Below are 47,814 nucleotides of genomic sequence, written 5' to 3' on the forward strand. Positions count from 1 at the left end.
CTCCCATTCCCCGACAAAATGTACGACCAACTCGAGCAGACTGACGACTTTTTCTCACACTCTTAGTACCAAAATTTTTGAAGAAAAGCCCCCCATCTACATGGATATTATTCTACCATTCTATGACGGATTTAAAATCAGGATTCTGTGCCACTTCCCCGATATATATGCGTAACATTATATGTATTAATTCTAACTACATATAAGATAGACACATCCCGTCGCGCACGACCTGAGGGCTGAAACTGCTGAAAACCCTAATTGACGGGTTTTACGTACGGAACTCTTCTCCAAAATTGACTGTCTGATTATTACTTTCATTCAATATAACACACCGATCATCCCAATATCGGCGGTTTCACCCTTCCGTCGCGCACGTTCTTGATTTCAGCCCCGAAACCCGAACTCGTCGCGCACACAATAACGCCCTTAGATATGCGTGACAGGGTTTTAAATAGATGTAAGGCCGTAAGGCCGGCCGTGAATGACGATTTTTCGTCCAAAGGAATGGGGGTTTGTGCAGAAACAGAGGTGTGCGCGACGGGTAGTGAGACGTGGAGGGTTCAGAGGGCAAGGGGAGGTGTATGTATCAGAAACTGGAGGTGCGGTCTGGAGGAGTGTGCGGATCGAGAATGGAGGGATTGAGTTGGGTGTAGAACGGGTGGAAGGCAGGGGCAGTAACAAGGGGGTAGTCGGAAGGGGAATGAGAGAGGAGTGAGAAGCATTTTCAGAACACGATCAGTGGGAGAGTGGAGAGCGGTAGAGAGGTGGGAGGGGACGGGGTGTGAGACAAGGTAATAGATGTGAGAGAAAGTTGAGAAGAGAGCAGAATGTGAGGGACCAATAGAGAAAGAAGAGGGTGGGGAGAAGTAGAGAGAGGATGGTGCTCGAGGCGAGAGGGAGAAAAGAGAGTGAGGTCTGGAGAACGAGTGAAGGGCGGAGAACAGGGTGGAATGTGGTGATCGGAGTGGAGGGGACTGGAGATGAAGCTGAGGAGAGGTGAGAGTGGGAGGAACGTACAAGTTAGGAGCCAGCCCATGACGGGGAATATGGAAGAGAGCTCGAGGATAGAGAGGACGTCGACGGTGAGGTGGGACTCGAGGGCGGTGGTGAGTGAAGAGCAGCTAGGAGGACGTCAGGCTAGGTGATCGCGACGGCAGTGTTGTTCGCCCACCTGAGAGGGGTGAGCGGGATATGAGCTGGACAGATCAACATCAGACGGAAGACGCAGAGGACGATGATCAGATCCTGAGCGAGGAATTTGACGACTGGGTTCAAGAAGGAGCAGCGCCAGGCGAGGAAGACGCAGAAGATGACGGCCAGGCTGACACCACAGCAGCGGACGAAGCCGAGAGTTCAGCCGAGGATGGTGAGGAGAGTAGTGAGGGTGAGCAGGCAAAGGTTGCATCGATGAGTTCGAGTATTGTCTCGAGGCAGGGGGCAGACAAGCCGCTGATGATGGACCAGTGTCCGCGGTGTGACGGTCGCGAGTTCGTCTCGAAGAAGCTCGTGTACGAGGAGTTCCACTACAGCGAAGGGGGTGAACTCGAGGGACACCAGAACAACGTCCGGGCAGAGTTCGAGTACACGTGTCTCGAGTGTCAGAAACGGTTCCACGAATTGCCGAGAGGTGCGCAATCGTACTATACGGAAGTGGCGGTGCTACGGCAGGATCTGCGACGAGCGATCCGAGTACAGCTGCGAGCATGGGGCAGTTCGATGAAGTCCTGGATCCGGAAGCCGTACAGAAGATAGGGGGCAGTGCGGTTTGAGTGAGTGGGAGGACGAGAGTGGTGAGATGAAATGAGTATAGTGGGAGGGACGACGGGTGGACCACACAGCACCGCCCTCCCACGATCACCTGCCCACCTCCAGGTTCCGGGCTGCTCGCTCGCTCTCTTCGAGCTCGCTGTGCTGCCGGGCTTTCCCCAGTGTGAGCATGCCATCGAATATCCAGTATGTAGGACTGCGTATTTATCGACTACTCTTGGTCACGTTTCCATGCAGTCAAACCCCCATCAAGGGCACTCGCATCTCGACCTTGGTCTTGGAGTTGACGGGCAGTCTCCGTCGAAGCAACACCTGCGTCGCAAACCATGACGAGTTCTTCTTCGTCTGGAAGGTGATCTAACTTGGCTAATGCTTCCTCAACATTCCCCGAAAGAAGTGCTTCTCGAATAGGCTGGTTCTGACTCCCTTCGATATGGTCTTCCTTATAGTCTTCTTCTGAACGAATATCAACAACACATACGTCATCGCCATTCTCCAACCGTTCTCGTAGCGTTTCGGAGTCGATGGTCGTCATCAGCACTGTGTTCTCTATCTGGAGTTATGAGTCCGATGTTCCACCAACGGGATTTACACTCAGGGGACGAACCGTGACGTATGAACCGCTTCCAAAATACACGGCAGCCAGATTGGGATTGGTGGGGCAAACTGTGGCCGACACCCGGCGAAACACTCCGCGAACTTGAGCTCTCGACCGGGGACGCTCTCGTAGAGATCGGAAGTGGGAACGGCTACTTCACGTTACCCGCTGCCCGAATTATGGCTCCTGCCCCCGTGTATGCCCTTGACCTCGACTCGTCGCTCCTTGAGGAACTCGAACATTTCGCTAACCAACAGGAACTCGATAACGTCGTTTCGATTCATGGCGACGCTCGCTCGCTTGCAGACCATCTGCCCGACCTCGTGGATGTTGCCTTGATAGCGAATACGTTCCACGGAATTGATAACCCGACAACATTCGTCGAAGGAGTCGTCGATGTTCTTACCGACGACGGACGGTTCATCGTCATCAACTGGCGAGACCTCATCCAAGAGACGACGACAGTCGCTGGCGAGCCGCGAGGCCCACCAAGCGAGTTGCGTCTTTCCCCTACTGAAGCCCAGGAGTTAGTCAAGGAATCAGCTGACCTTACACTGGTCGAGCAAATCGAGATACCACCGTATCATTATGCGTTAATCTTTGAACGATAAGCCCCTACCCTGTATTTACCGTTCGGCGGGTAGTCACAGAGAAGATTGCGAGTCGTTCTATGCTCCCCTCCTGTGTGTAAGGTTGGTCCCTCTCGGTCTGGTGGCCTTGCTACTCGAGAGCGATCCGAGTGTTGGACAGCTGGAACAGCGGTACTCATCGGTGACAATCGAGGTGGCGATCATTTCGATAGCAGTCCGAGTGTTGGACAGCTGGACGGTTCTGGCAGAGGAGGCGGTGTGGAGAATCGGCGGGAGCGATGTCGGTAGTGAACGGGGCGCTCGAGAAGACAGAACACACGGGATGGTAGTACACTGGTACGTTGGGGAAAGACGAAGACGATGTTGCGGGAGTGCGGATAGACGTGTGAATTGCTCGGATTACGTAGGGCAGAGTGGGGTTGACGTGAAGATGACGCTCGAGGAGAGGAGGGAGAAGATCGTGATGGAGGGGTGGAGTCAGAACAATGGTTGAGACGGAGACAATGTTGTCGAGGAGATGGCTCGAGAAGCAGGACTCCGCGACTAGTAGCGTCTAAGTGGCCTCATTGCTAGCTCTTCTCTACCGAACTGAAACCTGTATCAAGATGTGAGACAACACGATCCACTACCCAGACCAAGTGCTTGTTCTGTCTCACGAACCATCTCGAGGACAAGCCCGCAACTCAATTGACCGACCAGTGGCCCGTGCTTCCTGCTGCAGTACGAATTACGTCCACTGAGGGTGAACAGCTTCTCGTAGCGGCTCGTGATCGAACAACGTGGATTAACCAACCACAATCAGCGGTGGATAGCGACTGCGAACCAACAACGTACCTCTACGACGAGGGTGGGTCCGGCATTCGCGACGAGCAGCGACTCGCAACGCTACTTGTCAACGCCGACGATAATGCGTGGCTAGTCCCAGCAATTGCACTCCAGCAGGCACCCAAAGGGAGTGAAGCTAATCATCCGGATAGTGGCATTCCGACCAAAGAACACCTCGAGTGTCACCAGTGCGATCGCACAACCGACCATCGATTTAGTGCTCATGAATCGTTTCCCGACGAAACGTGGACCGGCCATACAATCTGGGAGTGTCAGGTCTGCGGGATGCCGCGCTATGGGCCGACTCCAGAGTGAAACTAAGAGACTAATATGCCGAGTTAGAGCGTGTCAAATGAACCAATCACGTCACTCGTCGAGTACGTCTCGACCAGGTTCTGTTCATCGAAATCAGAATCGTCGCTCCAGATGGCAGCATCACTGGCGATCGCACACGCAAGGTACAGCACGTCGTCAGGGTCAGTGTCTCCGATTGCCGCTTGCGCTGTCTCGATAGCCGGATAGAAGTCGTCGGCAGAAACGACCTCAATGTACTGGAACAAGAGGTCGATGAACTGTACTACTCGGCCTGGTTTCATTCCGGACTTCTCCACGATCAGGTCTTCATAATTCTCGATTTCGTCATAAACAAAGACGGGTGTCAAGAGGTCCGGTTCGAGTGTGACGATGAGTTCCCGTGTTTTCGAATCAGCGATGAGTGCAGATATGACGACGTTGGCGTCAATGACCAGCTTCATTCGTCGAGTCTACGCCGACTCTTCTTCGACGCGCTTGCGTCCTTGTTCGTTGATCTTATTGGCGATTTCTTGAACGTCGTGCTCAGTGAGATCACTCTCACTGGTGAGTTCGTCCATCATTTCGAGTGCCTCAATCTTCTCTTGGATGGCCTGTCGCGTGACCTCACTCCAGTTGATCTCTGGATGGTTTTCCATTCGTTCTTTGAGATCGTCATCTACGTTGACCGTGATACTGGGCATACAGAATTCTATGGGAACACAGAATAATGTGTCTTCCGGTGCAATCATATCCTTGTACGCATAAGTCTCACGCCGCAAAGAACGGTCAATTGGATAGCAACCTGCCATCAGACCGGTAACAGGACAGTCCCTCCGTGCTTGGCGTGTCATGTTTATCCGCGCAGTAGCCGGGGCGTGTCGAATGGATCCACGCAATATACCAGAATACAGACTACATCGTACACTCAGCCAACTCAACCATCTCGAGGGTGATCAACTGACTGACGCAGACAGAAAACGAATCGAGATAGCAACGGCGCTCTTGGAGGAAACGAATCTTCTCACTCAACCAGGGAGTGGTGAAACTGCTGATACCCATATTAACTCTTAATCGAGCGTGATATAGAATCGGTCACAGCTCTATTGGACTCCGTAGCGAGCGGTCAGTACAGGTGATGTAGTGAACGGATAGTTTGCTCCAGATTGCGTGAAAAGAGTGTCATGCGGATCGTTCTATGACTCCCTCGCGGGATGGTTGTACATTGGTACGTTGAGGGAGAGACGAAGACGATGTTGCGGAAGTGCGGATGGATGTGTGAATTGCTCGGATTGCGTAGGACAAGTGTGGTTAGCGTGGAGGTGACGCTCGAGGAGAGGAGGGCAGAAGGAGAGTGAAGATCGTGACGGAGGGGTGGAGTCAGAACAATGGTTGTGCGGGAAACAACGCCGTTGAGGAGATTGCTCGAGAAGAGAGGAGTACACTTCCACCGAAAGCCCTCGGACGCTCGGCATCCCGCGCCTCGCTGCGCGCCTCACTCCCTCGCAATGCTCGGCCGTTGCGGTGCTTGCTGGGCGAGAGCCGCGGTTCTCGCTGGCCTCCGCTCGCTATGCTCGCGGAGACGTCGGCGGGGGACGACCGAGTCGACCTCGCCCTTTCGAAGCCCACCAGGCTGAGCTGAAGGTGGGGATGCTGTAGCTATCCCTCGACTGGTGTGAACGAGACAGCACGCCCCGCTCGCCTTCCCTCCCTCTGCATCGCTCGCGACCGTCCATTCCGGGCTGCTCGCTCCCGGTGGTCGCTGTGCTGCCGGGCTCTGGTTTCGACGCCAGCGGGTAACCGCGGGGGGTTGCGCGGCGTCGCTGCTCACCCCCCACGGTTACTCCGCTGGACGCTCGCGCCGGTCGTCTCGGCGCGCGGTGCTGGATGGTGGGGGTGGGTGTCCCGCTCTACTCGCGCCTCAGGGGACCTGAAGGCGCGAGCGAGAGCGGTTGCAGGAGACGAGCACAGTTGGGACTCAGAAGAGTTGAAGGTGAAGACGCGTTGGAAAGCGCCTTCGGGTTAATTGCAATGAGTTCTACGAACTTCCGAGATGATAAAACTTCGGATGAATCGAGTGTCAACCAAGAGGCGGCTGCGGAGAAGACGGACGTGGACGTCGACGTGGAAGATCCGTTCGCGGAAGACATCGTGGACGAGACGCCGGAGTTCGCGGCGTCGGTTGATCAGGAGGTCAATACGAAAGTCGAGACGAACCACCCGGAGACGGTGGTTGGACGCGAGGAGAACGAGTTCGGACATCTGCCACTGGCACAGGAAGAGCGGATTCGGGCTCGAGAGGAGGAACTCGAGTTGATCAGTGCGAAGGCGACGTTCGGAACGCAGGAGGGGCGAGAGAAGCGGACGCGAGAGGTCGTGGCCGAGCAGCGCCGAGAGCGGCGGGTCGAACGGGTGGATCCCCGTTCGGAGCTGGAGCAAGAGCAGTTGGCGGAGGTCAACACACAATCGGTGCGAATCACGGAGACGGTTCGTGGAGGTCCAAGCCGGGCGGCGGTGAGCCGTGGACTGGCGGAGAAGGTGACCGACGGGAAGTCGATGATCGACGCAACCCTCGAGGAGATGGACGAAGTGAAGGCCGAGTCGGGGACGATCGTGGACATTGCAGACGTGCCGGAGGTGGAGGCAGGCGAAGTGGACGTGGAAGGCGAGATCATCAAATTATGGGAACCCTCGAAGTCGTCGATCAGCCAAGTGGGGCTGATCGCGGATGAGACCGAGAAGATGAAGGTCACGATCTGGGAGAACTCCTACCAGACGAACGTGAGCGAGGGAGAGACGGTACGAATCAGGAACGCGGCGAAGAACTGGCACAACGAGCGATGCAACCTGGCCGTGACCGGCTGGAGCCGCCTCGAGTTCCCCGAGCGCGGCCAGTGGTGGACCCAGGAATAGCATAGCTTTCCCTCTTTTTGTGTGTCCGACCACACGCTCGCTTCGCTCGCGTCCTCCCCAGCCTCCTCGCTTCGCTCCCTGTGGTCGCATCGCTCGTCCCTCGCACGTTCTGCGCGCTACTGCGCGCATTCAGCGCGCGCCACCGCTAGTACCGTCCAAAACGTGGACTGCCTAGAACACCTCCTTTCTAAAACTCGTGTCACGTTCGATTTTCTAAGAAGATCTACTAGTCAGAGCAGACTTGGGACGTACTAGCTGGCGCTGAAACACTACAGCGTCAAGAACTCGTCTAAGGGTGCCCGAGATACGTTAGTCTAAACTAAGTTAGCTCAAACTCCTTTAGAGGAACAGTTTTACGTGTCCCCTTCGAAGCGGACACAATGACTGGATTTGTAAATCGGGAACGGGAACTGAAACGCCTCAGTAAGCTCTACGAGAGCGATACCGCGGCACTGGCAGTAGTTTGGGGGCGACGGCGGATGGGAAAAACGACGCTCGCGATCGAGTCGATCCGAGATCGCGACGGCGCCATCTACTACCAGGCGACTAGAGGGACTGCAGACCAGCAGATTTCCTCGTTCATCAACGACGCTGCCGAGGTGTATCCAGGGATCACACGGATCCGTGAAGAGTGGGAGCCACTCTTCGAATTTCTTGCCGAGCAGGATGCAGTCATCATTGTCGACGAGTTCCCGTACCTCGTCGAGCAAACGGACGCACTCCCGTCGATCCTGCAGCGCGTCTGGGATCATACCGCTGAGAAAACTGCGACGACCTTCGTGCTGACCGGGTCCGCTATCGGAATGATGCACGAGTACGCCCTTGAAGGAACAGCGCCGTTGTACGGTCGCGTCGCCAAGAATCCGAACGGGGAGATCGAAGTTGGCCCGCTCCGCTTCGGGGCTGCAATGTCGTTTTTTCCCGAGTATCCCCCCGTTGACCAGGTGATGACCTACGGTGTCTTCGGCGGGACGCCAGAGTATTTGCGAGCCGTCGAAGACAACGAGACGCTCGAGGAGAACGTCACGAGAACGTTGTTACGCCGTGACGGAGGGCTCCACGAGGAGCCCGAAAACGTGCTCCACCGGGAACTGGATGAGGTCGACCGTTATTTTGCGATATTGAAGTCGCTTGCGGAAGGAAACCGAGTCAAGAACGAAGTCGCCCAGGGTGCCGGAATCAGTAATAGTAGTGTCGGCTATTATCTCGATCGACTGAATGACTTGCGAATTATCGAACGAGACTACCCAGTCACCGTCGATCCGGATCGGAGCCGGAAAGGTCGGTATATGATCACAGATCCATTGTTCCGGTTCTGGTTCAGATTCGTCTATGGGCGGACAGCCCGGTACGAGGTATATGGCGAGGATGCCTACACCGACCTCATCGACCCAGAACTGCCAGACTTCGTCAGTGGGACGTTCGAGCAGTTGTGCCAACACGCTGTCCTGTACGCGTTCGGCGACGAGTATCGCTTCGTAGAGGAACCTGGGAACTGGTGGGATGGTAGTGGAAGCGAGATCGATATCGTTGCTCCGACGAATGGAGAGACACTCCTCGTCGGTGAGGTGAAGTTCCGACAGGACGCAGTTGGGTACGATGTCCTCAGTCAACTCGAATCTGAAGCTCTGAAAGTGGACTGGCACCCAGACAGCGGTGGTGACCCGGAGTACCAGTATGCGCTATTCAGTCGGTCTGGATTCTCGTCCGCAGTCAAGGAGGCCGGATCGGAACGGGACGATCTTCACCTGTTCACCGTCACTGACGTCGTCGGACTGATCACGGAGTAGCAATCGAAGTGAATTGACTACCAGCTATGCATTGAGAACACCAGTCTCAGCTTCTGAGTATTAGGTTGTAAACAGGGTGTCATAGAAAAGTTCCCATATCCTCTCTCTGTGACTAGCCGACAAACGGTAAGTACAGAGCAAGTAGTGTGCGACCTTTTCAGTGAAATAGCTATTTGGAAAACATGACCCTAAGAGAAAGACGATTTTCAACCTATGGAGGGTACCATTTGGTCGCCATTATTATCATGCCGTGCGCCAACGCTGAGGGCTAACGCAGCGGTTAACAAGCCAACTGCCGAGGCTATGAAAAACCATCCCAACCAGAGGCCAAAGACGGAGATACCTACGCTAACAAGTGCAGTTCCCCATGTTATACGTCGGTGGTTGGTCCATGTAGCGATTCCGCCGATAGCGACGAGGCCTAAGAGGAGAGTTGCCCAGAAGAACAGCGTGGACGCATTGCCACCAGCATTCCCGACAAGGTAGTCGATACCAGCTATACATCCTTCGGCACCTCCACTTGTCTGATGACACGAGACTGAACCGAATGCACCCATTAGATAGAGAAATCCATATGCTCCAGCCAGACCGGCCAACCCAGCAGCGATTCGGGCAACACGTCTGGGACCGACCGTTGTATTAGCCATATAGAACAAGACGTAGTGTAGGATCTTTAATATTTTCCTGATAAGTGCATAATTCACTAAGTATGTACACGTAGTTGCCGTTCAGCACAGATGAAGCACACATCGTTCAGTACAGATGAGAAAAGTATTGTTCTGGAGTGATTGACCATATAATAGAATATTCGACATAATCGTGGAAATCACTGATAGCCATTCACCACCAATATTCATAATTGAGGGGTAGAGACATGAGCACACTTAAATTATTACGGAAGGATTCTCGGTGGAAAAGGGGAGCCAGCAAAACAACAATGTACGAATGTCGTAACTGTGGGCAGAAATTCTCAACAGACGTTAACATGTGTTTCACCTGCGAATCAGATGAGATTGCGCACTACGAATTCTAAGCGTCACCTATAGTGAGACTTTCATACGACTGTTCTGGTACGGTATTAACAAAGCACCTATGCTCTGTTCGCAAGTGTAGTGAACGGATAGTTCGAACCAGATTGGGTGAAAATAACGTTATGCGGATCGTTCTATGGCACTCTTCTACCTTCACAGTGCGAAGACATACAATTCTCCATGGAAAGAAGTCAAATACAGCCACATTGAATACTCTCGTAATATGGATGACCTCACCGGCTTCCAACGAGACCTCCTGTACGTGATCGCAGGTGCCGATCGCCCGTCCGGACAAGATGTCAAAGAGGAGATAGAGGGGTACTATGAGAGCGAGATCAATCACGGTCGGCTGTATCCCAACCTCGACACGCTTGTCAACAAGGAGTTGGTCGAGAAGGGGGAACTCGACCGGCGGACGAACTATTACGCGATCAGCGACGCAGGAGAGCAAGCGATCCAGGATAGACAAGCATGGGAAGATCAGTACGTCGAGTTGTAATGCATCCATATTCGTTCGTTCGAGACCGTTGGAAATTCCGACCGTTTTGCCAATGAGAAGGCTTATACTGGCAAAATTGAGTCTACCACTGTATGCCAAGTGAGAGAACAATGACAAATATCGTTACAATAATTGGTCGTGGAGTGCCATCCAACTACGAAATTAGCGTCGATGGTGACATCGAACCAGTTGAGGCTGACTCGCTTGAGAAAACCACAGTGGTTTCGGAACATGCTGTCGAGGGGACGATCGAAACCGGCGTCCATCGGTTCCAGTTTTCTGGGGAACTAGCGAATGTCCATGTTCTCGATTGGAACGGAACTCCAGCATCTGAATCACCGAGCACACCGGAAATCCACATCGACTACGGCGTCCCCGGCCGAAAGAACAACAGCTAGACTGGCAACGCGATTTCGCTTCACTAAATTTCTACAATCGCGGTCGTAGGTCAGCTGTTATCGTTGGTTTCGAGCTTGAACTGGTCGTCTTCAGCGACAGCGTTGAGAACGAGACTCGTATTTGACTGGTTGATGTCTGGACTGACGGATTGCCAGCCTACCGAGGCATGGAGCACGATCACCGGTACATTGTCCACAACGAGGATATGTCTCCGAAGATAGCGTCCATACGAACCAAGCGGAGTGTCTCTGGTCGCCGCTCTAGCCGTGGTTAGCGAAGTTCCGCGGCCTCTCCGAGCAGGGCTTGGAGCAGGCCGCTCGCACCTACGGATTCCTCCGCTCACACACCCTTTCTGGGGCACCGATTCACGCGGCCTCGTCGATTGCATCGCTGTCAATGTATTCCGCTAGACTACCGAAGAGCGACTCTCGAAGACCTTCTTAGAAGAACGTACACAGGAGGAGATAGTCCAGCACCTAATATCTCAGCACAAGGAAACTGACATTCAAACTATTTCATGACCTTCTCGGTCGAATGTCGGCTCAGCTTCCGTTCTCATCTCCGTTTTCCATCGTATCCTCGAGTATCGGCTCGAGATGCTCCTGAAACGCAAATGGGTCAGTAAGCCCGGCCTCGAGCGCGGCGAGACACATCTCAACGGAATATGTCCGATCACCATCTGAGCATGGAGCAACACAACGGAGTTCGTCATCCTCATATACAGCCAGACAGACGATCGGTACCTGAATCTCCACGGCTGGTTGAGAACTGATCAGGGACGTAGTTTCACGCTGTGTAAATGCTGGACGCAGCGTGTATCCCTCGCGATCAGCCCATGCCTGAAACGATTTGACTGTGAGTGAAACTGATGGCCCGGAATCGGTGAGTTCTTCGAGAGCAGGGTTTACAGTTGTCCAGCTTTTGATTTCCACGTTGGCAATCCCATCTGCCTCTAACCGTCGCACGCGAGTGACGGTCTTTTTGAGTTGCTGTATGATTTCCGAAGAAGTGCGTTGACGAAGATACAGTTGAGCTCGTATTGTTTCAGCCTGTTCTGGTAATTCTGTCATTATTATGAAGAAGTGCCGGGTATTATCTTCCGCATTCCCCTCCCATTTCTGGCTCAATAAAGCAACCACAAGTTATAGATTTCTATATCTAATAATCTTCACAATTTGAACCATGTTTTATCCGGTGTTGTGAGGGTGTCATAGAACTATTCACAAGGAATTGCTTTCACCCGACATGCAGTGAGCCGGCTGCTCCGTAGGTATGCGAAAGTTCCACTACTCACTCCGCCACATCTTCCAATTCGAACGAGCCGTGGTCAATCTCGCCCGCCCGCTCGTATCGGAGCATTTGGACCCCCGTGCTCGACGTCTCAGCAGTTGTCAGTTCGAGGGCCGCAGGAATCGTCCCGTCGCCGAACAACCGCTTCCCGTCCCCCAGTATTAGGGGGAAGGTCCAGAGCCAGAACTCGTCGACGAGGTCGTGTGCGAGCAGCGTCTGGATCAGGTCGCTGCTCCCCTGCATCACGATCACGTCCCCGCCCTTTTTGAGGTTCTCGACGGCCGCCACAACGTCGCCTGAGAGGAGTGTCGAGTTGTTCCACTCCACCGCGTCGAGGGTTCTGGAAGCGACGTACTTGGGCATGCTGTTCAGTTTCGTCGCCATGGGATCGTCTTCCTCGACGTTGGGCCAGTATGAAGCGAAGATCTCGTAGGTTTTTCGGCCGAGCAGCAGCGCGTCCGCCTCGGCGAACTGGCCGTCCATGACCTCGCCCATCTCCTCATCCCAGTAGTTCATCGACCACCCACCCTGATCGAAGCCACCGTCTCGGTCCTCGTCAGGTCCCCCCGGTGCTTGCATCACGCCATCGAGGCTGAGTTGTGTTCCAACGACGAGCGTTCCAGTCGTGTCGTCCGTATGATTATCGTTCATACATCTTGATTACGTGAAAGCAGACGATAACGCTATCTCTGCACTAAACGATCCAGTGGTAGCGCACCAAAGGTGTGCGAACTGTTCTATGACATCTTCGTAGCACAATAAATCGCTATGCACGAGTCGCACTCGAGTGCATTGATGATCTCGAGCAGAAGCGGTCGATCACTCACCGTCTGTCTCCTTGCTGACGATGTCGATGGTCTCTTAGGCGGTCGAATTGATTCGTTCAAGCTGATCGAGAATCGTCTCTGGTTCATCATCGTGCCGCGGGGCAAGGTAGAACGCTGACCTACTGGTATCCAACTCGAAGTACCGCTCAACGATGTAGCCGACCGCTTCGGCCTCGAGCTCACGCTTCGATCGCTCAGCCTTGTCATCGGCACCACTGTGTACTCTTCGATCCGTTTTCCCACTCTCGATCTGGTGATATCAGATTCCCAACACGGATGGCTGCAAGACGATGACAGCGCTGTCTCTCCGCCCTAACGGCGGTGCTTTAGCGCCTCCAATTCAGATAAAGGAACCGTGCTACCATCGACTGTTCAGGCGCGAGAGGGTGTCAAGTGCAAAGCGCTTGCTGCTTAAGCGGTGGGCCCATTTGAACAACGCGGCAGTTCCCGGGAGTTTCTGCTACTGTGAGCGCAGCTGCTAGTTGCAGCCACGGGCCAACTCGGTGGTGATCGAGTAATCGCGACGGATCCGGTGGCCAAAACAGCACACCACCGAGTGGATCGTCGGGATCACCGTATCGCTCTGGCGGGAGGATTGTCTCGAGGAACGCATCAGCAGCGTCGAGTAGCGTCTGGTTCTCCTCGAGGATGGTCGGAACAACGGGATCGCGGCGCTCAGCAGCCGTCTGAAACGAGAGCGCCAGACGATATCCGTTTTCGTCGACATGGATGAGATCGAGTGCCTCGAGCCGGTTGCGATAGTTCCGGATGGTCCGTGCTGAGACGCCCGCTCGGGCGGCGAGGGCACGCTGTGACAGGCGGTTTTCGGCTGTGAGAAGCATCTGAACGATTCGGCCAACTGTCGGTGGAAGATCGGCGAGCAACTGCTGGGGTTCGAGCATACTCAACGCGTAGCGGAGTTCGTCCGGCCGGAGCTCTCGGCTCTCGTCTTCGCCGGCGAGTTGGTACAGTGCTCGAGCAGCAGCGTATGGTGAACTGACTACCGCCTGTAGTAGCGAGATACTGTCTCGAGTCGGTCGGAGGTTCTCGGTCTGCAGGATCCGCGTCGCAGCCATCGCGTAGCCCGTTCGATCGACCGACGAGAGGGAGACGTGGACAGCGAATTCGAGAGCGTCATCAGCGACCGCTGCTGGCCTCTCGAGCGCTTCCTCGAAATACGGACGGAAAAGTCGATGGGCATCTTCACCGCGAACGACCACGGGGCCGATAAGCGCTCAGTCCTGCCCAGGAGTTCCACGCCGAGTAGCCTGTGATTATTCTGTAATTAGACTGTCATCGCACTCGCGCGTAAATTCGTCCTGTCTGGACTATTAGATAGAAGAATACACACTCTGCCGTCATAGCTATTCAGTTGCGATTGTGCAAATACACGGTAGCTGCACTATTATATTCGTGTTACAGTCAATAACAGAATACCTACTTCGTATCTACTAAGACGCGCTATGGTAAAAGATCAACAGAACGGGGACGGGCTAAAACGGAGAGGCTATCTCAAAGGGATCGCGGGAACAGGACTCGGTGTTGGCATACTTAGCATGTCGACTGCCAGCACGAACGCGAGCGAAGACGAGGACGATGCTAAGAATAAGGGTAATACGCACGATGTCGACGGTGACTGCGTATACTTGGTCTTCGGTGCCGATTCGTCCGAGGACGATCTCGACGCGTGGGTCGCCGAACACGAAGACGAGATCGCCGAGGGATCGCAAGATTCCACCGCCCAAGTCGTTCAATATCAGGACATTTCCCAGCTCAACGTCAATCAGCAGGCCAACGCCGTCAGTATCGCTATCGATGGCGGAGAGGCGACGGCAATTCAGCAGGCCGACCAGAACAACAGCAACACCCAAGAGGGACGCGCTGAGTCGATAAACATCTCCGAAACGGAGAACAGTGAGACGTTCAACGACGTTAGCACCGTGTACATCGTCTTCGCCGAGGAGACCGGATACCGAGAATTCAACGGCTGGGTTGTGAGCGATGAGACCTACCAGAGCGAGCAGTCTGCCCAGGCGACAATCGAGCAGTCTCAGGAGGTCAACCAGTTGAACTACAGCAGCCAGAGCACTGCCGTCGCCATCGCTGAAGACGGCAGCGACGCTGGGGCCTACCAGCAGAGTGCGCAGACGAACGAGAACTACCAGCACGCCGAGGCAGCCGCAGTGAACATCGGCGGAGGCAAGAAAGCAAAGAAACGAAAGAAGAAGAAGAAGAAAGGCAAGGAGATAGCTGGCAGTCAGGAGGCAATGTCATCGATCGAACAGTGGCAGGAGGTGGCCCAGCTCAACGTCAGCGAGCAGGGAGTCGCAATCGCGATCGCCGTCGGTAGCGGCAGCGTCGCGGAGGCATACCAAGTCAGTTCACAGTCCAACCTCAACGAGCAGGTCGCCGACGCGACCGCGATCAACTTTGAGTGGACGTCCGCCGATGAAGTCATCGCTAACGCGGACATGGTCGGCGAATTCTCAGACGAGAAGATGAACCGTACCGATGATGGTTCGTCCCAATCGAACAGCCAGGAAGCGTCCGCGAATATCGCGCAGGTTCAAAGCGTCGGACAAGAGAACATTAGCTTACAGAACGCTGCGATCGCCGTCGGAACCGACGATAGCACCGCGACAGCTCGACAGGAAAGTTACCAGGCGAACCTCAATGCACAGGTTGCATCCGCGGAAGCGCTGAACGTCGAAGGTTCTCACTGTAGCGCGACCGCAGTGGTGAGCGGAGAGAATACAAACGGCGACGAATCGTGGGCGGTTGCCTACGAAAGCGGTAACAACGAGAACGCACAGCAGGTGGCTACCGCTGAAATCAACCAACTACAGTTCATCGAACAACTGAATGTCAACGAACAGAACGGCGCGATCGCATACGCCGCCGACAGCGGCGATGCAGTGGCTGAACAGCTAAATTACCAGCTGAACAGGAATGTACAGGTGGCCGAAGCAAGCGCTGTCAATGAAGGTGGAGGTGATAAGAACAAGAAAGAGAAGAAGGGCAAGAAGAAGGCCTGATAGCCGTTCACATCGGCGTCCACCTATCGATCCGTTACCCCTTGACTGGCACAGCGGTGTCGGCCGAGTGAACTGCGAACTCGCTCCACTGCTCCGCCTCTTTCTGTAACTCCGTGTCGAAGCGCGACCGGTTATCGTCCGTAGATCCTCGATGATATCCAGAAATCATATATTCCCAATAAGTAGCTATATAACAAATTGGTTACACTAAAAGCCTACGCTGCTGACCGCAGTATCAATTCCTGATGTGCGCCGCGACTTTAATGCTGCGCCCCTCGTGTGTTACACTATAGCAATGTTCAAGGAGTTCTCGGCCGGCTACTACATTGGCCAACTCTACGTCGAACCGTATGACGGTAACCACGTTGTCATGGACTGCGACCAGCACGTAGAAGCAAACAAACAGGTATATGCCACCGACAAGGGACTTGAACGGCTTGACCACCCGCTCGTGATGAAGGTCGATCAACAGCATGTTCCTGTGTTCGCGGACGACGACGTCCCCACAGACACACTTAATCTGCCAGACAAAGTACTTGAAGCGACCCAAGTCGACCAGCCGCCGACACTGAAATCGGTTTTTATTGCCAAAGCAGAGCGGGCCGCTCAGCTGCTGGAATGGACTACACCGTACAGCATTGGTCTTTAGCTACTTGACTTCGCACGTTATATCGTTAGAGCCCGTATAGAGCGTGTGAAAGGTGGATGCTGCCGATAACGTCGTTCCTATCGTGTACTGAACCAATCGACCAATTCGAGTGTTTCTCGACGCGGCAGAAACACCACGCCAAAACCTACGTGACAGGTCTTGTTGCGGCCAGCAACAAGACCGTTCAAGGCATCTCGAACATCGTTCTCCTGGCCAAGAGCGAACGTGCTTTGAACAAGTTCCTCACCGAGTACGACTGGGACGAAGATCAGCTCAACAGAGAACGCCTCGCGCTGCTCCAACAAGCCGATGACACGAGATGGAGCAGTGAAGGTGTCGTCATCATCGACGACACCTTCACGCACAAAACGGGCAAGAAAATCCCTCACGCAGGGAAATACTACGACCACGGTATCCACACTACATCTGGGGACAGAACATCGTCTACGCACTCTACGCCGACGAGAAAACCACCTACCACTAGGCTTTCGCCTCTACAAGAAAACAACAAACGCCGCGTTGAACTCGCTATCGAACTTGTTGACGAACTCATCGAGATAGGTGTCCGCCGGGACACCTATCTCTTTGATATGTTCTACAGTACCGAGGAGTTCGTCACCCATCTCGAAGAGTATGGGAAGGAATGGGTTTCAGCCGTCAAGAGTGATACACGCGTCAGCTATGGCGGTGACCGAATCCGTGTCGATGCGCTCAGCCAGCGCATCGACACAGTCCCACGAACCGTTAACGGCGACATCTACCACATCTGGACACAGAAACGTGATGTCGGTCGTCTTGGAGAAGTGAAACTCCTGATCACTGAGAAAGAATCAAGCGATGAAGACGAGGAACCGAGCGTGAAGTATATCGTGTCGGACAAAATCGACGCACCGGCAAGCCATCTCATCGAGTTGTACGCGATGAGATGGCGAGTAGAGACGTTCTTCAGGGACACCAAGCAGGACCTTGGTTTTGGCGACTGCAAGTTACGGCACGCCGCAGGTGCCAGTGCCGACTGGCACCTGCTGATGCTGGCCTACAGTCTCCTCAAGTCCGGTGCTGCACATAGCACCCTTGGAACGATTCTTGGACACGCGAGTTCACTCCGAAACGACGTCAAACGATCCTTTCGTGAAAGCGTTCAGAATCTTCTCTCGTGGGCACTGACCAGTCCGTACCGCAGCATCGACGAGCTACTGCACCAAATCGACGGCATGTTCGTCTAACGTGCGAAGTCAAGTAGCTAAAGACGGATGACGTCGATGTAATGTTTCAGTTGCTCCGCTACCTCTTGTGTCGAGTTTGCAGGATAGCGGTGACTGTAATCCATCACTGTCTCTTGATTAAAAATGTGTCTTCTTAATGGCTTGTATCTCTGCGTGTCGGTTTTAACCCCCAAAACATTCGTCTTGACCGCCTAAACTCTCGATAAGTGACGCCATTGTATCAATGAATAAATCGAAGAATCAAATTTTCTAGAATATTCGAGCCTATATTTCAGTCTAATGGTACTATACGTGCTGAAAAGATTGTAAAAAATACTATTATTTAGACTGATAGTGCAGTTTTGGTAAGTAATGGCTATACGCGAGGGCATAGCTGTTACCGACACAACTAATGGCCTCCCATAGTGATTCAGCTTCAAGCCGAGTCCCTGCCGAAAAAGAGTCAATTGTTGTCCCTGCTGCTGCCGTCCCAAGTACTGGCATCTGTCTTCGTTCGCTGTCCCCACTCGGAGTTCACACAATCGTTGTTTCTGAAGATCCGTTCGCGATGTCGTTCAGTTCAAAATACTGTGATGAAGCCGTCCTTGTCCCTGATCCGACGACAGACCTTGAAATGTATTCAAAGGCGCTACTCGCGCTTGCCCGCCGTGAGGATGTCCGGACGATCGTTCCAGTTCGGGAAGAAGACGCATTCGTTCTCTCAAAACATCGAGAGGCTTTCGCCGAATATATCTCAACCCCTTGGCCGAATATGGAGGCGCTCCAACGCGTTCATGATCGAGTACGCTTGGCAGCAGCTGCAGAAACTGCTGGCGTCCCAGTGCCGAAAACAACCCCACTCGAAGCAGTTGAGACATGGGATTCACCATCGATTATTAAATCGCGATACAACCTTCTCGTCAACGAGTACGTCGACACCGTTCCTCAGGGCGAGACAGATCGGAATAAGACAGTCAAACACGTGCAGACCGGAGAGGTGGTGAGTGTAGATGAACTCCGTACTACGTTCGGTCATAATCCTATCGTTCAGGAATTCATCTCGACCGATGAAGAATATATGTTCGCTGCGCTCTGCGATCACGGTGAGCCACTTTCGACATTCCACCATGAACAGATACGAGCCCCATCCTACACCGGTGGAGGTGGCGTCTATCGCGAGTCTACTTATCTACCTAAACTGGAGGACACCGCATTGGCGCTACTAGAGGAACTGGAATGGCACGGCCTCGCCTGTATCGAGTATATGCGCCACCCGGAAACAGGCGACTTCTATCTTACTGAAATTAACCCACGAATGTGGACATCTCTCTCGGCAAATGTCCAGATGGGGGCGAATTTTCCAAAATATTACTGGCAGATGGCGATGAATCGCACCAATAAAATCAACTCCAACTATGAACGTGGAGTTGGATGTCATTATTTCAAGGGCGAATTGATGCACGTTTTAAGTCTCTTGGGTGAAGACTCTGCACTCGTTGAACGCCCATCACTTATGGAAACGCTCTATAAAATACTTCTATCCTGTTATAGACAACAAAATTTTGATGTGTTTAGCCGTGACGACCCTTGGCCATTTATTCAGGATATCCTAACCGAGATTGACGGTGCTACCCCTACTTTGTTTGAACTGGTCGAACTCGGCAGACGTGCCAGTCGATCCGATCGACCCACACATTGGCGTAAAGCAGCAGACACGCCCGAGACGAAAGATGATCGACACCAATTGAGACTCTCTGCTGGATTACCTTCCCAGCACTAACCTACGTATTCATTACACCTTCTCCCCACTTTGACTCGGTTCCGCACGATCCTGAACGCGAGCCCGGGTTTTAATCCCGTTCTGGGTTTTCCCCGCTTCGATGAGAGATATAAATACCGACAGAAGATCTATAAATATCTCTCGAGAGGCAACAAGTCATCCCTGCTTTGTCGACCACCCTCATACGCACCGTTTATAATAGTCGATGAACAGCGGTTTCAGACAATGTTTGAGTGATCGTCTTTATCGGGCGACGCACCAATGTCTGATGTAGCATCGAGACAGGAATTGCAGATACGATAGAGTCTAATTCAATCATCGTCGGATGGTTCGATATGTGATTGTAGTTAGTCTTCGAGATTTCGAGTTCGAACACGCTGTACTGTTTCCAGGCATCGTATCGCTCGAGAGTGCGGAAGACCCGTCGTCGATTCGCGTCGTCGCTGTGTTCAAGATCAGTGAGAAATCGATCGACCGCGTCTCTTGACGGTGGTTGATCGAAGCCACAACTCAGCCAGGTAGGTAGTTTCTGGAGTTCTCGTGTGACTGGGCAAGTGCCGTAGACATCCTCGTAGTAGCAGTGCAGAAAGCCGCGAAAGAAGTCTGATGGGGGATGAACTCGTGTTCCAGCAGAAACTCGAACGCAAAATGCTCAAACAGCGGCACTGTCTCGGTCGCCGCGACATTCAAGAAGTCGTCTACCGAAGCTACGTCTTGTAGGGCCTAGGTTTTGCTGGACATGATTCCCACGCCCTGCGACCTCGTACGTGACGCTTTCTCTGACACGCTCAGGTACCTAACCAAATAACCTACACACATTCAAGGCTATTTGTTCAGCAATCATCGGTCCTACTGCAAGAAACAGTAGAAGCAATGCCAATACGAAAATCGCAATAATTCTCCCAACCATATGGTGATTGCCAATGCACCCCATTATAATGCTATTCGAGCGCAAACAGATATTTAGTATATATGACAGAAACGGTCACCGGACATACCGCAAAAAGGTCCTAGAACTTGCTGCGGGGACGCCGCCACGGTGCCCCCATGGATAATCCCCGCAGCAATCCTCCGGCGAGGATTGCAAATCTGCGATTTGCTCACCGCCGTCGGTGGCCGGGACTGGCGTGTCTTGGGGTGGGGTCGGCCGTGATCAGTTCGTCGGCCAGCTCGCGCTCGCGATCGTCGAGATACTTGTGAACGTTGACCTTCACCGTACTCGAGTTCCGATTGATGTGGCGTTTCTGTGCCTATCGGTAGGCTTCCAGACGGTCGAGATCCTTGATGCCGTCGACCATGCCCTTCCACGCGAGTTCGAATTGGGATAGGAATCGAACCGGGTTCTCCGGCGCGTCAGCAAAAATATCGTTGTCGCACGGGTAGCGGTTGCGCGCGTCCGCATTGTAGATCGAGGGGCCGGTCATTGATCACCCTCCGGCATTTCGCTTAGCTCGAACGTTACAGCCGTTCTGAGAGTGCGGTCGTCCGTAAGTAGTGTTTCACAGTGCGGATACGCACCGGTGAGATAGGTTGGGTAGTTAACGAAGAAGCAATCGATCTTACTGCGACGGCTGAAACGCAAGACCTTGTAGCTCAATTTTCGTCACGCGATGCAGTTGTTCATTTTCGGCGTAGACAGCAAGTACTGCTCTTCCATACATTAGCCCACAGGGGTCTAGATAAGCTCCGGAGAGGGTGAAGCCAGTGAAATACGGACATCACTGTCCGACTAGCAAGTAATGAAAACGAGCTTAGCGGAGAACGACACCAACAAAACGCCAGTAAACGCTGTAATCGAAGCCGTGGCAGAAGAAACCGACAGTGACCCGCTGGACCTCCCGCCGCTATACGAAACGATAGAGCCAGACGCATTGAATACACTGTTCAATAGCTCCGAAACAAGCAGCCAAGTGCTATTTCAATATGCGGGTTTCGAGGTGGTAGTGCAAGGTAGTGAAGTGGAGGTAGAACCACTTCACGGAGAGCTCTGATTCAGAGGCTTCGACTTCCGTACTGAAACGGTACTGGCCGGCTTCTCCTGATGATAGCCGGATTGGCGACAGCTGGATATCTCAACGACAGCCCAACAATTCTTGTTGCGATCGCATTCATCATCACTGGTACTGTGTTCATTATCTTGGGCAGGACTCACCGATAGTTGAAATCGTTCTTTCGTGATCGGATAGCTCTCGTTCAGCGTTTAATCGCCTCGAGAGGACCTCAAAATGCCGCCCGGATAGGCCAGGGGGATGGCCGCCGGGCGGAATAGAGACAAGGTCCAATGGGGTTCGGTGGTGGTTGGATCGTGTCGCGCAGGAGAACGCGACAGTGAATATGCTCCTCCTGTCCTATATCAACCTTGCTTCGATTCCAAATGTGTTAAAACCGTCCTACTGACCCATTCAAACCCGCTGAGATCGGGTAGCTACTCTTCTGCGAGTTCGACACGCAAGTGATCATCCTGGTAGCCAGCGAACGACAGCCGCCAGTTCTGGATGAGATACGTCCCCGATTCGAAGCCGGCCGCTTCCGGCGCGTCGATCGTCACCGTCTGGTGCCCCACTCGAGTCCGAAGGACTTACCGTCTGGACCTAATCGCTCGAGGAGAGAATCTGAAGGAACGGAGACTGTTGTGCTCGGATTCTCGGTGGAGCTGGTGGTTCTACCCGATAGATGCCTCCTCCAGCGTCTGGATGTCGATTTTCTGCATCTGAAGCATCGCCTTCATGGCTCGGCTCGCTTTTTCGGCGTCCTCGTCACGCAGGAGTTCGGGCAGGACCGCTGGGACGATTTGCCAGGACACGCCGTACTTGTCCGTGAGCCAGGCGCACTGCCCCTCCTCCCCGCCGTCCGCCGTGAGTGCGTCCCAGTAGTAGTCGACCTCCGCCTGATCAGCGCAGTCCACGATGAACGAAATGGACTCGTTGAAGGTGAAGTCGTGTTCCTGGGCGCTGTCCATTGTCGCGAAGTGCTGACCGGCGAGCGTGAAGTCGGCGAACATGACCGTCCCCTCCTCATCTGGCGCCTGGTCAGGGCCGTAGCGGGCGATGTCGTTGACGTCCGCGTCGTCGAACACCGACGTATAGTACTCCATCGCCTCCTCGGCCTGACCGCACCGCTCACCGACGAACATCAGCGATGGGACGATTTTCCGCTCCGGAATGGTGTTGTCGTGAATCAACTGCCATGATACGCCGTATTCGTCTTCTGTCCAGCCGTACCGGTCGCTGAAGGGGTAGGAATCGAGGGGCATCAGCGTCTCGCCCTCCTTCGCCAGTTCCGTCCAGAGCTCGTCTACCGCCGCTGTCGTGGGACAGTTGACGATGAACGAGATTGCTGGAGTGAACTCGAACTGGGGGCCACCGTTGAGTGCGACGAACGACTGGCCCTCGAGCTCGAAGTCGATTGTCAGGACGCTCCCCTCTGGTTGGCCCGACGCTTCCGCTGACGCCTCGTCGTACCGGCTGGTGGGTCCGATCGACGAGTCGTCGAATATGCTTGTGTACCGGTTCACCGCATCCTCTGCGTTGCCGTCGAACCATAGGTTCGGGGTAATCTTCTGCATGGGGTCACCTCTCCCCAGGTACTGACGATTTAATCCGTGGCGGACCTGTTCTCGGTTCAATTTGACGGTTAATTGTCGGCATTGTCGTGCTCCTATTGTGGCTTCACTCCGTCGCCAGTCCATCCATCTGCTCGTCCACCTCATCTTGGGCTTTCTTCCAGGCAGGGTAGGCGCTCTCGACTTTCTTGCGACCGTCCGGCGTCAGCTTCAGACAGCGCTTTCTCGCGTCGTCCGCTTCGGCGTCGGTGACCCATCCCTCGTCTTCCAGTCGATTGGCGCTCCGGGTAAGCGTCGTACGTTCAAGACCGAGGAGGTCGGCGAGTTCTCCTAGCGGTGTCGGGCCCTTGAGGGCCAGTGCGGCGAGCACGGAGAACTGCGTCGACTGCAGCCCGTGGGTTCGGAGTTTCTCGTCGTAGAGTCGAGTGATTTCGCGTGCACGGCGGCGTGCGGCCAGGCAGTGACAGTTCTTGGTGGCGGAGAGATCCACAGCTACTATACGAGGTACGTGTATATACACCTATTTGCGAGCCAGCGTACTATCTTTGAATTCTCACCGTTATAGCGTGATTTGAGATAGGATTTATCACAGGGTGTCATAGAACGATCCGCATGGGGTTCTTTTCGCCCCATTCGAACTGAACTACCCGTTCACTCTACCTGCGAACCTAACACGGGTTCTTCTATCAGCAATCAGTAGTATTGAGAGAGCCGTGCTGAATACAGAGCGCGAATGCGGCACTCGGTAGAGCGCGATCTATGCGAAAGGTCGAACGCTCAGTATAGGTCGAGTACTTACCGGTGCAGGAGGTCGGTCCGGTAAGGACTGCGTGCTGAAGACAAAAGAGACCCAGTATTAATAAGAGGATGTTGTTAGGAGTCTTGATAAAGCGGCGAGTGCGTTGCGCTGCTTCCGGTCAAGTGCAGACATACTCGAGTATCGCTTGCTGCATTGGGAGACGTGTTCTGGCTTGTTGCCACACGACTGAACGGTCACTGTCCAGTACGGAAGTCGTAATCTCTTCGCCACGGTTAGCGGGTAGACAGTGCATCACGATCGCTTCCGGCGCGGACGAAAGCAGGTCACTGTTTACCTGATACGTGGAGAACGCTTCGAGTCGTTCTTCGCGCTCGTCTTCCTGACCCATACTCGTCCACACATCTGTGTAGACGACAGCGGTCCCCTCGACTGCACTGATCGGATCGTTGAAAAATCGCAGTGAACCCGATCCCAGTGATTCGATCTGTGCAGTCGTTTCATCGTTGAATCGGTGCTCCGGTGGGCAAGCAATACGGACGTCAATTCCTGCGAGAACGCAGACAGCGGCGAATGATCGAGCGACGTTTGTACAGTCACCGATCCACGTTACCGACAGTTCATCAAGCGTTTCAAATCGTGACTGAAGGAAGTAGAGATCGGCGAGCGCTTCGCATGGGTGGGCCCGATCGCTCAGCGCATTCACCACTGGAACCTCAGCGGCTGAACTGAACTGTTCGAGCGTTTCATGATCTCCAGTGCGTACGATTATTCCGTCTACGAACTGCGACACTGCACGAGCTGCGTCGGTTACGTCTTCGGTTCCGCGACCAAACTGGAATTCGTCTGCGGACATGGAAACTGCGTGTCCGCCGAGAGAGGCCATCCCAGACTCAAATCCGAGCCTGGTTCGGGTACTTGGCCGTTCGAATAGCAGCGCGACTACGCGCCGAGAGAGATGTACGTTGGCCGCTCTCCCCGTATGATCCTGGTCTAACAGCGTGGCAGTGGCACAGAGACTTCCGACAGTTTCGAGATCGAGATCGGCCACTGTGAGTAGATGGGAAGGCTGATTCATACGGAAGTACTCACGACTATCATATATTTATCACCCTTGATGCGGCAAGAACATCCGAGCTACCGTTACTCGGATGAATGGACGAAGTATTCGTTATTGTCGGCATCATTGTTCGGTTCGCGGTGGTAAGTTCGCAGGTTCTCTTTCGGGTATATCAGAGATGAAATGGTGAAATAAAGCGAGCCGTCGTGCTGTACTCATCCTCTATATTCAGCAGGATTCTCTTGACAGGCCTCTGGGAGATTTGTTGCTTCTCCGTTACCCGCTTGACCTGTACTTACCGTTTGTCAGGTAGCTACGGGGAAGTATGCGAACTATTCTAAGTCACCCCCTTTATCAGCCAAATCACTACATTCGAGAACTACCGCTACTGTGTCTGTCAAATTGGACGAAGATAAATCAGAACAATAGTCCAACTCTATTGAGTTGTGCAAGAAAGTGCTTGCTGCTCGAGCGGTGGACCTATATGAACAGCGCGGCCGTTCCTGGGAGTTTCTGTTGCTGTGAGTGCAGCTGCTATTTGCAGCCACGGACCAATCGTCGAATGCTCGAGTAGGCGTAGCGGATCCGGCGGCCAAAAGAGAACACTCCCCAGTGGATCGTTTGGGTCGCCGTACCGATCTGGTGGCAAGATCGTCTCGAGGAGTGCATCGGCTGCGTCGAGGAGCGTCTGGTTCTCCTCGAGGACGGTTGAAAGAACGGGATCACGGCGTTCGGAAGCGGTTTGGAACGATAGCGTTAGGCGGTACCCGCTCTCGTCGACGCGAATGATATCGAGTGCCTCGAGTCGGTCGCGATACTTCCGAATTGTCCGTGTCGAGACATCTGTTCGGTCGGCAAGCTCGCGCTGTGACAGGCGGTTTTCGGCTGTGAGAAGCATATGGATTATTCGGCCCACGGCACTGTTGGGAGGATGTTCCGGTGTCGCTCACGGCCTCCGACAGTTCCTGTTGACGACCGTGTTGGGCGTCCAGCTGCTCGAGTAGCTGTCGGCCGGCCTCGAGCAACTCGACAGTCCGATCATCAGCAGGGCCGGACTCAGCGACCAGTCCAAGTTCGGTGAGCGAGTTCGTTTTTAGTAACCGTGATAGCGTTTAGGGCCGACCGTAAAACCCACTCATAGCTGCTCAGATCGATAGTTTAATCAGCGCTCGAGGAACTCCGTGTTCCGTCGGAACCACCAGACTGCTCTCCACCAACAACGTGCTTCACAAGAGCATTGACTGTTTATCTAGTCTATGACTCAGGGAGAACTTTTCCCGGGTTGAGTATCCCATTTGGGTCGAACGCTTTCTTGATTGATCGCATCGCTTCGACTGCCGCGTCTCCATGCTCATTGGCAAGATAGTCTTGTTTCCCGATCCCAACCCCGTGTTCACCAGTCGCAGTCCCGTTCATTTTGATTGCCTTTTCAACGATTTGCTTTGAAATCTGTTCTCCTTTCGCTACCATCTCTTGGTCTTCAACGTCGACCATAACGAAGTAGTGGAGATTACCGTCTCCTGCGTGTCCAAAGCACGGGATCAGGAAGTTATGTTCCTCACCTAACTCCTTTACGTATCTCACCATCTCTGGGTACTCGCTAATCGGAACCGTCACGTCGCCGGGAGTGAGCGAAGAAAGATCTGGATCAAAGGGGTCAACAGCGTCTGCAAGTTCACGCCGCGCTTCCCAGAGGTCCGTCATCTCTGGGCCGCTTTCAGCAACGGCAAACTCGGTCACATCGTGCGCTTCGAATATCGTCCGACAGAACTCCACTTCGGCTTCGATATTGTGGTTCGCGTGGAACTCGAGGAACACCATTGGCGAGTTCGATAAGCCGGTATCCAGACTCGCGTTTGCCATCTCTGCACTGATCGAATCGATTAGTTCGATCTTGGCAACATCGACACCTGAACGGATGGTATCGAAGATCGCATCGGCTGCATCGCCGAGCGCTGAAAAGGTTGCTCGCCCGCCCCAAACCTGCTCCGGACGGCCAGCCAATTGCAGCGTCGCTCGTGTGATAACCCCAAGTGTTCCCTCACTTCCGACAAGCAAGTCCAGCAAATTATACCCAGACGAAGTCTTCGTCGCCTTGCTCCCGGCAGTTATCACTTTTCCTGTCGGCAACACGGCCTCAACCTCGAGCAGCCAGTCTGCGACTTCGCCGTACTTTACGGTCTTCATACCCGACGCATCGTTTGCAAGCATTCCGCCGATTGTCGAGATTTTTCCCGATGAGGGGAGCGACGGCAAAATGAGGCCCTGTTTTCCAACTGCCTCGTTGATCTCGTCGCCGTAAATCCCAGGCCCAACATCAACCTGGAGATTATCTGGACGAATTTCATAAATCTCGTCCATTCGGTTCATATCGAGGCTTATGCCCTTCTCCAGCGGGACAGCATTCCCCTCGAGGCTCGTTCCGGCGGCGTATGGAGTAACTGGTATTCGTTCCTCATTGGCCCACGAAAGTACTGCAGCCACATCTGCAGTGCTTTCGGGCCAAACGACGACGTCCGGGGGCACACCGTTCTCTTCGCTGGTTCCCCAGTCGACAGATCGCTCATGTCGGTCTGCATCTGTAAATGATATTTGATCAGGGTCCAGTATCGAGGAAAGGGCTTGCAGTTCGTTTGACATACCTGCGTAATCGAACGAAAATCAATTAAACATATGGGTTCCGAGATTTCTCTGGTCGCAAAGACCGTTCTCCACCTCGACTGCCGGCAACTGCTCTCGTTTTTGCCCTCGAGACTCTCGACCCGCTTGGTTCGTCGATTCCGCTACCCGCTCGATATCTACAACTATGTGGAAAAACGGTTCAACGATCAGCGAATACTGACACTAGTCGCTGACTGATTGGGCTGGCTTTGTTGTTTCGTCAATTGATTCAGCGTCTCGGCTCGAAAAATAGGAAGCCAGTGCAGGACCAGTAAGTTGGTGGAGAACGACTGCAAGCGCAGGGACTAACGATGCCAGTGGTGAAAAGAATCCAGTTGCGATCGCGACAGCCAGTGCGCTATTTTGCATTCCAACCTCGAACGAGCACGCGCGTGATCGATCTGCCGCCATCCCAAACACGTACCCCGTCCCATAGCCAGCAGACAGGCCAATTACGTTGTGAAGAACGACCGCAAATAAGACGATGACACTCGCAGTAAGGAGATTTTCGACGTTCGCACCGACGACTGCTGCAACGATCGCAACGATTGCCATCACGCTGATCGCAGGGAATACCGTCAATCCCGCTTTCGCAGCAGTTGGTGCATACTGATCAAGAACCCGCCGTAGTGTGAAACCAAGAATGACTGGAATCACGACAATAAAAACGATCTCCTGAAACATCTCCGCAAACGTGACTTGGATTTGTTCTCCGGCAAAGAGAATAACCCAGGCTGGCATCACTATCGGCGCTGCGAGTGTCGTCACGGATGTCACAGTAACTGAAAGAGCAACATCGCCTTTTCCCAGATACGTGTACACGTTGGAGGCCGTCCCACCCGGTGCCGCCCCCAGAATAATGAGACCGATACCAATCTCTGCAGGCAGTGAAAGTATTAGAACGAGTGCATACGCTGCAGTTGGCATAATCAGCCACTGGGCGGCCGCTGCTAGGAGAACGTCTCGTGGGCGCTCGAGAATCCGTTTGAAATCATCGGTGGTGAGTGTAAGCCCCATCCCCAGCATCACCACGCCTAGAAGTATTGACACATACTCCCCGATCCACACGAACGTTTCAGGACTCAGAAAAGAAAGGACAACCGCGATTACAACCCACAGTACGAAATATTTGCTCACAAGCTGGCTAAATCTCTTCGCTGTGGTAAGGTATGTCATCCTACCTGTATAGCAGAAATGATGTTATTTATATTTGTCGAAGGTGTGATTCTCTTTGAGAAACCGCTTCTTACTGATTGGCCGTGATCAGTGTCCACACACCCCAAGTGCTAATCTGAGAAAGGTGTACTGAATCATCGCAGTATAGCGGTTTGCCACGGCCTAGAGAACAGGATTATTGAGAAGAGGTTTACTCGTGACGCGAGGCTGTCGTCATCTCAGCCGAGGTAATCTGATCAATGAACTTCTCAATGACTGAGATCGCCTCATTCTCTGGATCATCAGTATTGGTGTGACGAGGCAGTTCATAGACCGTAATCTCGGCACCACTGAGAGTTGTAAGGGTTCCCTCGTTGCTCTCGAGATTGAGGATCGCTGTCTTGAAGATAACGAGAGTACGCGTCTCAGTGACGTCTAAATACTGGATATTTTGCTGCGTTGAATAGGGGCGCGGCGGCGGGATCGCCACCAAACCGGTACGGATCAGAAGTCGGCTAGGTCGCTTTGTCATGCATAGTTCTGTGTGGACTTTAGATCGGCGCTGTTCAGATAAGGTCTGAAAAGCGAGGCGGTCAGAATTCTAGGTGTCCATGCCCGAATTCAGCCGCCTCAACGGCTCTAGTAGCGGCGTTCAATTAGATTTTGTGGAGCGAGAGGCGACACCGCGCGAGTTGATGCGATTGAGTATCCAACTCCATTTATCGGTATTATCACTTTCGGATACTGTTTCTGCCTTAGAGGGATTCGGTGTCGAACGGGCGAGATCGACAATCCATAATTGGGTACAGAAAGCCAATTTACAGCCGACAACGGGAAGCCAGCCGGATCACGTTGTGCTCGACGAGACCGTGATCCAACTTGACAATCAGCGCTACTGGCTGTATGCTGCTGTCGATCCCAAAACGAACGAATTTCTCCACGTCAAGCTCTATCCAACGCGTACAATCGCACTTACTGAGATGTTTCTGTGTGAACTGAGAGAGAAACACGATGTCCAATACGCCGTGTTTCTCGTCGATTCAGCTCCGTGGCTTAAAGCTGCACTCCATCACCTTGGACTCCGATTTCGATACGAGAAACATGGAAATCGGAATGCCGTCGAACGTCTATTCCAAGAGATAAAACGACGTACTACTCAGTTTGGAAACTGCTTCAGAAACGCCGATCCAGCAACCGCTGAAACATGGTTGCAGAGCTACGCATACTGCTGGAACCAGCTAATCTGAACAATGCCGTGATCGCGTGTCGATAGTCCCGTACCTGTTGCCACGGGTCGATCTCGTAGCGGGGCTCCCCTTCGCTCTCACCGAAGTTTCGGTTGTCAAAAACGAGTGCTCCCAGTCCAGCCTCACTGAAAGTCTCGGCATACTTGTCGAGGTACATCTCCTTGACCGCCGAGAACCCGTGTGCCATCACGATAGTCGGGACCGGTTCGTCCGCGTCATCTGGCGTATAAAGCCATCCACGGAGCATGTCCTCCTCCGCTTCGAATTCGATATCTTCTCGCATGACCCTCCTCCCTACACCGTCACCATTATTAATCATTATGTTATATACGTAATATATTCCCGGACCGAATTCATCCCCTTTACCTTAAATATCTTATGAACGCTATTATTGAACTACGTCCCAATCACACCCCAACAGCCCAACCGAGCCTGCACTTCGCTCTCACCAACGAGTGTATCCTGATACTCCGCCGATGCCGAAACGTATTCATCAAGGAACGCCTCGAGCGTCTCGAGGAACTCCTCAATCGGCCACTCGGTGAGCGAATCGTACTCAGACTCACTCCGGAACCACTCCCGTAGAATCCGATCCTCGTCAGTATTCTTCAGTCCGACATCACTCAGACGCCCACGAAGCGCTTGAGACCGTGGAACCGCTGGCACCATAACAGGAGCATGGCGGCAGCTACCCACCAGCGGGGAATGCAGAGTTGATATAAGCGCCAATGACGAACTCAACCGTACAGATGGCTCGTGTCGTCCACTATCATCATCCTCAGGCCGAGAACTTCTCGCTGAAGTATAGCTCGGCCTCTCCAGCAGATTTGCTCCCCCGGCAAACGGAGCTAGACGGCGCGACGAAGCTCATCGGCTATCCGTTTGATACCCCCATCTACGTGCTCTATGAAGGCGACACGGAGATCGAAGACGCAGGAGACATTGATTTCGACAGAGAATGGCTCAGTGACCGAATTACCGAACTCCCTCGCGAGGGGCAGGTTGTCGCCTTTCGCTTAGTGGAGTTGCTTGAAGCCGCTGTGGACGTCCGAGAGGAAGACGAATTCCGCCTCTACAAAGAGTTTGAACCGCAGAAGATCCGGCAGGCGCTCGACCACGTCTCGTGGGGAGCAGCACTCCCACAGGTCGCCGGCGAAGTGATGTCGAACCTCATTCTCCATCACTCGCTTCCGAACGCAAATCATCGAACTGGAATCGCGATGCTCCAGTTCTATATTGAGAGCAAGGATCCAGAATTTAATATGCCACGGACACACGTCGACGATGCCACATGGCGAGAGTGGGTCGATCCGTATATCGTCGAGTCCAAGCGCCTCATCACCGTCCGCCGGAACAACGTCCGGTTCAAGCAAATCCAAGAATTAGGTGTCGATCTCGTCGAGCGGAAGGATGGAATTCAGATCCGATTAGCTGAGTTCGACCTGGATATGCACTGGCGTGAGGCCCTCTCAACGTACGCTGGTCGGCATGAAGAGCACTGTACAGAGTTTGCTCACTCAGTACTTGAACGTGCAGATCGGGAGGACCTCCTCAGTCAAGCAGGGCCAACAAAGCAGGACTTCATTGAGTATCTGGAAACGGGGCTCGTCGAACGAGATTTCAGAGAAATGTTTTGATTAGTCGCGAAGCTCGGCGACCGACTGACCGACCTCTCGGACGTGTTCACTCCGCTCGAGGTCGAGTTCCTCGGCGAGGTAATCAACCGTCTCTTCAAGGCTCATACGTGAAAGAAGTTCTCCGAGCGGTATAAACCTAGTGCTGTGCTCCCCAGAATGGCTCTATTGCCGGAGTAGTCTTCTGATCTGGTAGCCAGAATTCCGATAACAAGGTCGCAGTGAACTGTCTCGGGGTCAAGCCCCGGGGCACTCGGCCTGCTCCGCCTATAGATGCCATTTATCGCTCATTCGTTTGCTGGTGCAGAATGTAACACGGTCCTTCCGGAAGAGGTGGAAGATGGCAGAGATGTCGTCTGCCCTGCCTGCAGCGCAAGAATGCGTCCCCGTGGGCCGTATGAGGTTGGTCGTGCGCGCCACTTCTACCATCTATAGTACGCGTTAGAAATAATTGCTTACTTTTGGCGCAGAGAGTTGCTTAAGAGCGGTATCGATCGCTGTTGGTAGCTCACATCGTACTCTCCATCATAACTTCGCAGAATTTCTTTTAGCTTTTCCCGGTTTGGCTCTCGGAAAAATTCTGCCATTTATTCCTTTCAACTTTCCCGAAATGTTACCATGCTTAGAATGAGTCTCTTAGGGATCACTAAACTTTTCGCAGAAATCCTGGCATCGTCATTAGCTCGCTTCTTTCTATCCTTCCTCCGGTTGCACGTCACGAAGAGCGATTTCCCCGATATGAACACGAGTCGAGTAGCAGTCGTGTTCATATCTCGTAGGCCGCCGCGGAGTTCCCCGACCCCCGTGTGGAGGTGGCGAAGAAGCTACTCGACTCTCATACTACTACCGCATAGTTCGTAGTCCAGATCAGTCGCGGACTTCGTCGATACTGTCAGAGACGTCCTTCATCTTGGTATCCGAGTACGCTTCACGTGTCGTCTCAATCGATTGGTGGCAGAGAGCTTCTTGCGCCTTTTCGGACAAGTCACTGGCGTACAGGTCACGACCGAGCGCCCGTCGCGCGCCGTGGAGTGGGAGATAGTCGTAATCACCGTCCGGGTCGATACCCGCCTCTTTCGTGAGGCGTTTCATCAGCCGCCGAACTCCTTCTTTGGAGATCGACGGCGGTGGGACCTCATGCTCACGGTGTAGTCGGTCAAGAACCTCCGTTTTCTCCGTATCACTCCCGGTCCTCGAGTGCCGCAGAAACCGTCTCCTCACCGATCGATTCGACTGATAGTGGCCGGTCGGGAAAACAGGCCACTCGTCGATTGGTGGATCAAGGAGTCCGCGCCAGCGCTCGAGGACATCATCAACGCTCTCGGGGAAGGTGCGGTTTCATAGTCTCGTGACTTGCCATAGACTTCTATCGACCGCTCTTCGAAATCGACGTCAGACCAGCGGAGGCCATCACGTTTCTCGTCCTTTGGATCCGAGAACAGTTCCGCTTCACGCGCACCCGTTCCGTCGAGCATGACGACGGTCGCTCTATCGCAGAATGCAGTCTCTCGATTGACCCAGATCATTCCCTCGAGCGCCATATCGACGCGCTTCGTAGCGTAGTTGATGAGGTGCTCGCGATCGTCATCTGACCAGTACTGCGTTTTGCACTTCCCGTCGTCTTCAGGGAGCATACCTAACCGAATTGGCGGTGGGCGAGAACGAAGAACCGCCGTCCATCGAAGAGATAGAGGAGCGGATCGGCGTCGAAGAGACGCAGTTCCGAACCTTACTCGCTCTCGAAGAAAGGGAGGTTCTCGTAAAACACTCTACCAGTAATTACGAGATCACGCAAGCAGGGCGACGAGTACTGAACCGCGACCGGTAGCCGATAGCCGACACTACAAGTCGTGGGTGTACATTGACCAGTTAGCTGCCAGGTGCCCTCTTGGGCGTCTGCAGGCCTCTAGGGACGCTAGTCACCGGTGACACCAGCTGTCGACGGGCTCGAGTCTGTCGGGCAGCGCTGTTCCCCAGATATCTCTGCATCTGCTGACAACACGAGTCGTCGCACCTTGTACTGGAGCCCATCACTCCGCCGGGAACGCAGTTCGTCGTACAGTCGATGCTTTGAGAGGTCGAGCAACCCGTCAATCGTCCACCGGGCGAGTTTGGTCGCGTACTCACGGCTGACGTCCTGTTCCTGGATGCGAATCCAGGTGGCTATCTCACCGGCATCAAGATACTCTTTCATTCTCTTACAGCCCTGATGCCAGAGGTCGCCATGCGAGTTGGACCGTCTGAGCGTAGTAGATCGACCTGTCGGTGAGTGCAGTTCCATTTCGACTTAGAAATGAGCTGAAATATATGTATATACTAGTACATATGGATATTACACAAGTTGATGACGATTGCAGTCAGGTCAGTGAGTGTGGTTCGACAGAAACTCCTGACAGCGGTCATGGTCGTAGCACTCGTTGCAACTGGGATGACGGCCTCGGCGGGGGCGGTCACGGCGCCGTCGGTCGAGACGACGACCTCGATCAGCGAGTCAACGACGGTGACGAACGTCGTCGACGGCGACACAATCGACATCGAATACCAGAACGGGTCGACCGATACCGTTCGACTGCTAGGTGTTGACACACCGGAAACGTACGGGACGGTCTCGCCTGGCGAATTCGAGGGTGTGCCGGACACGCAGGCGGGCCGTGAGTGCCTGCAAGCCGCGGGTGAGAACGCGAGTGCGTACGCGACTGACCAACTCGCTGGCCAAACGGTTACGCTGCAGTTCGACAGCCAGGCGGACCGACGCGGTGACTACGGCCGTCTGCTCGCGTACGTACAGGTCGACGGTTCGAACTTCAACTACGATCTCGTGGAGCGGGGCCACGCCCGAGTCTACGACAGTACGTTCTCCCAGAGCGATTCATTCTACAGCGCCGAATCGGCGGCTCAGTCCGCCGAGCGAAACGCCTGGTCGTGTCGGACGCCGAACGACGACGGCTCTGGCGATGACGGGTCGTCGGGTGGGGACGGAAGTGCGCTTACTATCGATTGGGTCAACGCGGAAGCGAGTTCCCTCAACGACGAGCGTGTGAAGATCACCAACACCGGCAGTAGTTCGGTCGACCTCGACGGGTTCACGCTCGCCGACGAGGCAGGTCATAGCCACACGTTTGCGGAGTTCACGCTCGGCGCCGGTGACTCGGTATACGTCCACACTGGTAGTGGGACCAACGACGCCGACGACCGCTACATGGGCTACGGGACCGAAATCTGGAACGACGACGGTGACACGGCGATGGTGCAGACGGCAGTTGGGACGACCGTCGACCAACTCGCGTACTAAAGCGAGCGTGGCATCTCATTTTTCAGACGTCTCGGCGCCAGGTCAGGTGGTGGCGACCGCACTCGATAACGAGTGGTGAAATCCCTCGACGCGCTCGCGGTTGCTGTCTCCGAAAACCTTCGATTTTTGGGATGATAAGAGAGATTTGCTCTCTCGAACCACCCGGGATATCCGCGCTCGGACACCCACACCGCACTCGCGTGGATAGTGGTCCACGCAAGCGACCATGCGAACGTGAGCGTGCCTCGCCCTTTCAGTCCGCCAGGAGGGCGGCTGGGTCTTCGAGCTACCTCTTGCCACAGTTGACACAGCGATGAATCCCGTCCTCGGCGGTGACCCGAGATGGGCCTGCCGCGTAGTATTCGTAGGGGTAGTGCACTCCTGGAAGTCGGTCGTGTGGCGGACCTCAGGGAGGTACACGGGCTCGATCAACTGGACCAAGATGTCCGAGCGGTTCGGCTCACACGTCTTGTTGTAGGTGACGTTGTTGTCGCCGGTGTAGGTGACCGTTATCGTGTGGTGCTGCTGGAGGCGGTCGACGGCCCACTCCTTGTACCCCGTCTGGGTCTGCCCGAATCGGCGTTCCTCGTCGTCGTCGAACGTCTCCCTGAACCGTTCGAATCAGAACCGACGGCGACTATGCATACCGACGAGACGCGATCGAACGTGCAGCTGACTGCTACGACTGCAAAAAGACGAAAGCAATGGTGAGTGCCTACGATGACGTTCCGACGTTCGTCTAGGCCTCCCGCCAAGTCCTCGAGCGCGACGAGCTCACGCTCGAGCAGCGGCGAGAAATCGCCGAGACGCTTTCGACTCGAGCAGTGGCTTTCAAAGTCACTACTGAGGCAGCCATTGAGACCGACTACTAAGAGATCGAATTTTAGCCCCGGGGCTCAGAGCGGGTCACACTGCGGTTTTCTCAGGCTCGAGGGCCGCGACACGATTCTCGAGACCACCTGACGCCGTTCTGAGTTCCGATCAAGTTTGGGCACTGTTGTCGTCGCATTTTCAGCCGTATACGAGCATTCTCGAACAAACGCGACGACGACCCTCGTGGTCGCGTCCAGCACATTGATCGTCTACTGACCGATATCTAGGACCTCGTACAGCGCACGCTCGGTGTCGATCGTCAGCAAGTGCTCGCGGTACTCGGCGCTCGCCTGCACGTCAGAAACGAACGCTCCGTCATCAAGTGTTGTACCGGCTTTGGCCGATGCCGCGGTGATCGTCTCCTCGGTAATTGCTTCCCCCTCGAGTTCGTCCTCGACAGCCGGCAGTCTCGCGGGAGTCGTCGTCGCGCCGGTGACGGCGACTCGAGACTCCTCGATCGTCTCGCCGTCAGTTCGAAGCCAGACGCCGACACCGACCAACGCGTAGCCCGAGAGCGGATCTCGACGTTTGCGGTAGCCGCTTACTGCATCGTCGGTGGTCGGGATCCGAACGCCAGTGACGATCTCGTCATCGGCGACCGCCGTCTCGAATGGCCCCTCGAAGAGATCAGTCGCGTCGATCGTTCGCTCGCCGTCCAACCCGCGAACCTCGAGCGAACCGTCGAGCGCGAGCAGGGCGGCCGGCGGATCCGAACGCGCATCGCCGTGGGCGAGATTGCCGCCGATCGTGCCACCGTTTCGGACCTGTGGGTCACCCAACTCAGCCGCAGCGTCGGCGAGTGCGGCCGCGTGCCGACGGACGGTCTCGGAGTCGGCGATTTCGGCGTGTGTAGCGAGTGCGCCCATCGAGAGGTCATTTCCATCGTCATTCTCTTCGATCATATCGAGCCCACTCAGTTGGCCGATATCGACGAGTGACGGCGGCGATTCGTCCCCCGTCTTCATTCGCGGCAACAGCCCGTGTGCGCCAGCGACCAGTTCGGCACCGTCGTGATCACTGAGCAGTGTGAGTGCGTCGTCGACGCTGTCTGCCCGGTAGTAGTCGAAGTCGTCCGTGTACATTACCGATCACCCTCCGTGGCCCGCCAGACCGACTCCGGTGTGATGGGCATGTCGAGGTGGTCGACGCCGAACGGCTCGAGCGCATCCACGACGGCCGACACCATAGTCGGTGTCGCCGCAATGGTCGCCGACTCGCCGACGCCTTTCACCCCGATCGGGTTATGCGGACTCGGCGTTACCGTGTTGTCCGTCTCGAACTCCGGTAGCTGCGTCGAGTGCGGGACGGCGTACTCATCCATTCGACGGGTCTGAAGGTGTCCGTTGTCGTCGTAAGCCGCTCCCTCGTAGAGCGCGGCCCCGATTCCCTGTGTGATCCCGCCGTGGACCTGTCCCTCAACGATCATCGGGTTAATGATCTCGCCGCAGTCGTCGACTGCAACGTAGCGCTCGATTTCGATCTCGCCCGTTTCGGGATCGACCTCAACGACCGCGACGTGGGTGCCGAAGGGGTAGGTGAAATTCTCCGGATCGTAGAAGTTAGTCTCCTCGAGACCGGGATCCATCCCCTCGGGCAGGTCGTGGCCGAGGTAGGCCTCGTGTGCGATCGTCTGGATGTGAAGCGATCGATCTGGTGCGCCGGTGACGCGGAACTCGCCGTCCACGAACTCAAGGTCGTCCGCGCTCGTCTCGAGCTGGTGGGCGGCGATCCGACGAGCCTTCTCCCGGACCTCGCGAGCGCCGCGAGCGATGGAGCCGCCGCCGACCGAGGCGCTTCGGCTGCCGTAGGTCCCCATCCCCTGCGGAATCCGATCGGTGTCGCCTTCGACCACATCGATGTCGTCAACGGAGAGGCCCAGTTCCTCGGCTGCGATCTGGGCGTAGGTCGTTCGGTGTCCCTGTCCCTGGTCAGCGGTTCCCGCGAGGACCGTTACCGACCCCGTCGAATCGAAGCGGACGATCGAACTCTCCCAGCCGCCAGCCTGTGAGCCGAGATCACCGGCGAGTCCGGACGGCGAGAGTCCCGCGGATTCAACGAAGTTACCGATCCCGATTCCGATGTACCGATCTTCGTCTCGAAGCTCGCGCTGGCGCTCGCGTAGTTCGTCGTAGTCGACGTGATCGAGCGCTAGATCCATCGCACGTTCGTACTCACCGCTGTCGTAGACGAGTGCCGCCGCCGATTCGTAGGGAAACTCGTCAGGTTGGACGAGATTACGCCGTCGCAATTCGGCTGGATCCATCTCGAGTTCCCGCGCACCGACATCAACGAGTCGCTCGATCACGTAGATCCCCTCGGCTCGACCCGCACCGCGATAGGCGTCGACGGGTGTCGTGTTCGTGAACGCGCCGACGACACGACAGTGAATCGCCGGGATAGTGTACTGGCCGGATAGAACGGTGGCGTAGAGGTACGACGGTGTCGCCGTGCCGAACTGCGAGAGCTGTGCGCCGAGGCCGGCGTGCGTTTCGACTCGAACTCCACGGATCGTTCCGTCGTCGTCCAGAGCAATCTCGCCGGTCGTTACGTGATCTCGGCCGTGGCAGTCGGTCAGATAGCTCTCCGAACGCGTCGCCTGCCACTTTACCGGCCGGCCAAGTTGCATGGCACACCAAGCCGTCACAGCCTCGTCCGGATAGTGGTAGATCTTGCTACCGAAGCCGCCACCGACTTCGGGAGCGATCACCTGAATCTTGTTCTCCGGAAGTCCCAGCGTCCCCGCCGAGAGCAGCATTCGGTGGAGGTGGGGGTTCTGGCTCGTCATCCAGAGACGCAGTTTCCCCGTCGCGTCCTCCCAGTCCGCGAGGGCCGCACGTGGTTCCATCGCGTTCGGAATAATTCGTGGCTGTCGGAGGTCGACGCTCGCAACCTGATCGGCGTTGGCGAACGCCTCGTCGGTAGCGTCCGCCTCGCCAAGTTCGAAGTCGAAGGCGACGTTGTCTGCTGCCTCGTCGTGAACCGGGGGCGCGTCGCGTTCGACGGCCTCGACCGGATCGGTGACGTGCTCGAGCGGTTCGTACTCGACCGTGATCCGTTCGAGTGCGTCGTGGGCTGCGTGCGGCGTCTCCGCGACGACGGCGGCGATGCCCCTTCCCTCATGACGGACCTTGTCCGTGGCGAGCATGCGATACTGTGGCTGGACGAGACCGGGAAGGTCCCAAGCGGTCGGAATCGTGTTCGGAACGCCGCTTTCGACGACGTCCTCGCCGGTGTATACCGCGATGACGTCGTCCATAGCCGCCGCATCACTAGTATCTATACTCTCGATTCGTGCGTGAGCGTGATCGGACCGACGAATAGCCAGATGAGTCGTTCCACGCAGGGAGATATCGTCGGTGTACTCCCCATCACCGGTTAGCAGTGGAACGTCCTCGCCGCGTTCGATGGCGGAGCCGAAAGCGCCACTGCTGCCGTCCCCGTCGGGTTCGTCAGCTGACTCCGTCGCTTCATTCGTATCCGCGTCGCTCATCGTTGCCCACCCAACTGGTCAGCTGTGGCCTCGATGGCATCCACGATGTTCTGGTAGCCGGTGCACCGACAGAGGTTGCCCTCGATCGCCTCCCGAATCTCTTCACGCGTTGGATTGTCGTTCTCACGGAGGAACGTGTCGGCGGTCATGAGCATCCCCGGTGTGCAGTAGCCACACTGGAGTCCGTGCTGTTCCTGAAACTGCTCTTGTAGAGTGGTGAGGTCGCCGTTATCGGAGAGCCCTTCGACCGTTTCGATCTCCGATCCGTCGGCCTGGACGGCCAGGCGAGTACAGGACTTGATCGTCTCCCCGTCCACCCTGACCGTACAGGCACCGCACCGCCCCGTCTCACAGCCGACGTTCGCTCCGGTATAGCCGAGTTCGTCTCGAAGTGCCGAGACGAGTAACGTCCGCGGCTCGACGGTCAATTCGTGTTGTTCACCGTTAACCGTTATCGAGATATCGTGTTCTGACATTCAGAGCCCTCGGAGTATGTGCCTCGCTCGTCCATGGGTACTGTTCTCCATTTTCATGTTAAAAACTCACACTCGCTACTCACCATATCGAGGTAAATAGGTTTGCAACCAAAATTGCAGATTTTGACGCTCAGCGGTGCGAAATATGCCGTTCGATTCCGTCTATGATCTGTTTCTCAGGGAAGGTCGGACGGTTCGTCGATGTCACGGATGACACCCGAATCGTCGGTCGCAACGAGCGCCGACCGGTCCCCCTCGAGCAATACTGCACGTCCACCAGTGTCTCCTGAGACGTCCGTAAGTCGTTCGAAATAACTCCTATCGAACAGCACCGGATTCCCGCGAGAGCCGTCGTATGCCGCCGCGAGAGCCGTCTCGGGTCCCGTTCGATACGTCGCAACGAGAGTATCGACGGTTTCTGGACTAACGAACGGCATATCACCGAGTGCAAACACCGCTGCAGCCACATCAGACGTCTCGAGTGCATCGATCCCGACACCGACTGACGTAGCCTGGCCGCGAGCGTACTCGTCGTTTCGAACCAACGTGACCGGCTGGTCCGCGAGTACGTCTGCAACTCGATCAGCATCGTGTCCGATGATGACGATCACTGGATCGACCTCGCTCGCAACCATCGTCTCGACGGCGTGAGCGACGATCGGTCGTCCCCTGAGGTCGGCCAGCAGTTTGTTCGCCGCACCGAACCGCGAACTCGTTCCGGCGGCGAGGACAACGCCAGCAATCCCGTTGGATCCGTTCATTGGATCCTGATCGCCAGTCTGATTCGTCCGATGGTTCGTCTGACTACTCGAGGGCGGTGTGATAATCGGGATTTCGTCGTTACCCATTCTGGCCTCTCTGCCGGTTCAGTCGGTCACAGGGGATGTTCCTCGGATAACCACCGTCCATATGGTCGTTCTATGGCCCCGATACGAAGGGCTATGATCCATAGCCACCTGTGTGTGATAAACTACCAAATGTGTCCCGGCTCGAGTATCTGACCAAATGTTTCGGACCCTCAGTACTTTGTTCGAGTGAAGGTTTAGCGTCTGGAGCACTTCAGCATGAGACAGACTCCCAATGGATGCGAGAATTACTGGCCGTCGCTGGACCACGGCGCGACGATGGCTCCCAAGAACGGTGAGCGATGACTGAGTCGACCACTCCCTCGTTCGCGGCGTTCACCGAGTCGGATCTCGGAGAACTCTTCGATCAGCAGGAGTACGTCGCGGCGGACGATATCGTCGTTCCGGTACTGCTTGCACTTCGGCTCGGGAAACCGCTACTCATCGAAGGAGAACCCGGAAGCGGGAAGACAGAGTTAGGAAAGGTCCTGGCGGCGGGACTCGAGACCGAACTCATTCGTCTACAGTGCTACGAGGGGTTGGCGGCCGAGAACACCCTCTACGAGTGGAACTACACGAAACAGTTGCTCTCGGTGCAGGCCGGTGAGCGCGGCGTCACCGACGATAGCACGGTATTCGACGAGGAGTATTTGCTCGAACGACCGCTGCTCCGGGCGCTATCGGACGATCGCGAGCAACCTGCCGTCCTCCTCATCGACGAAATAGACCGTGCCGATCGGGAGTTCGAAGCACTGCTACTCGAGTTCCTCTCGGAGTTTCAGGTTACGGTGCCGGAACTCGGGACGGTCAAGGCGTCAGTGCCGCCGATCGTCCTCCTCACGTCGAACCGAACGCGAGGGCTGAGCGACGCGCTCAAACGGCGTTGCTTGTATCTCCACGTGGAACCGCCGTCGTTCGAGAAGGAACGTGAAATCGTCCAACGAAAAGCACCGGGATTAGACGGGCCGACAGCCGCGGAGATCTGCGGTGTCGTCCAGCGGTTGCGCGAGGAACCGCTGTTGAAACAGCCCGGGATCGCGGAGACGCTCGACTGGTCGCGTGCGCTCCTCGAGCTTCGATCCGGGGCCGAGGCCGGCAGCACTGAAACCAATGATGAGGAATCCACCACCGCACTTTCCCCCCAGCTGATCGACCGCACGCTATCATGTCTGCTGAAGGAGGTTGAGGACGTGTCTCGAATCGACGACAATCTGCTCGAAGCCCTCGTCCGTGCGGGCCGGGATGCTCGAAAGCGGACGGAGGACGCCGAAGCGTGACCGATCCAGTGCCATCCGGCGGACTCGAGACTGTCCGCGACCACGTTATTAGCGAGGTCGTGAGGTTTGCCGATGCGCTCCGCGACGAGGGCGCGGACGTCCCATCGACGGCGAGTATAACAGCCGCTCAGGCTATCTCGGAACTCCCGGAACCCGATGAGTCGACCGTCCGTGTCTCCCTCCGCGCTGCGCTCATCTCCCAATACACGGATATCTCCGTGTTCGAACGGCTCTTTCCACGCTTCTGGACCAGACTTACAGAAGGCGATACCGACATCGCATCGCTAGCCGCCAATAACACACCCCAGCCCTTTGCAGTGCCACAGGCTGGTGAACCAGACCCGGACGCCGGAGAGAACGACGATGCTGCGGAGTCGATCGAGCGGACTGAACACGCGCAGTCGCCCGCGGTGAAATCGAACGCACCCGCAGCCGGAGATGATGAACAGAACACCGAGCTGGACGCGGGATACGTCTTTCACGCCCTGTCGACTCGAACTGGACGCTCGGAACCGGTTACCGTCGACGATATTACGATATCCAACACGGACGTTCGCGAGTCACTCGAGCGAATCGGCCGAGTACTAGGACAGAAGCGGGGACGACGCTTCGAAGACGCACCGACAGGAGACAGACTGAACGTTCGTCGGACCCTCCGACGGAGTTTCGGGACCGGTGGAACCATCCTCGAGCTCGAGCGACGGAGCTACGATCGGACGGCGGCGAACGCCGTCGTTCTCGTCGACGTGAGCCGGTCGGTCCTCGACAGTATCGACCGCGGATTCTTGCTGGGTGTCCTTCGACAGCTGTACGCCGACTGGCGATCCGCCCGGGTGTTTTTCTTCGATACCAGCCTCCGAGAGGTGACGGCACAGTTGGACGAACCGTCGTCCGACCGTGCCATTGTGGCCCTCGAGCGCGCCGAGACTGAGTGGGGCGGTGGGACCCGGATCGGAGACGCGATTTCGACCCTTCGGACCGACTATCCGGATGCCGTCGACCGGGAGACTGCCGTGCTCGTGATCAGCGACGGCCTCGAGGTTGGGGAACTCGATCTGCTCGAACAAGGGATAACGCGGCTCTCGAAACGAGCTGATTCCGTTCTCTGGCTCAATCCGCTGGCGACCGATAGCAAATACGAACCGACCTGTCGGGGAATGGCGATTGCCTCCCCGTTCGTCGACGGTCTGTTCGGATTCGCCCGACCATCGGATCTCGAGGAAATCGCGAGACAGCTCTCGCTTCGTGGTGTTCACGGTCGAATCGGCTACGAGTATATCGGTAGCCAGAAGTCGCTTGGAAGTCGGTCGCAGTCGGCCGAACAGTGACACGAAATATGGGTTTCCCCTCCGACGAGAAGGTATAATTGTGTGAGTGACCAACGCGAGGTATGCTCTCTCGAGACTGGAGTGTTCCCGAAACTGACGTTCTCGGCGCGATCCACGACGCTTGCCAATCCGATCGGCAAGCGGTCCTTGCGACAATCGTTCGGGTGGAGGGCAGTGCGTATCGCCGACCGGGAACGAAGATGCTCATCGATAGCGACGGCGACGACGTCGGGAGTCTCACGGCAGGCTGTCTTGAGGATGAAGTTCGCTCGCTAGCAACGGCCGTCTTCAAATCAGGAGAGTCCCGTATCGAACGATTCGATCTGAGCGGCGACGACGACGTGTGGGGGCTCGGCATCGGCTGTAACGGCGTGATCGATATCCTCCTTGAGCCGCTTACCGACACGTTCGAGCCCGCACTGAGAGCGTTCGAGGACGGCGAAAATGGAACGGTAATCACGGTTCTCGATAGCGAGACCGAGGCGTTCACCCGCGGTGACCGTACGTACTACCACGACGATGCCGGCGAATTCCACGAGCTAGTTGGGACGTGGCCCGACGACGTGCTGAATCGTCTCAAGGACCCGGCATTGACGCTCGCGACAGCCGGAAACGCGGAAACGGTCACCGTCGACATCTTGGGTTCGGCGGTCACGCTCTTTTGTAATGGTATCGCCGCGCCGCCGAAACTCGTGGTTTTCGGGACGGGATACGACGCCGCACCCGTCGTCGAATTGGCGAGGCTAGCCGGCTTTCGAGTGACTGTCGTCGGATTTCGGGGCGCCGGCACAGCGAGCGACCAGTTCCCGGATGCGAATCGTGTCGTCTCGTCGTCCCCTGCACAAATCCGCGATGCACTCGAGTTGGATGAGCGGACCTACGCTGTCGTGATGAGTCACAACTTCGTCGACGACCGGCTTGCCCTCGAGGAACTCGTGCAGTCACCTGTTCCTTATATCGGCCTGATGGGGCCGCACAAACGCTTCGAGGAGATGCTTGAGGCGTTCGCCGACGAGGACCGAACGTTCACGGAGACGGAACTCTCGAGCATCTACACACCGATTGGGCTGGATATAGGGGGTAGTGCACCGTATCAGATCGCGATGAGTATCGTCTCCGAGGTGCTCGCCGTGTACAATGACCGCTCGCCGGACCACCTCAGAAATCGGGATGCAGCACTCCACGACCGAACTGAAATTGTGCTCGACAAGCAATCACAGTAGTAACCAACACACCGATGAGAACGATTTGATAGCAGCGAAAAACGAGTTGCTCGCTTACAGCGGGCGGTGTTTAGTGAACGCTCTTGTGGCGTAGATTGTTGGTGAGTCACAGCGCAGTTTCGAGGATGGTTTTGAGCGCCTCTTTTCCTGGTTTTCGGTAGACGCGACGGCGTAACTGGAAGACGCGAAGATACGGCGTGAGCTTGTCCTTCGAGATGCCCCAATGCGGCGAGAGCCACGGTCGCACCAGCGACCCGTAGCTCTCGAAGGTGTTGACGTGCACGTCTTGATTGGCATCATCGTTCGTCGGGTGACGCGTTCGCGTTACCCTTGCCCGCTACGACTTCCAGCTACGGCTGAGAACTGACCAACAATCCACTACCCAAGAGCGATGTTGTAAGTGATCCTTACACAAACAGCTGTGAGAACCTCCATAGCTTCCTTCGCAACTGATTGCGAAGGTTGCGAGAAGTCTCAAAACACCACTTGCAGGACTATCTGAACTTCTTGGGCTATCTCCTCAACACCGATGACTGGTTCGAGAAAATCCTAGGTACTAACTTCTACAGATGAGCGTTGCATTATATCGACCTGTGAATGCCGATACGAGGTGTCTGTAGCTATTCGAGTTGATGATAGTCCAATTCGTAGTCCGCATCGAGCGCTTTACGGACCGCTTCTGAGGGCTCTTTCGGAGTCGTCGTGTTGAGTGTCATACCCTCCTTGGTCTGGCTGTAAGTGATGTTCTTGCGCCAAGCCTCTCTCTTCTCCGGGTAATCCGACCGGAAGTGAGCGCCGCGTGATTCAGTGCGCTCGCGTGCGCCTTTGAGTAGCGCCTCGGCAATGGTCAGCGAGAACCCGAGGTCGATCGCGTACTCAAACGAGCGGCTGGTCCGCTCGCCGGCCATGAGGTCGTCCGCCCGATTGTGCAGCGCTTCGAGGCTTTCGAGACCCTTGTTCGTGGTTTCCTCGGTCCGGATGATACCTGCAGACTCCTCTACGACGTCACCGAGTGCTTGAAGAACCTTTTGGGGGTCCTCGCTTCCCTCGCTACTGAGGGCTTTGAGAGCGCGGAAGTGCTCATCGGCCGCACGCTGCTGTGATTCAGGCAGTTCTGGGCTGCCGATATACGACTCGTCTGCAAGGTGATCGCCGACAACCGTTCCGAGCACGACAGTCTCTGAGAGCGAGTTGCCCCCAAGGCGGTTCGCTCCGTGGATACCCCCGATGGTCTCGCCGACGGCATAGAGGTTCTCGACGGCGGTCGCACCAGTCTCGAAGTCGACTTCGACTCCGCCCATCCCGTAGTGGGCCGTTGGGGCGACTTCGACTGCCTCTTCTGCCATGTCGACACCTAGCTCTGCAAAGCGCTCGTACATCCGGGGCAGCCGTTCCTGGAGGAACTCCCGGTCTTTGTGGGAGATATCGAGGTAGATGCCGCCGTTTTCGGTGTCCCTGCCCTCGCGGATCTCCTGAGCGATCGCACGAGCCACTACGTCGCGGGCGTCGAGTTCCATCTGTTCGGGTGAGTACTGTTCCATGAACCGCTCACCCTCGGCGTTGAATAGCCGTCCGCCCTCGCCACGAACCGCTTCGGTAACGAGCCGACCGTCCCAGTCTTCGCCGTACCGATCACCCATCATACCGGTCGGATGGAATTGGACGAATTCGATATCCATCAAGCGCGCGCCGGCGTCGTACGCGAGCGCTGGGCCGTCGCCGTTGTTCTCCTCGTTGCGCGAGGTGTGGCGGTTGTAGAGCCCTGAGTAGCCACCCGCTGCGAGTACGACCGCGTGCGCCTCAAAGCGGAGAAAGTGACCGTCGTCCATGTCGTAGCCGACGGCACCGTAGACTTGCTCGCCGTCCGAGAGGAGTTTCGTGATCATCACATTCTCCCGGTAGGGGATTTCCAACTCTTGGGCTTTCGAGATCAGTGTCTCAAGAATGGCTTCGCCAGTCCGGTCACCGACGAAACACGTCCGGCGGAACGACTGGGCACCGAAGTATCGCTGTTCGATCTTCCCGTCCTCAGTTCGGTTGAGCGGCATCTCCCACTCTTCGAGTTCTCGGATCCGATCGGGCATCGCGTTCGCGACCGTCTCGACGCCGTCTGGATCGTTGATGAAGTGGCCTTCTTTCAGCGTATCCGCGGCATGTATTTGCGAATCATCTTCGGGGTCGCGGTTCCCGAGGACGGCGTTGATTCCACCGGCAGCCAGCGTCGTGTGAGCATCGCCATGGTCGCACTTTCCGATCACTAGCGGTTCCACACCGCCCTCGGCCAGTTCGATAGCAGTCCTGGCACCTGCCGCTCCAGCCCCAATGATCAACACCGGAACAGAGACACCTTCGTAGTCGACATCTGGGGACACCCGCGTATCGTCCTCAGTTGGCCGTGAATGAGGGTTCTGACCGACTGAGTTCTCGTCCTGAATCGAGCTCGATTGCTGTCCAGTAGATTGGGTCATCTACATCTATTAGTCGGGGGTATAGAATCATGAGGTAGATACCTCACTATAACGGGACCACTCGGAGAGCAGCCGCAGTTGGAACGGCCGACAGTAGAGGCTGCGGCCCAAACCACGATCAGTGGAATTCGATCCCAGTGAGTAGTTCTCGTTCCGCCTTGCGGAGGTGTTCGAGAAACGTCGTTCGTGAGATTCCGAACTCATCTGCAAGTTCCTGCGAGGCGACATCTCGCGGGTATTCGTAGTAGCCGCGAGCCCGTGCGAGCTGAAATGCTTCTCGCTGACGAGGTGATAACCCATCGCTGGGCAAATCGCGCATTCCACTTGGCGTGTGAGTCGTGGTGAACCGTTCGATATCGAGATCAGCGTCATAGGACTCTTCGATGTCTTCGAGCGCTTGATAGACCGTGTCTCGTTCGGAGATGGTGAGAAGAGACCGCCGTTCCCGGCCGTCCTCGTGCTGTGATGGGCCATAATGCATGAATCCGCGGTCGGCGAAGGCGGTGCGCATACCCGGTGCTGGATCGAATTCGACCAAGATATCCTGCGTGACAGGTCCGAAAGCTCTTGAATCGGGGGTTGTTGATGGCGATAAGATGATTACGTCTTTGGTCAGGTTGGTGTCATCGGCAGCTTCGATAAGTTGCTCCACAGCGGCCCGGGACTCACCGTACGTCCGATAGAGCCTGAATCGGTCAGCAAAGTCACCATCTTGCATCGTCATTTCGTACCCAAGCAATCCGGCGTCAACCACCTCCGTCACGTGAAGCGTCCAGCAGTCTGGATGCCACACATCAACGGTCAGATATATGAGTTCAGTATCTGCCGAGGTCATAATATTCCTGTCGAGTTGTACGGCCTAACACCTGCCGCTTACCACCTTCAAAAAACAATTGTTTCCGTACTGTCGGCACCGTCTAGTTAGCGCAGTTTGAGAGGTGAGCAGGTCGTAGAGTGAGTTTGGATCAATGCTC

46 protein-coding genes and 8 pseudogenes are annotated in these 47,814 nt (G+C 55.5%); 23 read left to right on the forward strand and 31 right to left on the reverse strand.

What is annotated here, in order from left to right; translation table 11 throughout:
* Positions 1-1,194 precede the first annotated feature (1,194 nt).
* The gene (locus tag PGX04_RS04295; RefSeq protein WP_273737377.1) at positions 1,195-1,755 is read left to right on the forward strand and encodes a hypothetical protein; all 561 of its coding nucleotides are present in this window, start codon (positions 1,195-1,197) and stop codon (positions 1,753-1,755) included.
* Between the two features lie 226 nt (positions 1,756-1,981).
* Here the strand turns inward: PGX04_RS04295 and PGX04_RS04300 are convergent, their stop codons facing one another.
* A complete protein-coding gene (locus tag PGX04_RS04300; protein ID WP_273737378.1) occupies positions 1,982-2,305 on the reverse strand; it encodes a rhodanese-like domain-containing protein in 324 nt (107 codons plus the stop codon).
* Positions 2,306-2,385: 80 nt separating this feature from the next.
* On the opposite strand from PGX04_RS04300, the gene PGX04_RS04305 reads away from it, so the two are divergent.
* Both PGX04_RS04305 and PGX04_RS04310 read left to right on the forward strand, forming a co-directional pair.
* The gene (locus PGX04_RS04305; RefSeq protein ID WP_273737379.1) at positions 2,386-2,979 is read left to right on the forward strand and encodes a class I SAM-dependent methyltransferase; all 594 of its coding nucleotides are present in this window, start codon (positions 2,386-2,388) and stop codon (positions 2,977-2,979) included.
* Between the two features lie 100 nt (positions 2,980-3,079).
* The gene (locus tag PGX04_RS04310; protein WP_273737380.1) at positions 3,080-3,451 is read left to right on the forward strand and encodes a hypothetical protein; all 372 of its coding nucleotides are present in this window, start codon (positions 3,080-3,082) and stop codon (positions 3,449-3,451) included.
* A 670-nt stretch (positions 3,452-4,121) separates the two neighbouring features.
* On the opposite strand, the gene PGX04_RS04315 is transcribed toward PGX04_RS04310, so the two are convergent.
* Both PGX04_RS04315 and PGX04_RS04320 read right to left on the reverse strand, forming a co-directional pair.
* Entirely contained in the window at positions 4,122-4,538 is a 417-nt protein-coding gene (locus PGX04_RS04315) for a PIN domain-containing protein (protein ID WP_273737381.1), read from the reverse strand.
* 9 nt (positions 4,539-4,547) lie between these two features.
* Entirely contained in the window at positions 4,548-4,778 is a 231-nt protein-coding gene (locus PGX04_RS04320) for a hypothetical protein (protein WP_273737382.1), read from the reverse strand.
* 181 nt (positions 4,779-4,959) lie between these two features.
* On the opposite strand from PGX04_RS04320, the gene PGX04_RS34990 reads away from it, so the two are divergent.
* From PGX04_RS34990 to PGX04_RS04345, 5 genes are all read left to right on the forward strand, one after another.
* Positions 4,960-5,148 carry a DUF8012 family protein gene (locus PGX04_RS34990; RefSeq protein WP_273737383.1) on the forward strand — a complete coding sequence of 63 codons (189 nt, stop codon included), beginning with the start codon at positions 4,960-4,962 and terminating at the stop codon, positions 5,146-5,148.
* 957 nt (positions 5,149-6,105) lie between these two features.
* The gene (locus PGX04_RS04330) at positions 6,106-6,987 is read left to right on the forward strand and encodes an SOSS complex subunit B family protein (protein ID WP_273737384.1); all 882 of its coding nucleotides are present in this window, start codon (positions 6,106-6,108) and stop codon (positions 6,985-6,987) included.
* A gap of 380 nt (positions 6,988-7,367) precedes the next feature.
* Positions 7,368-8,777, forward strand: coding sequence for an ATP-binding protein (locus PGX04_RS04335; RefSeq protein WP_273737385.1), 1,410 nt, complete (start codon positions 7,368-7,370; stop codon positions 8,775-8,777).
* A 1,254-nt stretch (positions 8,778-10,031) separates the two neighbouring features.
* Positions 10,032-10,307 carry a PadR family transcriptional regulator gene (locus PGX04_RS04340; RefSeq protein WP_273737386.1) on the forward strand — a complete coding sequence of 92 codons (276 nt, stop codon included), beginning with the start codon at positions 10,032-10,034 and terminating at the stop codon, positions 10,305-10,307.
* A 92-nt stretch (positions 10,308-10,399) separates the two neighbouring features.
* Positions 10,400-10,705 carry a hypothetical protein gene (locus tag PGX04_RS04345; RefSeq protein WP_273737387.1) on the forward strand — a complete coding sequence of 102 codons (306 nt, stop codon included), beginning with the start codon at positions 10,400-10,402 and terminating at the stop codon, positions 10,703-10,705.
* Between the two features lie 50 nt (positions 10,706-10,755).
* Here the strand turns inward: PGX04_RS04345 and PGX04_RS04350 are convergent.
* Positions 10,756-10,845: pseudogene (locus PGX04_RS04350) on the reverse strand (Lrp/AsnC family transcriptional regulator); the annotation flags it as partial.
* Here PGX04_RS04350 and PGX04_RS04355 point away from each other — a divergent pair.
* Positions 10,831-11,116 (forward strand): annotated as a pseudogene (locus PGX04_RS04355) (IS1595 family transposase); the annotation flags it as partial. The pseudogenes PGX04_RS04350 and PGX04_RS04355 overlap by 15 nt on opposite strands.
* Positions 11,117-11,248: 132 nt before the next feature.
* Here PGX04_RS04355 and PGX04_RS04360 read toward each other — a convergent pair.
* The 4 genes and pseudogenes from PGX04_RS04360 to PGX04_RS04375 all read right to left on the reverse strand — a co-directional run bounded on the left by PGX04_RS04360 (position 11,249) and on the right by PGX04_RS04375 (position 14,043).
* Complete coding sequence (locus PGX04_RS04360) at positions 11,249-11,776, reverse strand: HTH domain-containing protein (RefSeq protein WP_337959445.1); 528 nt, start codon at positions 11,774-11,776, stop codon at positions 11,249-11,251.
* Between the two features lie 220 nt (positions 11,777-11,996).
* The gene (locus PGX04_RS04365) at positions 11,997-12,647 is read right to left on the reverse strand and encodes a dihydrofolate reductase family protein (RefSeq protein WP_273737389.1); all 651 of its coding nucleotides are present in this window, start codon (positions 12,645-12,647) and stop codon (positions 11,997-11,999) included.
* A gap of 210 nt (positions 12,648-12,857) precedes the next feature.
* Positions 12,858-13,046 (reverse strand): annotated as a pseudogene (locus tag PGX04_RS04370) (DUF955 domain-containing protein); the annotation flags it as partial.
* 166 nt (positions 13,047-13,212) lie between these two features.
* Positions 13,213-14,043, reverse strand: a complete 831-nt coding sequence (locus PGX04_RS04375; RefSeq protein WP_273737390.1) for an HTH domain-containing protein — start codon at positions 14,041-14,043, stop codon at positions 13,213-13,215.
* A gap of 336 nt (positions 14,044-14,379) precedes the next feature.
* Between PGX04_RS04375 and PGX04_RS04380 the strand changes: the two genes are divergently transcribed.
* The 4 genes from PGX04_RS04380 to PGX04_RS04395 all read left to right on the forward strand — a co-directional run bounded on the left by PGX04_RS04380 (position 14,380) and on the right by PGX04_RS04395 (position 19,492).
* Positions 14,380-15,858, forward strand: coding sequence for a hypothetical protein (locus PGX04_RS04380; protein ID WP_337959444.1), 1,479 nt, complete (start codon positions 14,380-14,382; stop codon positions 15,856-15,858).
* Positions 15,859-16,153: 295 nt separating this feature from the next.
* On the forward strand, positions 16,154-16,507 hold the full coding sequence (locus PGX04_RS04385) for a DUF5802 family protein (RefSeq protein ID WP_273737392.1): 354 nt from the start codon (positions 16,154-16,156) through the stop codon (positions 16,505-16,507).
* A gap of 56 nt (positions 16,508-16,563) precedes the next feature.
* Positions 16,564-17,733 (forward strand): transposase, encoded by a 1,170-nt coding sequence (locus PGX04_RS04390; protein WP_273737393.1) that lies wholly within the window; start codon positions 16,564-16,566, stop codon positions 17,731-17,733.
* Between the two features lie 391 nt (positions 17,734-18,124).
* Positions 18,125-19,492 carry a carboxylate--amine ligase gene (locus PGX04_RS04395; protein ID WP_273737394.1) on the forward strand — a complete coding sequence of 456 codons (1,368 nt, stop codon included), beginning with the start codon at positions 18,125-18,127 and terminating at the stop codon, positions 19,490-19,492.
* 340 nt (positions 19,493-19,832) lie between these two features.
* On the opposite strand, the pseudogene PGX04_RS04405 reads toward PGX04_RS04395, so the two are convergent.
* Both PGX04_RS04405 and PGX04_RS04410 read right to left on the reverse strand, forming a co-directional pair.
* Positions 19,833-20,182, reverse strand: a pseudogene (locus tag PGX04_RS04405) (CRISPR-associated endonuclease Cas2); the annotation flags it as partial.
* A gap of 560 nt (positions 20,183-20,742) precedes the next feature.
* Positions 20,743-20,916, reverse strand: a complete 174-nt coding sequence (locus PGX04_RS04410; protein ID WP_273737395.1) for a hypothetical protein — start codon at positions 20,914-20,916, stop codon at positions 20,743-20,745.
* Between the two features lie 315 nt (positions 20,917-21,231).
* On the opposite strand from PGX04_RS04410, the gene ddfA reads away from it, so the two are divergent.
* Positions 21,232-21,483, forward strand: a complete 252-nt coding sequence (gene ddfA / locus PGX04_RS04415; RefSeq protein ID WP_273737396.1) for a DdfA family disk-determining factor — start codon at positions 21,232-21,234, stop codon at positions 21,481-21,483.
* A gap of 434 nt (positions 21,484-21,917) precedes the next feature.
* Here ddfA and PGX04_RS04420 read toward each other — a convergent pair whose 3' ends face one another.
* The 8 genes from PGX04_RS04420 to PGX04_RS04455 all read right to left on the reverse strand — a co-directional run bounded on the left by PGX04_RS04420 (position 21,918) and on the right by PGX04_RS04455 (position 29,177).
* Positions 21,918-22,055: a hypothetical protein gene (locus tag PGX04_RS04420; protein WP_273737397.1), complete on the reverse strand. Its 138-nt coding sequence runs from the start codon at positions 22,053-22,055 to the stop codon at positions 21,918-21,920.
* Between the two features lie 99 nt (positions 22,056-22,154).
* On the reverse strand, positions 22,155-23,057 hold the full coding sequence (locus PGX04_RS04425) for a VOC family protein (protein WP_273737398.1): 903 nt from the start codon (positions 23,055-23,057) through the stop codon (positions 22,155-22,157).
* A gap of 103 nt (positions 23,058-23,160) precedes the next feature.
* Positions 23,161-23,544 carry a MarR family winged helix-turn-helix transcriptional regulator gene (locus PGX04_RS04430; protein ID WP_273737399.1) on the reverse strand — a complete coding sequence of 128 codons (384 nt, stop codon included), beginning with the start codon at positions 23,542-23,544 and terminating at the stop codon, positions 23,161-23,163.
* A gap of 427 nt (positions 23,545-23,971) precedes the next feature.
* A complete protein-coding gene (gene argF, locus PGX04_RS04435) occupies positions 23,972-24,889 on the reverse strand; it encodes an ornithine carbamoyltransferase (RefSeq protein ID WP_273737400.1) in 918 nt (305 codons plus the stop codon).
* A 418-nt stretch (positions 24,890-25,307) separates the two neighbouring features.
* The gene (locus PGX04_RS04440) at positions 25,308-25,769 is read right to left on the reverse strand and encodes an HTH domain-containing protein (protein ID WP_273737401.1); all 462 of its coding nucleotides are present in this window, start codon (positions 25,767-25,769) and stop codon (positions 25,308-25,310) included.
* Positions 25,770-26,125: 356 nt separating this feature from the next.
* Entirely contained in the window at positions 26,126-27,511 is a 1,386-nt protein-coding gene (locus PGX04_RS04445; protein ID WP_273737402.1) for an FAD-binding oxidoreductase, read from the reverse strand.
* 204 nt (positions 27,512-27,715) lie between these two features.
* Positions 27,716-28,708 (reverse strand): bile acid:sodium symporter family protein, encoded by a 993-nt coding sequence (locus tag PGX04_RS04450; RefSeq protein WP_273737403.1) that lies wholly within the window; start codon positions 28,706-28,708, stop codon positions 27,716-27,718.
* A gap of 190 nt (positions 28,709-28,898) precedes the next feature.
* Positions 28,899-29,177 (reverse strand): hypothetical protein, encoded by a 279-nt coding sequence (locus tag PGX04_RS04455; protein WP_273737404.1) that lies wholly within the window; start codon positions 29,175-29,177, stop codon positions 28,899-28,901.
* A gap of 121 nt (positions 29,178-29,298) precedes the next feature.
* Here PGX04_RS04455 and PGX04_RS04460 point away from each other — a divergent pair, with 121 nt between their 5' ends.
* Positions 29,299-29,934 (forward strand): IS6 family transposase, encoded by a 636-nt coding sequence (locus PGX04_RS04460; protein ID WP_273737405.1) that lies wholly within the window; start codon positions 29,299-29,301, stop codon positions 29,932-29,934.
* Here the strand turns inward: PGX04_RS04460 and PGX04_RS04465 are convergent.
* The gene (locus tag PGX04_RS04465) at positions 29,861-30,217 is read right to left on the reverse strand and encodes an alpha/beta hydrolase (protein ID WP_273737406.1); all 357 of its coding nucleotides are present in this window, start codon (positions 30,215-30,217) and stop codon (positions 29,861-29,863) included. The genes PGX04_RS04460 and PGX04_RS04465 overlap by 74 nt on opposite strands.
* A 113-nt stretch (positions 30,218-30,330) precedes the next feature.
* Entirely contained in the window at positions 30,331-30,603 is a 273-nt protein-coding gene (locus tag PGX04_RS04470) for a hypothetical protein (RefSeq protein ID WP_273737407.1), read from the reverse strand.
* Positions 30,604-30,683: 80 nt separating this feature from the next.
* Between PGX04_RS04470 and PGX04_RS04475 the strand changes: the two genes are divergently transcribed.
* A complete protein-coding gene (locus PGX04_RS04475; protein WP_273737408.1) occupies positions 30,684-31,571 on the forward strand; it encodes a DUF8172 family protein in 888 nt (295 codons plus the stop codon).
* A gap of 864 nt (positions 31,572-32,435) precedes the next feature.
* Here the strand turns inward: PGX04_RS04475 and PGX04_RS04480 are convergent.
* Together PGX04_RS04480 and PGX04_RS04485 are read right to left on the reverse strand one after the other, a co-directional pair.
* Positions 32,436-32,660, reverse strand: a complete 225-nt coding sequence (locus tag PGX04_RS04480; RefSeq protein WP_273737409.1) for a site-specific integrase — start codon at positions 32,658-32,660, stop codon at positions 32,436-32,438.
* A gap of 125 nt (positions 32,661-32,785) precedes the next feature.
* A complete protein-coding gene (locus PGX04_RS04485; protein ID WP_273737410.1) occupies positions 32,786-33,202 on the reverse strand; it encodes a hypothetical protein in 417 nt (138 codons plus the stop codon).
* Between the two features lie 17 nt (positions 33,203-33,219).
* On the opposite strand from PGX04_RS04485, the gene PGX04_RS04490 reads away from it, so the two are divergent.
* The gene (locus PGX04_RS04490) at positions 33,220-33,396 is read left to right on the forward strand and encodes a hypothetical protein (RefSeq protein ID WP_273737411.1); all 177 of its coding nucleotides are present in this window, start codon (positions 33,220-33,222) and stop codon (positions 33,394-33,396) included.
* A gap of 87 nt (positions 33,397-33,483) precedes the next feature.
* Here PGX04_RS04490 and PGX04_RS04495 read toward each other — a convergent pair whose 3' ends face one another.
* Positions 33,484-33,849 (reverse strand): DUF8008 family protein, encoded by a 366-nt coding sequence (locus tag PGX04_RS04495; protein ID WP_465263791.1) that lies wholly within the window; start codon positions 33,847-33,849, stop codon positions 33,484-33,486.
* A gap of 90 nt (positions 33,850-33,939) precedes the next feature.
* Here PGX04_RS04495 and PGX04_RS04500 point away from each other — a divergent pair, with 90 nt between their 5' ends.
* Positions 33,940-34,860, forward strand: a complete 921-nt coding sequence (locus tag PGX04_RS04500) for a thermonuclease family protein (protein ID WP_273737413.1) — start codon at positions 33,940-33,942, stop codon at positions 34,858-34,860.
* A gap of 286 nt (positions 34,861-35,146) precedes the next feature.
* Here the strand turns inward: PGX04_RS04500 and PGX04_RS04505 are convergent.
* Positions 35,147-35,475, reverse strand: a pseudogene (locus PGX04_RS04505) (restriction endonuclease); the annotation flags it as partial.
* A gap of 5 nt (positions 35,476-35,480) precedes the next feature.
* Here PGX04_RS04505 and PGX04_RS04510 point away from each other — a divergent pair.
* Positions 35,481-35,732, forward strand: a pseudogene (locus PGX04_RS04510) (DUF7692 domain-containing protein).
* 210 nt (positions 35,733-35,942) lie between these two features.
* Here PGX04_RS04510 and PGX04_RS04515 read toward each other — a convergent pair.
* From PGX04_RS04515 to PGX04_RS04530, 4 genes are all read right to left on the reverse strand, one after another.
* Positions 35,943-36,815 (reverse strand): FAD binding domain-containing protein, encoded by an 873-nt coding sequence (locus PGX04_RS04515; RefSeq protein WP_273737414.1) that lies wholly within the window; start codon positions 36,813-36,815, stop codon positions 35,943-35,945.
* Positions 36,815-39,223, reverse strand: a complete 2,409-nt coding sequence (locus PGX04_RS04520; protein ID WP_273737415.1) for a xanthine dehydrogenase family protein molybdopterin-binding subunit — start codon at positions 39,221-39,223, stop codon at positions 36,815-36,817. The genes PGX04_RS04515 and PGX04_RS04520 overlap by 1 nt, the downstream gene beginning before the upstream one ends.
* Positions 39,220-39,699 carry a (2Fe-2S)-binding protein gene (locus PGX04_RS04525; protein ID WP_273737416.1) on the reverse strand — a complete coding sequence of 160 codons (480 nt, stop codon included), beginning with the start codon at positions 39,697-39,699 and terminating at the stop codon, positions 39,220-39,222. The genes PGX04_RS04520 and PGX04_RS04525 overlap by 4 nt, the downstream gene beginning before the upstream one ends.
* Positions 39,700-39,875: 176 nt before the next feature.
* On the reverse strand, positions 39,876-40,547 hold the full coding sequence (locus PGX04_RS04530) for a nucleotidyltransferase family protein (protein WP_273737417.1): 672 nt from the start codon (positions 40,545-40,547) through the stop codon (positions 39,876-39,878).
* A gap of 299 nt (positions 40,548-40,846) precedes the next feature.
* On the opposite strand from PGX04_RS04530, the gene PGX04_RS04535 reads away from it, so the two are divergent.
* The 3 genes from PGX04_RS04535 (at position 40,847) to PGX04_RS04545 (ending at position 44,372) form a co-directional block, all read left to right on the forward strand.
* Positions 40,847-41,821, forward strand: coding sequence for an AAA family ATPase (locus PGX04_RS04535; RefSeq protein ID WP_273737418.1), 975 nt, complete (start codon positions 40,847-40,849; stop codon positions 41,819-41,821).
* Positions 41,818-43,149, forward strand: coding sequence for a VWA domain-containing protein (locus PGX04_RS04540; protein ID WP_273737419.1), 1,332 nt, complete (start codon positions 41,818-41,820; stop codon positions 43,147-43,149). Before PGX04_RS04535 ends, PGX04_RS04540 begins: the two co-directional genes overlap by 4 nt.
* A gap of 62 nt (positions 43,150-43,211) precedes the next feature.
* Positions 43,212-44,372: an XdhC family protein gene (locus PGX04_RS04545; protein ID WP_273737420.1), complete on the forward strand. Its 1,161-nt coding sequence runs from the start codon at positions 43,212-43,214 to the stop codon at positions 44,370-44,372.
* A 106-nt stretch (positions 44,373-44,478) separates the two neighbouring features.
* Here PGX04_RS04545 and PGX04_RS04550 read toward each other — a convergent pair.
* Positions 44,479-44,664: pseudogene (locus PGX04_RS04550) on the reverse strand (IS1595 family transposase); the annotation flags it as partial.
* A gap of 101 nt (positions 44,665-44,765) precedes the next feature.
* Between PGX04_RS04550 and PGX04_RS04555 the strand changes: the two are divergent.
* Positions 44,766-44,945, forward strand: a pseudogene (locus PGX04_RS04555) (IS1595-like element ISHti5 family transposase); the annotation flags it as partial.
* A 47-nt stretch (positions 44,946-44,992) separates the two neighbouring features.
* Here the strand turns inward: PGX04_RS04555 and PGX04_RS04560 are convergent.
* Positions 44,993-46,840 carry an L-aspartate oxidase gene (locus PGX04_RS04560; RefSeq protein ID WP_273737421.1) on the reverse strand — a complete coding sequence of 616 codons (1,848 nt, stop codon included), beginning with the start codon at positions 46,838-46,840 and terminating at the stop codon, positions 44,993-44,995.
* A 118-nt stretch (positions 46,841-46,958) separates the two neighbouring features.
* Positions 46,959-47,351, reverse strand: a complete 393-nt coding sequence (locus PGX04_RS04565) for a helix-turn-helix domain-containing protein (protein ID WP_273737422.1) — start codon at positions 47,349-47,351, stop codon at positions 46,959-46,961.
* Positions 47,352-47,814: the final 463 nt, after the last annotated feature.

It is taken from the genome of Natrinema soli (assembly GCF_028618695.1).

Bases quoted from the DNA above. Each gene is read 5' to 3' on its own strand.
- PGX04_RS04295 (WP_273737377.1), top strand. From the start codon at position 1,195: ATGAGCTGGACAGATCAACATCAGACGGAAGACGCAGAGGACGATGAT.
- PGX04_RS04300 (WP_273737378.1), bottom strand. From the start codon at position 2,305: ATGACGACCATCGACTCCGAAACGCTACGAGAACGGTTGGAGAATGGC.
- PGX04_RS04305 (WP_273737379.1), top strand. From the start codon at position 2,386: ATGAACCGCTTCCAAAATACACGGCAGCCAGATTGGGATTGGTGGGGC.
- PGX04_RS04315 (WP_273737381.1), bottom strand. From the start codon at position 4,538: ATGAAGCTGGTCATTGACGCCAACGTCGTCATATCTGCACTCATCGCT.
- PGX04_RS04320 (WP_273737382.1), bottom strand. From the start codon at position 4,778: ATGCCCAGTATCACGGTCAACGTAGATGACGATCTCAAAGAACGAATG.
- PGX04_RS34990 (WP_273737383.1), top strand. From the start codon at position 4,960: ATGGATCCACGCAATATACCAGAATACAGACTACATCGTACACTCAGC.
- PGX04_RS04330 (WP_273737384.1), top strand. From the start codon at position 6,106: ATGAGTTCTACGAACTTCCGAGATGATAAAACTTCGGATGAATCGAGT.
- PGX04_RS04335 (WP_273737385.1), top strand. From the start codon at position 7,368: ATGACTGGATTTGTAAATCGGGAACGGGAACTGAAACGCCTCAGTAAG.
- PGX04_RS04340 (WP_273737386.1), top strand. From the start codon at position 10,032: ATGGATGACCTCACCGGCTTCCAACGAGACCTCCTGTACGTGATCGCA.
- PGX04_RS04345 (WP_273737387.1), top strand. From the start codon at position 10,400: ATGCCAAGTGAGAGAACAATGACAAATATCGTTACAATAATTGGTCGT.
- PGX04_RS04360 (WP_337959445.1), bottom strand. From the start codon at position 11,776: ATGACAGAATTACCAGAACAGGCTGAAACAATACGAGCTCAACTGTAT.
- PGX04_RS04365 (WP_273737389.1), bottom strand. From the start codon at position 12,647: ATGAACGATAATCATACGGACGACACGACTGGAACGCTCGTCGTTGGA.
- PGX04_RS04380 (WP_337959444.1), top strand. From the start codon at position 14,380: ATGTCGACTGCCAGCACGAACGCGAGCGAAGACGAGGACGATGCTAAG.
- PGX04_RS04385 (WP_273737392.1), top strand. From the start codon at position 16,154: ATGTTCAAGGAGTTCTCGGCCGGCTACTACATTGGCCAACTCTACGTC.
- PGX04_RS04390 (WP_273737393.1), top strand. From the start codon at position 16,564: ATGCTGCCGATAACGTCGTTCCTATCGTGTACTGAACCAATCGACCAA.
- PGX04_RS04395 (WP_273737394.1), top strand. From the start codon at position 18,125: ATGGCCTCCCATAGTGATTCAGCTTCAAGCCGAGTCCCTGCCGAAAAA.
- PGX04_RS04410 (WP_273737395.1), bottom strand. From the start codon at position 20,916: ATGACCGGCCCCTCGATCTACAATGCGGACGCGCGCAACCGCTACCCG.
- ddfA (WP_273737396.1), top strand. From the start codon at position 21,232: ATGAAAACGAGCTTAGCGGAGAACGACACCAACAAAACGCCAGTAAAC.
- PGX04_RS04425 (WP_273737398.1), bottom strand. From the start codon at position 23,057: ATGCAGAAGATTACCCCGAACCTATGGTTCGACGGCAACGCAGAGGAT.
- argF (WP_273737400.1), bottom strand. From the start codon at position 24,889: ATGAATCAGCCTTCCCATCTACTCACAGTGGCCGATCTCGATCTCGAA.
- PGX04_RS04440 (WP_273737401.1), bottom strand. From the start codon at position 25,769: ATGCTTCTCACAGCCGAAAACCGCCTGTCACAGCGCGAGCTTGCCGAC.
- PGX04_RS04445 (WP_273737402.1), bottom strand. From the start codon at position 27,511: ATGTCAAACGAACTGCAAGCCCTTTCCTCGATACTGGACCCTGATCAA.
- PGX04_RS04450 (WP_273737403.1), bottom strand. From the start codon at position 28,708: ATGACATACCTTACCACAGCGAAGAGATTTAGCCAGCTTGTGAGCAAA.
- PGX04_RS04460 (WP_273737405.1), top strand. From the start codon at position 29,299: ATGCCCGAATTCAGCCGCCTCAACGGCTCTAGTAGCGGCGTTCAATTA.
- PGX04_RS04465 (WP_273737406.1), bottom strand. From the start codon at position 30,217: ATGCGAGAAGATATCGAATTCGAAGCGGAGGAGGACATGCTCCGTGGA.
- PGX04_RS04470 (WP_273737407.1), bottom strand. From the start codon at position 30,603: ATGGTGCCAGCGGTTCCACGGTCTCAAGCGCTTCGTGGGCGTCTGAGT.
- PGX04_RS04475 (WP_273737408.1), top strand. From the start codon at position 30,684: ATGGCTCGTGTCGTCCACTATCATCATCCTCAGGCCGAGAACTTCTCG.
- PGX04_RS04480 (WP_273737409.1), bottom strand. From the start codon at position 32,660: ATGAAACGCCTCACGAAAGAGGCGGGTATCGACCCGGACGGTGATTAC.
- PGX04_RS04485 (WP_273737410.1), bottom strand. From the start codon at position 33,202: ATGCTCCCTGAAGACGACGGGAAGTGCAAAACGCAGTACTGGTCAGAT.
- PGX04_RS04495 (WP_465263791.1), bottom strand. From the start codon at position 33,849: ATGGAACTGCACTCACCGACAGGTCGATCTACTACGCTCAGACGGTCC.
- PGX04_RS04515 (WP_273737414.1), bottom strand. From the start codon at position 36,815: ATGTACACGGACGACTTCGACTACTACCGGGCAGACAGCGTCGACGAC.
- PGX04_RS04520 (WP_273737415.1), bottom strand. From the start codon at position 39,223: ATGAGCGACGCGGATACGAATGAAGCGACGGAGTCAGCTGACGAACCC.
- PGX04_RS04525 (WP_273737416.1), bottom strand. From the start codon at position 39,699: ATGTCAGAACACGATATCTCGATAACGGTTAACGGTGAACAACACGAA.
- PGX04_RS04530 (WP_273737417.1), bottom strand. From the start codon at position 40,547: ATGGGTAACGACGAAATCCCGATTATCACACCGCCCTCGAGTAGTCAG.
- PGX04_RS04535 (WP_273737418.1), top strand. From the start codon at position 40,847: ATGACTGAGTCGACCACTCCCTCGTTCGCGGCGTTCACCGAGTCGGAT.
- PGX04_RS04545 (WP_273737420.1), top strand. From the start codon at position 43,212: ATGCTCTCTCGAGACTGGAGTGTTCCCGAAACTGACGTTCTCGGCGCG.
- PGX04_RS04560 (WP_273737421.1), bottom strand. From the start codon at position 46,840: ATGACCCAATCTACTGGACAGCAATCGAGCTCGATTCAGGACGAGAAC.
- PGX04_RS04565 (WP_273737422.1), bottom strand. From the start codon at position 47,351: ATGCGCACCGCCTTCGCCGACCGCGGATTCATGCATTATGGCCCATCA.